The sequence below is a fragment of the Hymenobacter cellulosilyticus genome, assembly GCF_022919215.1.
Taxonomy (GTDB): Bacteria; Bacteroidota; Bacteroidia; order Cytophagales; family Hymenobacteraceae; genus Hymenobacter; species Hymenobacter cellulosilyticus.
In genome coordinates, this window is sequence record NZ_CP095047.1 from 56,237 (window position 1) to 113,907 (window position 57,671).

49 protein-coding genes and 4 pseudogenes (2 of these 53 running past the window's edge) are annotated in these 57,671 nt (G+C 54.7%); 29 read left to right on the forward strand and 24 right to left on the reverse strand.

Translation table 11 applies throughout. The features are described from left to right. The 9 genes from MUN79_RS28805 to MUN79_RS28845 form a co-directional block, all read left to right on the forward strand. Positions 1-2,620 carry the 3' portion of an RHS repeat domain-containing protein gene (locus tag MUN79_RS28805; protein ID WP_244678525.1) on the forward strand. It extends 386 nt beyond the left edge of the window, so only the last 2,620 of its 3,006 coding nucleotides appear in the window; its start codon lies beyond the left edge, outside the window; its stop codon occupies positions 2,618-2,620. Then, positions 2,617-3,225, forward strand: coding sequence for a hypothetical protein (locus tag MUN79_RS28810; protein WP_244678526.1), 609 nt, complete (start codon positions 2,617-2,619; stop codon positions 3,223-3,225). The genes MUN79_RS28805 and MUN79_RS28810 overlap by 4 nt, the downstream gene beginning before the upstream one ends. Positions 3,226-3,275: 50 nt before the next feature. Next, positions 3,276-4,061 (forward strand): RHS repeat domain-containing protein, encoded by a 786-nt coding sequence (locus MUN79_RS28815; RefSeq protein WP_244678527.1) that lies wholly within the window; start codon positions 3,276-3,278, stop codon positions 4,059-4,061. A 147-nt stretch (positions 4,062-4,208) separates the two neighbouring features. Continuing rightward, positions 4,209-4,685, forward strand: coding sequence for an SMI1/KNR4 family protein (locus MUN79_RS28820; RefSeq protein ID WP_244678528.1), 477 nt, complete (start codon positions 4,209-4,211; stop codon positions 4,683-4,685). A 2-nt stretch (positions 4,686-4,687) separates the two neighbouring features. Further along, a complete protein-coding gene (locus MUN79_RS28825; protein WP_244678529.1) occupies positions 4,688-5,155 on the forward strand; it encodes an OmpH/Skp family outer membrane protein in 468 nt (155 codons plus the stop codon). Further along, positions 5,152-5,649, forward strand: a complete 498-nt coding sequence (locus MUN79_RS28830) for a hypothetical protein (protein WP_244678530.1) — start codon at positions 5,152-5,154, stop codon at positions 5,647-5,649. Before MUN79_RS28825 ends, MUN79_RS28830 begins: the two co-directional genes overlap by 4 nt. Before the next feature lie 143 nt (positions 5,650-5,792). After that, a complete protein-coding gene (locus MUN79_RS28835; RefSeq protein WP_244678531.1) occupies positions 5,793-7,472 on the forward strand; it encodes a hypothetical protein in 1,680 nt (559 codons plus the stop codon). Then, complete coding sequence (locus MUN79_RS28840) at positions 7,460-8,107, forward strand: hypothetical protein (protein ID WP_244678532.1); 648 nt, start codon at positions 7,460-7,462, stop codon at positions 8,105-8,107. Before MUN79_RS28835 ends, MUN79_RS28840 begins: the two co-directional genes overlap by 13 nt. Before the next feature lie 305 nt (positions 8,108-8,412). Next, complete coding sequence (locus MUN79_RS28845; RefSeq protein ID WP_244678533.1) at positions 8,413-11,583, forward strand: hypothetical protein; 3,171 nt, start codon at positions 8,413-8,415, stop codon at positions 11,581-11,583. Positions 11,584-11,730: 147 nt separating this feature from the next. On the opposite strand, the gene MUN79_RS28850 is transcribed toward MUN79_RS28845, so the two are convergent. From MUN79_RS28850 to MUN79_RS28865, 4 genes and pseudogenes are all read right to left on the reverse strand, one after another. Further along, positions 11,731-12,417 carry an SDR family NAD(P)-dependent oxidoreductase gene (locus MUN79_RS28850; RefSeq protein ID WP_244678534.1) on the reverse strand — a complete coding sequence of 229 codons (687 nt, stop codon included), beginning with the start codon at positions 12,415-12,417 and terminating at the stop codon, positions 11,731-11,733. A 332-nt stretch (positions 12,418-12,749) separates the two neighbouring features. Continuing rightward, on the reverse strand, positions 12,750-13,295 hold the full coding sequence (locus MUN79_RS28855) for a Crp/Fnr family transcriptional regulator (RefSeq protein ID WP_244678421.1): 546 nt from the start codon (positions 13,293-13,295) through the stop codon (positions 12,750-12,752). A 361-nt stretch (positions 13,296-13,656) separates the two neighbouring features. After that, a complete protein-coding gene (locus MUN79_RS28860) occupies positions 13,657-14,169 on the reverse strand; it encodes a DUF4304 domain-containing protein (protein ID WP_244678422.1) in 513 nt (170 codons plus the stop codon). A gap of 250 nt (positions 14,170-14,419) precedes the next feature. Then, positions 14,420-17,346 (reverse strand): annotated as a pseudogene (locus MUN79_RS28865) (DUF6493 family protein). A 1,477-nt stretch (positions 17,347-18,823) separates the two neighbouring features. Between MUN79_RS28865 and MUN79_RS28870 the strand changes: the two are divergent. From MUN79_RS28870 to MUN79_RS28880, 3 genes are read left to right on the forward strand one after another with little or no spacing between them, the layout of a single operon-like run. Further along, entirely contained in the window at positions 18,824-19,765 is a 942-nt protein-coding gene (locus MUN79_RS28870) for a hypothetical protein (protein WP_244678424.1), read from the forward strand. Between the two features lie 14 nt (positions 19,766-19,779). Next, positions 19,780-20,379 (forward strand): recombinase family protein, encoded by a 600-nt coding sequence (locus MUN79_RS28875; protein WP_244678425.1) that lies wholly within the window; start codon positions 19,780-19,782, stop codon positions 20,377-20,379. Positions 20,380-20,415: 36 nt separating this feature from the next. Continuing rightward, complete coding sequence (locus tag MUN79_RS28880; protein ID WP_244678426.1) at positions 20,416-23,325, forward strand: HD domain-containing protein; 2,910 nt, start codon at positions 20,416-20,418, stop codon at positions 23,323-23,325. A gap of 130 nt (positions 23,326-23,455) precedes the next feature. Here MUN79_RS28880 and MUN79_RS28885 read toward each other — a convergent pair whose 3' ends face one another. The 6 genes from MUN79_RS28885 to MUN79_RS28910 form a co-directional block, all read right to left on the reverse strand. Then, a complete protein-coding gene (locus MUN79_RS28885) occupies positions 23,456-24,121 on the reverse strand; it encodes a tyrosine-type recombinase/integrase (protein WP_244678427.1) in 666 nt (221 codons plus the stop codon). Further along, positions 24,118-24,672: a phage integrase SAM-like domain-containing protein gene (locus MUN79_RS28890; protein WP_244678428.1), complete on the reverse strand. Its 555-nt coding sequence runs from the start codon at positions 24,670-24,672 to the stop codon at positions 24,118-24,120. The genes MUN79_RS28885 and MUN79_RS28890 overlap by 4 nt, the downstream gene beginning before the upstream one ends. Before the next feature lie 488 nt (positions 24,673-25,160). Beyond that, positions 25,161-25,373, reverse strand: a complete 213-nt coding sequence (locus MUN79_RS28895) for a hypothetical protein (RefSeq protein WP_244678429.1) — start codon at positions 25,371-25,373, stop codon at positions 25,161-25,163. A 341-nt stretch (positions 25,374-25,714) separates the two neighbouring features. After that, positions 25,715-27,271 (reverse strand): nucleotidyl transferase AbiEii/AbiGii toxin family protein, encoded by a 1,557-nt coding sequence (locus tag MUN79_RS28900; protein ID WP_244678430.1) that lies wholly within the window; start codon positions 27,269-27,271, stop codon positions 25,715-25,717. Continuing rightward, positions 27,268-28,056, reverse strand: coding sequence for a DUF6577 family protein (locus MUN79_RS28905; RefSeq protein WP_244678431.1), 789 nt, complete (start codon positions 28,054-28,056; stop codon positions 27,268-27,270). The genes MUN79_RS28900 and MUN79_RS28905 overlap by 4 nt, the downstream gene beginning before the upstream one ends. A 257-nt stretch (positions 28,057-28,313) precedes the next feature. Continuing rightward, positions 28,314-28,991, reverse strand: a complete 678-nt coding sequence (locus MUN79_RS28910) for a recombinase family protein (protein ID WP_244678432.1) — start codon at positions 28,989-28,991, stop codon at positions 28,314-28,316. A gap of 142 nt (positions 28,992-29,133) precedes the next feature. On the opposite strand from MUN79_RS28910, the pseudogene MUN79_RS32170 reads away from it, so the two are divergent. Then, positions 29,134-29,498 (forward strand): annotated as a pseudogene (locus MUN79_RS32170) (recombinase family protein); the annotation flags it as partial. Between the two features lie 117 nt (positions 29,499-29,615). Further along, entirely contained in the window at positions 29,616-29,852 is a 237-nt protein-coding gene (locus tag MUN79_RS32175; RefSeq protein ID WP_375378284.1) for a recombinase family protein, read from the forward strand. Positions 29,853-30,160: 308 nt separating this feature from the next. Here the strand turns inward: MUN79_RS32175 and MUN79_RS28920 are convergent, their stop codons facing one another. The 6 genes from MUN79_RS28920 to MUN79_RS28945 all read right to left on the reverse strand — a co-directional run bounded on the left by MUN79_RS28920 (position 30,161) and on the right by MUN79_RS28945 (position 34,076). After that, entirely contained in the window at positions 30,161-30,979 is an 819-nt protein-coding gene (locus MUN79_RS28920) for an SDR family oxidoreductase (RefSeq protein ID WP_244678433.1), read from the reverse strand. Between the two features lie 110 nt (positions 30,980-31,089). Further along, positions 31,090-31,596, reverse strand: coding sequence for a cupin domain-containing protein (locus MUN79_RS28925; RefSeq protein WP_244678434.1), 507 nt, complete (start codon positions 31,594-31,596; stop codon positions 31,090-31,092). A 171-nt stretch (positions 31,597-31,767) separates the two neighbouring features. Next, positions 31,768-32,247 (reverse strand): DUF1772 domain-containing protein, encoded by a 480-nt coding sequence (locus MUN79_RS28930; protein ID WP_244678435.1) that lies wholly within the window; start codon positions 32,245-32,247, stop codon positions 31,768-31,770. Further along, positions 32,244-32,738, reverse strand: a complete 495-nt coding sequence (locus MUN79_RS28935) for a DUF4267 domain-containing protein (protein WP_244678436.1) — start codon at positions 32,736-32,738, stop codon at positions 32,244-32,246. Before MUN79_RS28935 ends, MUN79_RS28930 begins: the two co-directional genes overlap by 4 nt. A 24-nt stretch (positions 32,739-32,762) precedes the next feature. Then, a complete protein-coding gene (locus MUN79_RS28940) occupies positions 32,763-33,335 on the reverse strand; it encodes a Crp/Fnr family transcriptional regulator (protein ID WP_244678535.1) in 573 nt (190 codons plus the stop codon). A 189-nt stretch (positions 33,336-33,524) separates the two neighbouring features. Next, positions 33,525-34,076: a hypothetical protein gene (locus MUN79_RS28945; RefSeq protein ID WP_244678437.1), complete on the reverse strand. Its 552-nt coding sequence runs from the start codon at positions 34,074-34,076 to the stop codon at positions 33,525-33,527. A gap of 968 nt (positions 34,077-35,044) precedes the next feature. Here MUN79_RS28945 and MUN79_RS28950 point away from each other — a divergent pair. Together MUN79_RS28950 and MUN79_RS28955 are read left to right on the forward strand one after the other, a co-directional pair. Then, positions 35,045-37,573 carry an FG-GAP-like repeat-containing protein gene (locus tag MUN79_RS28950; protein ID WP_244678438.1) on the forward strand — a complete coding sequence of 843 codons (2,529 nt, stop codon included), beginning with the start codon at positions 35,045-35,047 and terminating at the stop codon, positions 37,571-37,573. After that, complete coding sequence (locus tag MUN79_RS28955) at positions 37,555-38,346, forward strand: T9SS type A sorting domain-containing protein (RefSeq protein ID WP_244678439.1); 792 nt, start codon at positions 37,555-37,557, stop codon at positions 38,344-38,346. Before MUN79_RS28950 ends, MUN79_RS28955 begins: the two co-directional genes overlap by 19 nt. A 278-nt stretch (positions 38,347-38,624) precedes the next feature. Here MUN79_RS28955 and MUN79_RS28960 read toward each other — a convergent pair. Beyond that, a pseudogene (locus tag MUN79_RS28960) lies at positions 38,625-39,221 on the reverse strand (recombinase family protein); the annotation flags it as partial. 339 nt (positions 39,222-39,560) lie between these two features. Between MUN79_RS28960 and MUN79_RS28965 the strand changes: the two are divergent. From MUN79_RS28965 to MUN79_RS32180, 4 genes are all read left to right on the forward strand, one after another. Beyond that, positions 39,561-40,652 (forward strand): ferritin-like domain-containing protein, encoded by a 1,092-nt coding sequence (locus tag MUN79_RS28965; protein ID WP_244678441.1) that lies wholly within the window; start codon positions 39,561-39,563, stop codon positions 40,650-40,652. A gap of 86 nt (positions 40,653-40,738) precedes the next feature. Further along, positions 40,739-41,044 carry a hypothetical protein gene (locus MUN79_RS28970; protein ID WP_244678442.1) on the forward strand — a complete coding sequence of 102 codons (306 nt, stop codon included), beginning with the start codon at positions 40,739-40,741 and terminating at the stop codon, positions 41,042-41,044. Between the two features lie 22 nt (positions 41,045-41,066). Continuing rightward, positions 41,067-42,551: a LodA/GoxA family CTQ-dependent oxidase gene (locus MUN79_RS28975; RefSeq protein WP_244678443.1), complete on the forward strand. Its 1,485-nt coding sequence runs from the start codon at positions 41,067-41,069 to the stop codon at positions 42,549-42,551. Positions 42,552-42,569: 18 nt separating this feature from the next. Next, positions 42,570-43,211, forward strand: a complete 642-nt coding sequence (locus MUN79_RS32180; RefSeq protein WP_375378280.1) for an NAD(P)/FAD-dependent oxidoreductase — start codon at positions 42,570-42,572, stop codon at positions 43,209-43,211. Between the two features lie 906 nt (positions 43,212-44,117). On the opposite strand, the gene MUN79_RS28980 is transcribed toward MUN79_RS32180, so the two are convergent. After that, positions 44,118-44,618: a T9SS type A sorting domain-containing protein gene (locus MUN79_RS28980; protein ID WP_244678444.1), complete on the reverse strand. Its 501-nt coding sequence runs from the start codon at positions 44,616-44,618 to the stop codon at positions 44,118-44,120. Further along, complete coding sequence (locus MUN79_RS28985) at positions 44,615-45,892, reverse strand: hypothetical protein (RefSeq protein WP_244678445.1); 1,278 nt, start codon at positions 45,890-45,892, stop codon at positions 44,615-44,617. The genes MUN79_RS28980 and MUN79_RS28985 overlap by 4 nt, the downstream gene beginning before the upstream one ends. A 243-nt stretch (positions 45,893-46,135) precedes the next feature. Between MUN79_RS28985 and MUN79_RS28990 the strand changes: the two genes are divergently transcribed. Continuing rightward, entirely contained in the window at positions 46,136-46,282 is a 147-nt protein-coding gene (locus tag MUN79_RS28990) for a hypothetical protein (protein WP_244678446.1), read from the forward strand. A 190-nt stretch (positions 46,283-46,472) separates the two neighbouring features. Here MUN79_RS28990 and MUN79_RS28995 read toward each other — a convergent pair whose 3' ends face one another. Further along, positions 46,473-46,823 (reverse strand): hypothetical protein, encoded by a 351-nt coding sequence (locus tag MUN79_RS28995; protein ID WP_244678447.1) that lies wholly within the window; start codon positions 46,821-46,823, stop codon positions 46,473-46,475. 229 nt (positions 46,824-47,052) lie between these two features. Between MUN79_RS28995 and MUN79_RS29000 the strand changes: the two genes are divergently transcribed. Next, positions 47,053-47,313 carry an AbrB/MazE/SpoVT family DNA-binding domain-containing protein gene (locus MUN79_RS29000; protein ID WP_244678448.1) on the forward strand — a complete coding sequence of 87 codons (261 nt, stop codon included), beginning with the start codon at positions 47,053-47,055 and terminating at the stop codon, positions 47,311-47,313. After that, positions 47,301-47,633: a type II toxin-antitoxin system PemK/MazF family toxin gene (locus tag MUN79_RS29005; protein WP_244678449.1), complete on the forward strand. Its 333-nt coding sequence runs from the start codon at positions 47,301-47,303 to the stop codon at positions 47,631-47,633. The genes MUN79_RS29000 and MUN79_RS29005 overlap by 13 nt, the downstream gene beginning before the upstream one ends. Positions 47,634-47,702: 69 nt before the next feature. Here the strand turns inward: MUN79_RS29005 and MUN79_RS29010 are convergent, their stop codons facing one another. The 4 genes and pseudogenes from MUN79_RS29010 to MUN79_RS32185 all read right to left on the reverse strand — a co-directional run bounded on the left by MUN79_RS29010 (position 47,703) and on the right by MUN79_RS32185 (position 53,417). After that, on the reverse strand, positions 47,703-48,179 hold the full coding sequence (locus MUN79_RS29010) for a hypothetical protein (RefSeq protein WP_244678450.1): 477 nt from the start codon (positions 48,177-48,179) through the stop codon (positions 47,703-47,705). 278 nt (positions 48,180-48,457) lie between these two features. After that, on the reverse strand, positions 48,458-50,431 hold the full coding sequence (locus tag MUN79_RS29015) for a T9SS type A sorting domain-containing protein (protein WP_244678451.1): 1,974 nt from the start codon (positions 50,429-50,431) through the stop codon (positions 48,458-48,460). Positions 50,432-50,469: 38 nt separating this feature from the next. Beyond that, entirely contained in the window at positions 50,470-52,008 is a 1,539-nt protein-coding gene (locus MUN79_RS29020; protein ID WP_244678452.1) for a hypothetical protein, read from the reverse strand. A 46-nt stretch (positions 52,009-52,054) separates the two neighbouring features. Then, positions 52,055-53,417, reverse strand: a pseudogene (locus tag MUN79_RS32185) (DNA/RNA non-specific endonuclease). Between the two features lie 361 nt (positions 53,418-53,778). Here MUN79_RS32185 and MUN79_RS32190 point away from each other — a divergent pair. The 6 genes from MUN79_RS32190 to MUN79_RS29050 form a co-directional block, all read left to right on the forward strand. Next, complete coding sequence (locus tag MUN79_RS32190) at positions 53,779-54,378, forward strand: HNH endonuclease (RefSeq protein ID WP_375378285.1); 600 nt, start codon at positions 53,779-53,781, stop codon at positions 54,376-54,378. Positions 54,379-55,028: 650 nt separating this feature from the next. After that, the gene (locus MUN79_RS29030) at positions 55,029-55,301 is read left to right on the forward strand and encodes a hypothetical protein (RefSeq protein ID WP_244678453.1); all 273 of its coding nucleotides are present in this window, start codon (positions 55,029-55,031) and stop codon (positions 55,299-55,301) included. Positions 55,302-55,345: 44 nt separating this feature from the next. Continuing rightward, entirely contained in the window at positions 55,346-56,518 is a 1,173-nt protein-coding gene (locus tag MUN79_RS29035) for a hypothetical protein (RefSeq protein WP_244678454.1), read from the forward strand. After that, positions 56,515-56,787: a hypothetical protein gene (locus MUN79_RS29040; RefSeq protein WP_244678455.1), complete on the forward strand. Its 273-nt coding sequence runs from the start codon at positions 56,515-56,517 to the stop codon at positions 56,785-56,787. Before MUN79_RS29035 ends, MUN79_RS29040 begins: the two co-directional genes overlap by 4 nt. 238 nt (positions 56,788-57,025) lie before the next feature. Then, positions 57,026-57,475, forward strand: coding sequence for a T9SS type A sorting domain-containing protein (locus tag MUN79_RS30510; protein WP_262923096.1), 450 nt, complete (start codon positions 57,026-57,028; stop codon positions 57,473-57,475). A 7-nt stretch (positions 57,476-57,482) separates the two neighbouring features. Beyond that, positions 57,483-57,671 carry the 5' portion of a hypothetical protein gene (locus MUN79_RS29050; protein ID WP_244678457.1) on the forward strand. The gene runs 21 nt beyond the window's last position, so only the first 189 of its 210 coding nucleotides appear in the window; its start codon is at positions 57,483-57,485; its stop codon lies off the right edge, out of view.

Sequence of the window (57,671 nt, forward strand, 5' to 3'; positions counted from 1 at the left end):
AGGGGAGTCCAAACAATTTGTGGATGCCCTAGGGCGAGGTACGCAGGCCCAGGTGAAAAGCCTAAGCCAAGAACATGTGCTCGCTACCCAGACGGTGTATAGCTCCGGTGGCAAGCCCTTGCTCAGCACCTTAGCGGCTCCGACCATCAATAAGGAGTTCAAGTATAAGTCCGGGTTCTTACAGCCGACTGGCTCAACGGACGACTACCGCGCAATTGACTTCGAAACGGATCCGTTGGGACCCAAAGCAGCCAATGCCTCTACGCCGGGCACCGTCGGCTATTATTACAGCACGGCCAATACCCTGGAGCCGCAAACGGCTACCACGGCGTACCCGTTTAGCCAGCAGGAAGAATACGGAGGTCCACTAGGAGGCACTAAGCGCAGTGCGGGTCCGGGCAATAGCTTCCGCATGGGAGCCGGACACGAACTCCGCAGCCGGGAGTTTCCCCTGCTGGATGAGCTGGCCCATTACCTGCGCTTGCGGCCTCACTTCGTGGAGGGTACCCCCGCGTCGGCCTCCTTGCGCAACCGCGGCGAAAAGCAGGTGAGCACCAACGCGGATGGCGTCGAAAGTATTGGGTTTACGGACCAGGATGGGAAAACCCTGGCCACCTGCTTAAGCGGGAAACAGTACCCCGGCCTGACACTCAATTTCGCGGTGAATGCGGTGGAGAGTAATGCGCAGGGAGAACCGGTGTACCAGGATATTCACATTCCCAATGCCGGCGATGCCGTTCTGACCATTAGCGGTACGGGGAGCTTCCGCCTTATTGACCTGGTAGCTGAAACCGTTACAAGCTATCCGACGACGGGCACACAACTGCCGGCTACGCTTAGCCTAGCACCAGGCTTTTACCGGGTTCTCGCAACCGGTGGCAGCCAGCGGATGCAGTACGTGGCCCACTATGGCGACTTTAGCTACTCGTACTATGACGATGCGGGACGCGTCGTCGCGACGGTCGCGCCCCGTGGCGTAGACCTGACCCAGACCACCTATCCGGCCTTTGTCACGCGCAACACCTACAGTGGGGCGGGTACTCTGCTCAGTACGGAAAGCACGGATGAGGGGCGTACCGAGTATGTCTATGCCCGCGACGGCCGTATCCGCTTTTCCCAAAGCGCGAAACAGAAGTACGATAAGCGTTTTTCCTACTCGAACTACGACGAAGTAGGCCGCGTGGTAGAATCCGGCGAGTACACCATGGATACAAACCCCGCATTGGGCATACTCTTCGAGAGCCAACTCACCGAGCAGCCCGCGGCCAACAGTATTCTGGCGCTGCTGGAAGATCGTACGCGTAGCGGCGGGTTGGATGTAGCCCGCTGCCACCAGCGTAATCAGGTGTGGTATGATCTGGCGGATGAAACGTTGGTCGGCCGTACTCAGGAGTTTGTATTGGGATCCGTCGCCAAAACGCAGAACGAGCACACCACCAGCTGGTACAGCTACGATGAGCTGGGCCGGGTTACGTGGCTGGTGCAGCAAACCCAGGCACTGGGCTTGAAGACGGTGGAGTATACCTACAATCTCCAGGGTAATGTATTGGAAGTGGCCTACCAAAAGGGACAGCCCGATGCCTTTTACCACCACTACGAATACGACAAGGACCAGCGCCTGAACCGGGTATATACCAGCACGAATGGGCTCACCCGTTCGCTGCAGGCCCAGTACTATTACTACCTCCACGGACCCTTGAAGCGCGTGGAGCTGGCAGGCCGCCTGCAGGGCATTGACTATGCCTACACGGTACAGGGGTGGCTCAAGAGCATCAACAACGTGGAGAAACGCTTGGATGCCGGACAGGATACGCCCACAGGCAATGGCATCCTGAAAGACCTGTTTGGGATGCGCTTGGATTACTTTGACGAGGACTACACCAGCCATCAGCTCACGGCGCCTAATCTAACGAGTCCTGCCAACCAGGACCAGAAACGTTACGACGGTACAGTGCGGGCCAGCACCTGGCAGACGGCAGCGGCTCCGACCATTCACGGCTACGCGTACCGCTACGATGCCAAAGGCCAACTGCTGCAATCAACGTATGGACAGCTGGCGGCAAACACCCTGAGTCAGCTTCCGCAGTTTGCGGAGGGCGACCTGAGCTATGATGCCCACGGCAACATTGAACACCTGGTCCGCACCAACGATAAAGGCACCATCAGTGACAACTTCAAGTATCAGTACCTGCCTGAGACGAACAAGCTGCAGGCTGTCAATACGCCGGAAGGAGGAAAGCTGCTCAGCTATGAGTACGACCTCAACGGGCAGATGACGCGGGAAGCCGAAGAAGGCAAGAGCACGAAATACCTGACCTACGATGTAACAGGCAAAGTGAGCGGTGTGTACCGCAATACGGACCATACCCTGCCCCTGGCGACGTACACCTATGATGATCGGGGCTTTCGCAATAGCAAGGTCGTCTACAACGAAGTGGGTAGTGCGCAGAAGACGACCTACTACGTTACCGACGCGCAGGGCAACGTGCTTAGCACGTACGAGCAGGAACCAGGGCAGGCCGTAGTGCTCTCCGAAGTTCCCTTGTACGGTTCGGGTCGTATTGGGACCATTACCCGCCTCGACGAGGGGGAAGCACCCTCGAGCCGCGCTATGAATTGAATGATCAGCTGGGCAATGCGCGTGTCATCTTCCGCAAGCCCACCACCAAAACGTACCGGGCAACGGCAGAAGTGGCGTTGGCTGAGCAGGAAGAGAAAGAATTTACCAATCTTGCCGCGACCCGTAGGGAAGATGTGGCCCGGGCATTCGAGGGCTCTTATGTGGCAGCTCTGGTTACGCCCGGGGAAGGTCCCAGAAAGAGCGTATCCGTGGAAAAAGGCGATACCATCACCTTTTCCGCCCAGGTTCGCTACTTTTCTTCATCTACGGGCCGACCGGCTTCCCGGCTACAGGTCATTCCCTTGATAAATCCGGCAGCCAGCCTGCTTACTTCGGGCAGAACATCCTCGACCGAAAACGCGCAACCCAAGCCGACCTTGTTCAGTCGCCTTTCCCTGGGCGTAGCCATTACTGGATTTGGTGGGGGAAGACAGCAGCGTACCAGTGCCGCTGCCTCTTTCCCGGATATCTTGATTCGGTATCGCTATTACGATAGCAACAACGAGCTGAAAGCGGAAGAGGTCCAAAAGGTAAACACCGGTCCGGAAGACTGGCAAAAGCTACAGCTGCGCTTTCGGGCACCGGGTTCGGGCGGATCGAGCTGACGACGGAGAGTGCCGCTACGGGCTATGTCGGCTATTTCGATAAGATCGAAGTGGAGCATACCAACAGCACCATTGTGCAGGAGCAGCACCAGTATGCGTTCGGCTCACCACTAACGGGCCTTAATTACAGCATTGGCGACAAGCGCTACCGGCACGGCTATCAGGGGCAGTATGCTGAGAAAGATGAGGAAACAGGTTATGACAGCTTCGAGTTGCGGCTGTATAATAGTCGTATTGGGCGCTGGATGGCTCCAGATCCAGAGGGGCAATTTTATTCTCCTTATGTTGGCATGGGTAACAATCCCGTCTCAGGCATTGATCCTGATGGAGGCTGGTCTGGCCCCCGTCCACATGTTGGAGGAGCTGCCGGAAAGTTTAGAGCACTGAGTCAAAAGGCTTTCACTAGGGGTGCAACTAGCACTAGAGCTTTAGGAGTTGCTGCTCAAGGAGCAAGAAGTGCAGCAAGAGCGCAAGGAGCAGGCGCTGCTACTAATAAGCAGAACTCTCCTCCCAAAAGAAATGAGCCATCAATTGCTGATAACCTAAAGCGTACTGCTTTAGTACTCATAATCAATCAGGTATCTCAACTAGATATTTTACAAAATGCAGCAGAATACGTATTTGATGACTTTACTGAAGGAGTATCCGAACTTTTAGATTGTGGCTGTCCTGATGTAACTCCCAACCCAGGAGTTAACCCCTCTAATAAGCCAATTTTGCAAATGTCAGGCGCTGCCCGCAATGCAGCTGAAGGTAGATCATTTGCAGACCTACAGAAGTTTGCGAGAGATCATGCAGATGACATGAATGCTTTTTTTAAATCAGGGGAAAAGTAACCCCGAGTAAAGCAATCCTTGAGAATTACAGAGAACTTGCCAAAAGGATTCTGAATGGAGCAGGAAAAAAATTAAATGAAACCGCAATAGAAGTACAAACACAACGCATCAAGATGATTGATGAGGTCCTTAGTAAAACGAAATAAAATGAGTCAATTATTAAGTTTTCAGAAATCTCTTTGGAAAGAAGAGGGTATCATAAACTCAGAAAAAGCTTCTGAGGATGATATCAGTATTTTTAATAATAACAATGATGTTCTTATGCCATATGAGTTGAGTTCGTATTTCAAAGAAATAAATGGAACAAGTGGTGATTATGATAATAAATTCTTTTGCTTTTATTCTATTAATAATTTCAAAAACATTGAAGACAAGTTTAAAGAATGGGATGATGAAACGTCATTTAAAAAACTAAGCCTTTATATGGCAAATTCAAAAAAATATTACGTATTCGCAGATTATCAATGCCATCTTATTGCATATGCAGTACTAATTGACAAAAACCAACCAGATAAAAATCCTGTAATAGCCATATGCGGAGATACTTATAAAGAAATATCACCAACATTTATGGAATTTTTAAAAATGTATATTAATGACGATGAAAAAATTTATTTGAACTAAAAATGAGAAGAATATTATTTTGCCTCTTCGTTTTTTTAAGCACTGCTTGTAAAAGCGGTACGGTATACATAAACTCTAATAAGATAATAGAACAATACCACGGTGCCACTGGTAAAAAGCAAGCTTTCCTGAACCAAGCCAAAATTTGGCAGGCTAATCTGGATTCACTCACGGCGGAAATGCAGGCCGTGAAAGGCGCCCAAGCCGCTGCCAAGGAGCAGCAATTGCTGCAATACCGCGAGGCTATTCAGCAAAAGGCGCAGGCAGAAGAAGCACGGGTTAGTCAGGAAATTCTGACAGAAATCAATGCCTACATCAAGCAGTATGGCAAGGAGAAAGGCTATGACTTCATTCTCGGCGCTACCGATAACGGCAACATTGTGTATGCGGCCGAGGGCAAAGACATTACGGAAGAAGTGCTAGCGGGCCTGAACAAGCAATACGATCAGCAACACACTGCCGGGAAATGAGCCGATCGTACTATATCGGGCTGTTCATCCTGGGTGCCCTCACGCTAGGAAGCTGCCGCAAGCAACTCGAAGAAGCCGAGTACCGCGCTTACCTGCAGGATGCCGATCATGGCTTAACCCAGACCCGGGCAGTAGGCTCGGCTACCGTGACATGTTCCTATCGCCCTGCGGATTTGCTGGTGGCCCAGGAACTGGCCGGGGCACCACCGGCATCGCCTGCCGCGCTGGATTCGCTCCGGCGCACCTTCGCGGGCAGAGCTCACTTCTCCCTGTCGCTGGCGCAGAACGGAACCGAAATTGAAAACCGGTACATCCGCGACGCCACGGCGTTCACGCAGGCCATCGTCTATCTCGGGTCGGGCATTGCCCAGGACGTGCACCTGGTTGCAGGCACCGACTCCGTCGCAGCCTTAACGGCTCTCTACCCCGACAATATGGCGCCACGGGCCGCTCCACCGTGCTGCTGCTCTTCGATACCCGCCGTCTCGACTTGAGCCGGGGCTTTATTCTCAGCTACCGCGACACCCGGTTTGAACTGGGGACGGTACGCTTTGCTTTCGCTGGCGCAGACATTGACCGATTACCGACTCTGAAATTTTAGTCTTTCCCGACTTGTTCCTTTTTTACGCGTACTCCCATGTTGTTTCGTAATCGCCGACTGGTGCGGGCCGTTTCCTGCCTGCTGCTGCTGGAAATGGTCGGCAGCCTTGTTACCCCGGCTATCAGCTGGGCCGCCATGGGCCCCGGCCAGCCCGAGTTTACCAGCTACGAGTCGCCCGGCTCCACCGACATGGTCAACCTGACCACCGGCGACATGACCTACAACATTCCCGTCCTGGATGTACCTGGGCCTGAGCGCAGCTTCTCGCTGCCGCTGACCTACCGGGCGGGCATCCGCCTGGAGCAGGAAGCTTCCTGGGTCGGGCTGGGGTGGTCGTTGAATGCGGGCGCCATTGCCCGTAGCCTCAATAACTATCCCGACGATATCTCGGAGGAAACCTATACCTCCTACTATAAAAAGGAGGTCGGCAAAAGTTGGACGGGTGGCATACCCGGCTTATTGGACCTGGCTTGGGACTCGGAAACGGGCCATAGCGGCACCGCCGATTTAATCGGGCTGGCCAGCCTGGGCTGGGAGAATGGGAAAGTCAATTCCGGCGACCTGGTCGGCGTGAAATACACCAAAGGACAAGGGGTAAGTGTGGACCCCGTCCGGATGGCGTTTGCCGCAGTCTCCATTGCTTCCATTGGTTCTAGCTCCGCTGTTTCAGGCGCAACCAATGCTGCCTCGAAGGCCATGGCCATTGGCGGCGAGGTCGGCCTGCAGGTAGGCACCTCGGCTGCTATCGGTACTGCACTGAGCACACTTGGTCGTTCCGGGGGCTCAGGAGGCGGCAGTAACCAGGCCATTGTCCGCGCGAAAAAGAAATTCTTGCATACTAACTACTGGATTTTCTTTGATGACAATAAGCAGGAGACCATGTATGGCTCGCTGTATTTTCATGAGATGAGCAAAAATGCCTCCCCAGCTTGGAAGAATGCTCCCGGATACCATCGAGGCCCCATTATATATGACGGCGAAGTAACCAATCCGTATGCCTCTCCTGCAACGTTCAAGCAAGCGCTGGTTTATAATTACTTCCGGGACTATGGCGTCGACCAGCACCTCGAGCGCGAAGTAGGAGCCGATTTGCACCAGCATGCTGAAGCTGTAGAGCCAGATTACCGCGTGGTCAGTTTGCGCCCCCTGAGTATCGCTCATGACGACTTCTCCGTCATGGGAAATGGGGTATCCGGCAGCATTCGACCCCAGTTGCTGGAAGTAGGTAGTGTCGCCTTTCCCAAAAAGATATCCCAGGAACATGATAAGTATAATGTTGTCCCTTTCCTGGATGACTATAAGATAAGTTTTCGGTTTGAAAATAGTGCTTCTAATGGCTACGACTATCATAAGTATGCAGCTCCCACGGGGGAAAACCAAACGGGAATCGAAAGTAGCCTTAACACGTATTCGGAAAACCCGCAGTATGAGGTTCCCAGTTTGGTGTTGCGCGACACCCGTCTGAAGTCCTTATTTACTGCCAAGCCTGGCTCGGGGAAGCCCTTACGGCTTCTACCTCGACTGCGCCAGCACGCAAGGGAATCATCAATCGCTATAACTCGACGACTGGAGTTCGGGAACGCGGGCTGGTACAAGGCAAACACGTGGAGTGGTATTCCAATCAAGACATCAAGGATATGTATACCACTCCGGATGGCAACGGGGAAAAATTCCTGGAATTCTACAAGCCGCGGGCGCGAACGATGCGCAAACTAGGAATTGTCGGCTACTCGGAGCCCGATGAGCGCGGCTTTCAATACCCCCTCTATGATAGTATAGACGATGGTATTTCCAACGATGCCTTCCGCGTTACGTTACCTGGCAAAGGAATTGGTGCATTCCGCGTGACGGCAGAAGACGGAACGACCTATCACTATTCTCTACCCGTGTACCATTACTCGACGTACAGCGAATCAAGAGAAAAAACGCAGGATAAACCGGGCTTCTCTTCTTCCAGAATGGGAGATAACGGCAAGTTTATCTATGCCACCACTTGGTTGCTGACGGCCATTACCTCCTCGGACTATGTGGATCGGAATCAACTCGGGGTGGTTGATGACCAGGACTGGGGCGGCTGGGTTAAATTCGAGTATGGACGCTTTTCCACTGCCTATAAGTGGCGGCAGCCCTATGTGGGCGATTCCGAGCTGGAACAGGACATAAATAGCGTCAACAGTACCGGCAGCTTTTCCGAAGGCACGAAGCAAACCTATTACCTCAATTCCATTCGGACCCGCTCCCACACGGCGTTGTTTGTGAAGAGCGTCCGGCAAGATGGCCGGGGCACTTTCAAGCAAATGCCTCCAATCTGGGCTTTGACCAGCGCAATCCCTCTTCCTCGCTGCGGTTAAACGAAATTATCCTCTTAACCAACGAGGATGCCGATAAGCTCAGCACCCCGAATGGCATTAACCCAGAGATGGGGTCCTCCGCCTTAACGACCAATACGGCAGACAACGCTTTGATTCATGACGAGGAATCACTGCGCAATGGGGATACGTACCGAAATGTCCTGGACACCTACGACGTAGATGCAGCTCCCGGTATCCGGGCTTTTATCAATCAGCGGGCCTTGAAGCGGGTCGTCTTTAACTATAGTTACCGTTTGTGTCAGGGTACACCCAATTCCTTTCCTAACATTGCGGCCCTACCGCCCATGGAGATCGCCTCTGCCAGTGTAGGGCGAAGTGGCAAGCTCACGTTGGAAAGCCTTTCGACCTTTGGCCCGCTGAACACGAAGCTTATTCCTGACTTTAAGTTTAGCTACGCTAATAATCCGAGTTATAGCCGGGAGAAATGGGACGGCTTCGGCATGTACAACAGTGCCGCTACTGATGTAAACACGGGACATGCTATTACAGCAGATCATCCAACGGCTTCCAGCGATGGCGCCGCCTGGTCCTTAACAGAGATTCTCAATCCACTCGGTGGCCGAACGCAGATCAGCTACGAGCGGGACCAATACAGTACGGTGTCGGAACACGGGGCAAAAAACGTGTACTTCGAGAACACGACCAGTTCTAGTACCCTCGCGGTAAAAAACTTCTCCGGAAACCTAGCCGACTACATTCGAAGTGGTGATACCATTACGGTCAACGGATCCGCTAATTATGTGAGAGAGTGTAGGATAATTGGGGGAGAGAACCCCAAATACTCCTACAGGGCCTGTGATGTAGTCTTTCGGTACAAGCGGGTTGTGCTCTCGAACGTGACGGCTACATCTATCACAATCAGACCTGTTGATTGGCCTAATCCACAATGCGCAAATGACACGGACGAGACGTGCGGTGCTCCTTATGCAACCGGTGCACGTCTACAAGTGCTGCTACCCGAAACGAGGGAAGGAGGTGACATCAGAGTCGCGGCCGTGACGACCCGTGATGAGAATGGCACGGCGTATCAGGTTCGCTACCGGTATCATCAGCCTTCGCGCCCTACCAAAGCGACTTCTACCGGGGTTATCTCGAAGCTTCCCGAATACGTTGATCGGGTAAAAGGACTGCCCTTGTACGCGTGGTACGACTATCCGGCTACGTCTGTCATGTATAGTACTGTTACGGTGTTGCGGGGGCAGTTTCGTAACAACAATGACGCTGACCATGACCAGCGGGAAGAGTATTCCTTCTACACGCCGGTATCGCGGATGGTGCACGTTGAACAGGTGCAGAATGGAACCGATGGGCAGTATTTTGGGCGGCGTCTGACTACTACTCCTGGTCCCGTACTTAAAGTGGCCACCATCAAGCACCGCAGCAACAACATAACGGTTGACATGGGTAAGCTAGGACAGCCTAGAGCCATTCGCAAGTATAACCGGCGGGGCGAGCTGGAAATGACCTCCTCCTTCGGGTATGCTCATACCTTACCAAACGCCGAAGGCGTTTCAGGCCAGGGACGCTTCACGGAAGGAATAATGACCAATGAGATGTTGGATGAAGTGGACTACCGGGTGAATCGAACGACGAAAGAATACATTCCTACTACGGTCGCATCTACAACGACCGTCGCTAACGGAATGCAGGTTACCAGCTATAGCACCCTGTATGATTTTCTAACCGGTCAGGTGCTGGAAACGACAGCTCAAAACTCCTTAGGCGACACCTATGTAACCAAGACCGTACCCGCCTACACGCAACCCGGGTATGCCACGATGGGCCCCAAAGGGGAAAATCCCGCCAATCGAAACATGCTGAGTCAAGTAGCGGGCAGATACGTCTATAAGCAGAGTTCTCCGACGGAGCGGCGCTTGTTGGCAGCCAGTGTGCAGACCTGGAATGCCAACTGGACGACGTACCGCGGCTATCAGAATGGAGAGTATGTCGACGAAGCAGCCGCCAAACCGGTGTGGCGCCAACAGGATAGCTATGTCTGGAATGGCGCACGCCTGAACGGGGATGGCACCTACGCTGGCTTCACAGATTTTAATTGGAATCAGCCGACCCCAAGCGGGCAGGCCAATGGCTGGCTTAAGGTCGGCGAAGTCCTACGCTATGACCACTACTCCAAGCCCTTGGAAGTAATGGACTTGAACAGCCAGTATGCCGCGGCCAAGACCAGTTCACGCACCGCGCGGAAACTTGCTTCCGCAGCTAATGCCCGGTATGTAGAAATGGCTTACTCCGGCGCGGAAGATGAAGAATATCTCTACCCCAATGGAAGTTCGACTGCTACCGTTCATTTTAGTGGGGAGGTGCGCAAAGGCGGACAGCGGGATACCGTTCACCATACGGGCCAGTACTCCAGTAAAGTCCAAGCCGGGGAAAAAACGTTTACCTACCAAGCTCCCGTAAGCAGTTCGGCCGGCATCCGACCCGGTCGGCAGTACCGCTTAAGCGCTTGGGTACACCGCAGTGATGAGACAGCGAATGGGGGACGGCTGTACGCGACGCTCAACGGGAACCTCCTGGGCGAAGCGTCCATCCAGTCGCCTACGACCAAAAAAGCGGGTAACTGGTACGTACTCAATCTTTACGTTACCGTGCCAGCGGGCGCTTCGGGTCAACTCGTGGCTGGATGCCGCAACGCTGGAACGACTCCTGTTCTGTTTGATGACTTCCGTTTCCACCCCCTGCAAGGTCCGCTGACGGCGTACAGCTATGATCCACATACCGGAGCAGTAACCTACGTGTTGGATAATGAGAACCTCTACACTCGGTATTTCTATGATGCAGCGGGTAAGGTCACCCACATCTACAAAGAGACCCTGGATCGACCCAACGACGGCTCCGCTCCGGCAAAGCTGGTACGTATCTCCACCTACAACTATGCTCGCAATGCGAAATACCCCATCAGTGTAAAGTTTGGTTCAGTTCCCGCCGGTGGCTCTGTTTCCCCTGCTAGTACAACCCAGGTAGCGACGGATGAGGAGACAACGTTCACGTTCTCCCCTACGAATTGTTCATTTAAACTTGTTCCCTCATTTATTGTCGATAGTGACGGCATCGTCCGGAGCGGCTCTTTTACCCTGGCGGACGGCACTCAGGTTACTATGACAGGTGCTCGGTTAACTGTCACCAATGTGCAAGGTGCTCATACGGTTACAGTCTCGTATGCATATGAGAACCATCCTGCTGCCAACACCCAAGTCTATGATTGTCTGCTGGACGAAGCAGGCTGCCCGAATGGAATGGTAGAAGAGTACACAGCCGATGGATGTGGTGGTAAATTAAACATTCTTAAGCCTTACAGGAATGAAACAATATGCCCACCTAAGTATGGTTGTTTGCCTAATCGACAACTTCCTAAAAGCTCAAACAAAAGAGCGGTTTCACGAGAAAAAGTACAATCTTCGATACTTCCCGCACGAGCCGTAAAGCCCGTTAAATAGAAACAAACTTACATATGGAGGAGTTACAGGAGGCCCCTCAGTGAGGGGTCTCCTGTGTACCGATGTTAGGATAGCTAAATCGCTGATTAAGCTGAACGATATATTCAGCTTAATCAGGGTACCTTATCCTTGTAGAGGCGCGCACTGCTAGATGTTGGCGACCATGCGGCCCGTCGCCCGTGGGGCAATCCGCAGCAGCGTGGGCAACAGCTTCATGGGTCCCGGCAACGCCATCGGTTGCCGCCGGGCCAGGGCCTTGAGCGTAACCGCCGCTACCTCCTCCGTCGTCATTTTCTTCCGCGTTTCGTGGGCGGTGCCGGGGGTGTCCGTGGTGGTCGGCAGCAACTCGAGCACATGCGTGCCCTTGGGCGCCAGCTGCCGGCGCAACCCCTCGGCAAAGCCATGCAGCCCTGCCTTTACCGCCCCATAAGTCGGCGCACGCGTGGGCGACACCAGGGCAAAGCCGGAGGTGACAAACACAAGGGCCGTCAGGGCGGGCCAGCGCACGAGGACTTCGCTGGTTAATTGAATAGGGGCCGTCAGGTTCAGCGCCACCTCCTGCTCCAGGTCGGCGACCGGGTCCGTCCCGGTCGTGAAATCCCGTTCGATGAAGCGTCCCGCATTGTTGACCAGCACATCGAGCCGCCCAAACCGCTCCGCGACTCGGTCGAGCAGGCGGGTGCGGTCCGCCGCCTGGGTCACATCAGCCTGGATGGCCAGTGCCGCCGGGTAGGTGCGTGAAAAGTGGTCGAGGGCTTCGCGGGACCGGCCACAGACGGCGACAGCCGCTCCCTGCGCCAGAAAGGCTTTCGCCAGGCCCAGCCCAATCCCCATTGTGCCCCCGTAATTAAAACTACCTGTGTCATGGTGTAGGTGGAATGTAGAAGTTGAAAAACTTGTGTAAAGCGACCGGTGGCAGGGGGCGAACGAAGCGCTTGCGTAGAGGAAGGAGGTAGTGCGCCCCTTGGCCTTGCCAGCGGCGCGGGCGCTGAGCAATTCCTGGTCTGTGCCGTTGGCGATGACCTCCAGAGGCTGGTGCGGGGAGCTATCGGCACCCGCGACCGTACGCACCAGCGGCTATAACCGGCGGGTCGTCCAGGGCCATTTTGCCCGCCCGCACCGCGGCCATCCGGGCCGTCAGCGACCGGTACCTTTGCGGAGGCGACTTAGCGACTGGGGGTAATGCCTAAATACGAGGCGATGTAGTGTTGCGGCACGCACAAGGCGAGGTCGGGGTAGCGCTTGACGAACTCCTCGTATTTTTGCCTGGCCGTTCCAAATAGCAGAAAGTCGCTGTCTTTTAGGTTGTTGAGCAGCGCTACCTCCGTCAGCAGCTTGCTCAGAATGAAGAGTTTGGGAACTTCTACTAGGAGTTGCTGCCAAGTGCGCTTGTCCAGCACCAGCAGCTCGCATGCCGTCAGGGCCTGAATACCTACCTGGCTGGGCCGGTTGCTATGAAAGCTTTCTAAATCCAAGATGAACTGGTGGGGCCGAATGAAGCACCGGGTCGCCTCTTGCTCAGGCTCTCGGCCCACGAGGTAAAGCCGACACACCCCGGCGCTGACAAAGCCCAACTGGTTGGGGGAGTCGCCGGGGGCAAAGAAATGCTCGCCTGCCCGTAGCGACTGCGCCCTAAACGGGTCGGTTACCTGGGTAATTTCATCAGCGTGCAACACGCCGCCGAACCCGAAGGCCTTGCGTAGATTTTCCATGAGCTTACGTACGCGGCTGCATCGCCAATTTCTTCACGAGGTGGATGGCGCACCGTGCACCCAAGAAACGGCCGCTGCCAATTTGGAATACCTTGCCTTTCATCATAGTAGAAGTACGCTGCAAAGGTCGAAGCGCGTCCGTGGAATCCGCGTTACCAATTGGTAAGAAATACCACGACTACCTAAAAAGCCCCTGGCGCTTGGCTGCAACATCCGGGGCTATGCCAGACCGCTGGGTGACTTATTTACGAAAGACGACCATGACGCGCGCCTTTTTGACCAGCGCTAAAGGCCAACGACGTAGTGCGTATTGGCAAAGGCGACGTTTAAACCACCGTATTTCTGAACTAGGATTTGGCGGCTATAAGTCCAACTTTAGGTCCTCCCGAGTGAGGTACCCGCCACGCTCTAGAGCCAGTTTTAGTGACAGCTCGCAGTAAGGCTCAAAATCCTCGTTGGTTGCGATTTGCTGTGCGATGCCCCGTTCGGAATTGAATTGCAAAATCGTGGGCACAGCAACTTCAGTAACGGCCTGAGTAATGAGTTGGATGCGCTGGATACTTCCCATTGGGCTCTCCAAATCCAACGCGACTTTTAACTCCTGCGGATTTGGAACCACAAATTGCAACGCCTTCCGAAAATGACACAGATGGAAGGCCGGGAAGGGCAGCAGACCAGGCTCTACATCTTTGAGAAGGAAGGCGAGGGAAATCGAAAATTGACCACCATACAAGGATTTTGCAAGGCCGATGACGGACACACAAGCGCCGTTATCGCGATACCAATCATCTTTTCTGCGTTCAAAGCCGTGAGGGGCTAAGAGAGAGTCAAGCAGTTTGACCAAGTCGCGTTTGGTGTTCAAACTATTGTCCATACGAGGGGCTCTTTGCTATGCACTTGAGGGGTTAGGTACAAAGATTGGCTCGTTTTAATGTACAAGTCAACTAGGAAGTTGTGGTACCAGAAAAGCTGGGTAAAACGATCCGATTCGGTTCAAAAAACTTGTTCAGCAATCAAAGTACAGGGCAGACTACCTTCGTAATGAGAAACCTGTACTTACACCATACATATCGGCTACGCCCGCATTTCCACCCGCGACCAGAATATGGAACTACAACTGGATGCTACACTAACTCTCCCACGACCTTTTTGAGCGCGGCGGTGCTTTTCCAGTAGAGTAGGTTCGTTGTCGCCGTTTCTGCCGGCCGCCGGCTGCTACGACTAGCTAGGTCGGCGTACAATTCCACCAGCTTCTTCGTGTTGCGCAGGGGGTAGCAGGCAATTTGGCAAGCAGGGCGTCCAGGACCTGCTGCAACGCATCATCGGTGGTGGCCTCAATGGCGCGGGCTTGTTGCAGAGTGTCGGCCAGGCGCTGCACGGGGACGAATTCGGCGGCCAGAAAGCGGCCGAGTATGGCACCTAAGGTAGTCGGAACCAGCCTGCCCGTGTCGCAAGCCCGCAGGAATACTTCTATAGCCAGGGCCCGGCAAGCCGGCACGTGGTGCAGCAAACCAATGGCCAGCACCACGGTAGTAGGTTCGGTGAACACGGGGCCGGGTCCGAGCAGCTCACGCAAGGCGGCCTGCACAACATCCCGCTCGATGGCTTCCAAGCCGTCAGCCCAGGCAGCGGTGCGCAACACATGCCACTGCAACGGTGCCGGATTGTGGGGTATCAGGCTTGCCACGAAGCGGTAGTCGTGGGGCAGTAGCCACCCGGCCTGCCCCATGGCGCGAAAGCGGGCGTGCTGGGAGTAGAGCAATAGCGGCGAGGGCGGCGTCTGGCTGGTGTATTTACTTGGAAACTGCAGGACAGAGTACCGGTGCGTAACCGTGGGCGTGCCTGGTTTCCTTTGCTCCACCCACGTATTGGTTTTGCCCTCAAAGTGCCACTCGGGTATCCAGGGGCGTACCACGCCGGTGTAATCCGTCGCACTCACGGCAGCGAGTTCCTCGAATACGCCCTCCGGATGACGGGTGCGTGCCGTCACCGCCCACACCCAGGGCCAAGCATCAGCCAGGGCGGTAGAGCCGGCAGGGTGGCCTGGCCGCAGCGTCGGTAAGCGGTGCTGGTCAGGTGTCAATAGCCACTGGAGGAGTTCGCGCAGCTCCGGCCGCTGCAGTTGGGGGAGTTGGGCCAGGGCTGTGCGGGCATCTGCTGCGTGCGCGTAGGCCGTGCGGGCCAGCGCCACAATCAGGTCGGCCGGATCCGGATCCGTCTGGGCCGCCTCATAGGCCAACAGCCGTTCGATCAGCACCGATGGGGCCACCCAATGGGGCGCGTGCGAGGGAGTACTCAGCAAGGGCAGGCCGGAACGGCTGCGCAAGTGGTGTTCGGCTGTCACGAAGCGGCCTTGCTGCACGAGTACAAGCGGGTCTGAGGTATCCTGATCGTCGCGCACGTTCACCTTGCTTACACGCTCCGTGGTAAAGCCCTGCGCCCAGCTGAGCACCAGCGCCTCTACCAACCCGCGGTGCCCTGCTAGTCCATTCTCGGCAATGAGGGCCGTGGCCGGCTCACCGGTTTTGCCCTTCAGCAGCGGGCGCAGCTGCACCAGATAGGGCCGCAGCTGCTGGGCATAGTCTGTTGGCCAATACGGCTGCAATCGCCGCAGGCCGTCGACCCAGCGTTCCAGGTCCAGTACATGCTCATCGCGTAGGACTTGGCCTGTGAGAAACAGTAGCTCGTGCCAGTCGGCGACGGGTGGCAGCGCGTTGGCAACCGATAAATCGGGTACGAACCCAGCGTGCGGAACATAGGGGGCGGTTACAGTCGGCAAGGGCTCGGTAGCAGGAACCAGCCAGGGTACCAGGAGTTGACGGGCACCCGCCGACAGCAGCTCGGTGTACTCGGCCAGGGAGCGGGTCAGGGAGGTGGTTATATCAACTGATAACGGCGGCTGTTGGGCCCGCAGCACCGAAACCAACAGCTTGGCAGCCTTTGTCTGTACGGCGGCATCGGCGCTGGCCATGGCGGCGACAGCCAGGCGGCCTATCTCTGGTGCTACGGTAGGGTCGCGCGTGAGCAGTTTGTCGAAGCCACTGAGCAAGGTGCGTTGCACGGTTTTGAGGTTCTGGCGCATCACCAGGCCTTCCGCGTACAGCAACAGGGGGGCAGGCTTGAACTCGGGCCGGTCCCAGAGAGCCTTCAGGTGGTCCAGAGCGAAGGTAAGGACCTGCGGTTGGGTGTGGGCCAGCAGGTCGACAAATTCCTGCTGCCGTTCCAGGCACTCTTCGGGCGTCGGCTGCAGGGCAAGAAACAGGTTCTTGAACCACGTCAGCAATGGCCGGCGGAAGTCGCGCCGCAGGGCCACGAGGCAGTGGCTAAGTAAGCTGGCACGGGAAAGCCGTTGTGCCGTGGTCAGGTGCAGCAGCACGTCGAGCCAGGTGACCTGCTGCTGCGCTATCCCCGTGTACACGATGGACGAGTCCACCGTGGTATCGTACGCAAAGAAGGCCAGCACATCCCGCCCCAGGATATCGGCTGCCTGCTCGAACTGGGTCAGCAGCTGTGTACGGGAGGGCGGCTCCTGCTGGGTTCCGAACCGGGTGTAGTGGTGCTGTGTCAGGGAGTGGGCTAATGTCCGAGCAAACAGGGCCGGCTCGTAGTCAATGAGCTGCCGGGCTTCCATTTCCCGCAGCAGGGCATAATCGGGCAGGCCCCACTGCCCGCCGCGGGCTTGACGCTCCAGCCACTCGGCAAACCAGATTGGGCGGGCATGCGCTACTACAGCCAGGAACTGCTCCTGGTTGGCGGCCCGTTCGCTGCCATGTCCCCAATACCTGCCCACGGTGTGATTCAGTCTTAGCGCTTCCTTGCGGGTATACGTGGCCACTGCCGTCAGAAACAGCATCTCCAACTGGGCTTCCGTTCCCGTCCGCCCCCAGGTGACGACTCCAAGTTGACGTACCGCCGTGAGCTCGTTGCGTAGGGTCTTGGCTTTGGAGCGAAGAGCGACAATATCTTTTTTATCTAGGGCTAGCAGAAACGGGACCAAGTGGGAAACACTCAGGTGCCGGATGATATGGTCGAAAGTGTCAATGGGGGACATATAGGACAAAGAAAGGGCAAATAGAGTGGAGGCAGATAAAGTGCATGCTGTGAAGAGGATACATAGCTCTCTCTTGCATAGGGGGCTATATCGCTCCAAGACGGCCGTAGGCTCATGGCTGTGAACTGGGCGCAATTTGTGTGAATGCCCTCTCCCGAAGAAAGGCGCACAGCAGTCAGGAACAGGACTGGTAAACCTAATAGCTGGCAAATTAGACCATACACACTAGCTTGACATCCGCTTTACTTATGGGATTACTTACTTTTCCAGATATGTTACTGAAAGAGTATGCTTGCTAGGCACCAATTCCAGCGAAGAGCAACTAAAGAAAGCAGATAGAAAGTAGAAGATGACACTTAACACGATAGCGCCTTCCATGAAAGTTCTGTTCGTAGCGCTCCTTTGTAGCCTCAGCCTTTCCTCACTTCGTTGTGAGCAATCTGTTTCAAGACCACCACTTCGGGACCCAACATGGATAAAGATTCCCTTGCGTAGTGGCTGGACATGCGCTGTACCGCAAGGCTTTACAAATACACCTACTCGGGGAGTTGATTCAGCCCCTGGCATTCTTCAATCAAAACAGCATAAGATTCATCTTGATTATGATAGTGGGGGTGATTCGGGACTGCAAGACTCCGCTCTCTGCACGCTTACGCATAGAACAGAACGAGCAAAGAAGGATATTCAATCCGATTTCTACACGACGTATTACAAAGTGTCTTCAACCCATACCGCGCAGGTAGACACGATAAACAATGAGATTGCCATACTTGTAAAACCACTACAGAGTGGAACAGGTACTGTGAATCTTAGTATTTCATCTTGCACTACAGGCAGGTGGCTAAGTATCACAGGGGAGCAGTTAACTCCCACACAAGAAAAATTGGTTTTAGAGATATTCCAGACCATGAAACTTGACCAGTAGTCAGGCTTCACCTAGCGTGCTATCGTTTTCGTGATAAAGTATCGCAAGGGGTTGAGTTCCCCGCCGGCCCATAGAAGTACTTGCTCTCCTGATGGTTGGCTTTGCCCCTTTTATCCCGTCCTCTGTTGGGTTGACAAGGCTTGATAAGCCGGAGCTTATTAGTGCCAAAGAGGCGTCTCCGTGTCCAAGAACCGGATGGTTTCTGGACACTCTCGCCACCCGCCCCAGCGGCCCCGAAAACGCGGTTTTTCGGGGCCGTTTTTTCTGCCACTTTTTGGACACCTGAACGGAGAGTATAAGAATAGCCCGTGGGGGCAGCCAATAGAAAGGATTTCCAGCTCTCTTATGAGTAAAAGACTAATTTTACTCAACTAACTCTCATCATTAGACTTAATAAAGGAGATGGGATGTGTCTGAATACGGCCTCCTCCTACTTTATAGTGTTGTACTGGACATTACTTAAAGGCCTTACAGCACCACTCTGGATACCACTATTTAGCCATTTAAACAAAGATGGCTTAACAAGTGGATACGAAGTAAACCACAGCATATATGCGTCTTACTCCAAAACAGCGGGCATCTGTACTGAATAACGTCAAGGCGATAGACCAAGCTTGCTTCGATGAAAAGCATATCAAGGACTTGCTTATTGATTTGAGGGAGTTTGTTGGACCAAAATCTATTATTAGAGAGCTAGGTCACTTTATTGCGCACTATCAACGTGATTCTGGTAAGTATCATGCTGAGCTAAGTCTGCGTGTGGCAAGTAAGAAATTTCTCTCTCCAAAAGGGCAGAAGCGGGTTATTGATTATGACATTGATTTCACAACCCTGCCAAAAGATTTATATGATATAATATTTAATCATGGTTTAAACCAAGTTAATAAACTAGCTCCTCATATACTCCAGCCTTTCAATAAAAAGATAATTAACACCATGCTCATTGATAAATATACTAAAAACAAAGATTATTATGTGATAAATGATGTTAGATATGTAACTGCTTTTAGGGAAATTGCAAAAAAGTGCCTCTCCTTATTTGTGAATAAACCTGTTTTTTCTTACAAGCAAATGATTCATAGTATGGATAATGAAATTAAGCAGTTTTACAGTGAGTATATGGCCGGTGTTAAATATTCTAGTTCAATAAAGAAAAATGCTAATGATGTTTTGTTGTGTATTATGAGCTTGCTGCAGGATGCGCACTTTAATTTGTTTGACGGTTCTACAGCAAAGTTTCAACTAATTGCTGTTGGTACTATAGTAAAGGTCTTAGCAGAGAATGTTTTGATAAAAGACCCTACGATGGCTATTTCTGGAGCTGTTCAAATTGGTGATAGTGAGTTTGAGAATATGTCAATCTTTATAGATTCTGACATAAATCCAGCAAAAATTCATCCTGATAATTACAAACAACTTGATTATTCAATGCCTTTTAGGGCTGTTTATACTAAACGTGATGACAACGGTTCGTTAAGGCTATTTCCTTATTAATTCATTTATAGTCTATGAAAGCAGCCATCTACGCCCGCGTGAGTACCCGCGACAAAGGCCAAGACAACGAAAACCAGCTACGTGAGCTGCGTGCCTTCGCGGATCGAAAGGGCTACTCGATATATAAGGAGTATACCGACCAGGAATCTGGCGGCAAAGCTGATCGACCCGAGTTCAAGCAGCTCTTCCTGGATGCTCACCAGCGCCGCTTCGACGTGGTTATCTTCTGGGCTCTGGACCGTTTCAGTCGAGAAGGAGTAGTGGAAACATTGAACCACCTGCAGAAGCTCTCGGCCGCTGGTGTTCAATTTCTATCTTTCACCGAGCAGTACTTGGACAGCACAGGCGTTTTCAAAGATGCCATCATCGGTATTCTTGCTACAGTGGCCAAGCAGGAGCGTGTACGGCAAGGGGAGCGAAGTAAAGCAGGTCAGCATCGAGCCCGTGAGAAAGGCAAGCTTATCGGACGTCCTACAGTAGATATTGAGAAGGTTGTGGACGTTAAGCGTTTGAAGGCAACCGGTATGTCAGATCGAGCCGTTAGTCGAGAGTTATGTTTGTCTCCTAGTACAGTAGCTAAATACCTTGCCTTGACTCCTTCAAGCAATCAATAGTAACGAACGTTTTCTTCCAAAATCACATCTGTAGACATGGTCAAGTACCTCGAAGAGCTTCTTCACGAAAAAACCAAGGATAGCCAAAGCTCAATACTTTTTGCCCAATGGAGCTACGATAAAAAAATCATTCCTACTGCTTTGCAAGCAGTGGCAAACCTGTTTCCACATTATAGTCTACATGATGAGTCGCATTCAGTAACTATTATCAACAATATAGTCCGAATACTAGGGAAAGAAAACTTAACGAAGCTTTCCTCCATCGATATATGGCTTATTTTAGAAGCAGCCTATTGGCATGATTTGGGGATGGTTGTCTCAGGTGAGAAACTAGTTGAAACTATGAGTTCTAAAGAATTTATTCAATTTATGACAGAATTGATAAATGATAAAAAGAATTCATTACATGATTTTGCTGTAAAGTTTGAAGTAGTGGATGGGAAAATCAAGGTTAAAAACACAGTGTATAATCTTGAGCTAAATGATAGTATTAAGTTTATTCTTGCAGAATTTTTTAGACGAAAGCATGCTGAAAGGTCCAGTGAGATAGTTTCAAATCCAATTGCTGAATTGCCAATTGTGTCTCCTAGAGGAGTGATTCCTGAACGAATAATTAGGATCTTGGGAGACATATGCTCAAGTCATACGAAAGATTTTAGTCAGGTAATGTCTTTGTCTTTCAATGAAGTTGGAATTGATATTGAAAATGCTCATCCTAGATTCGTGGCTTGTTTGCTAAGGATTGGTGATCTGCTAGATTTAGATAATAATAGATTTTCTGAAGTTATGCTACGGACTTTAACTAAAGTTCCGATTGATACTTTGAACCACAAGGCAAAACATCTTGCTATAACTTCATTTCGCGTTGATAGAGAAAAGATTGAAATAACTGCTAATTGCGAAGATTACGATATTGCCAATATAACTCAGCATTGGCTTAATTATCTTAATTCTGAAATCAGCTCTCAAATGATAAATTGGAACGATATTGTTCCAGATAAAAGTTTTGGATATTTGCCTACGATAGGGGCATTGAAAGTTAATCTTTTGAACTATGATTTAATAGATGGAAAAAACAAACCTAAATTTTCAGTTGATACTGACAAGGCATTAGATTTGCTTAGAGGTGCAGGAATTTATGACGGCGCTTATCAGTCTATTAGAGAAGTGCTTCAAAACTCCGTGGATTCCTCTTTAATAAGAGTGTGGCTAGAGCATAAAGGAAAAGCCGACTTTAGTTCTCCACTTAGTGCAAGCTTTAAGGCTATTGTTTTAAATTATCCTATAGTAGTAACTATTGAAAAGCTGGGTATTGAAAATGGATACACAAGTTGGAAGATTGATATTGAAGATAAGGGAATAGGTATATCGAAAAATGATTTGAAATTCCTGATGAATACGGGGAGTTCTTCTAAGAATTATGCAAAAATAAATATCGTGAATGAAATGCCTGTTTGGATGAAACCATCGGGGACATTTGGTATCGGTTTTCAAAGCATATTCATGATTACCGATCAAGTTGTTATTTCGACAAAAAGTTATTTTGATGAAAATCGACAGGTAATAGAGCTGAACAGCCCAAGCTCGAAGAAGGATGGTGATGTCCTTATTAAAAAGGAAAGCACTTCTCATTTTGACAAGCCAGGTGCAAAAATTTCCATCGTGCATAAGACGAAGGCAATACCAAGTAGATATAGTGTAAAGTTTGATCATCGTCATGCCAGTAGTATAGCTGAAAATTTCGATCCTTTCGTACATGAGTCACTAGATATTGAGATAGGGAAGATAATCGACGAGGTAATTTCGTTTTCTGATAAAGCTTATCTCCCAGTGCAATTAATTGTAGAAGGTGACCGGTTAGACGATATTAAGGAAGTTAATAGCTTTGAATTCTACGATAGTTCAACAAATACAGAGATTAGTGTTTTTAATAATAATGCACGCAGATACCACAGTTTGATTTCCTATTACAAGGGGCAAGTGTTTGAAAATGGTATTAATGATTTATTGTTCTTGAGGTTTGAGATAAACATCCATAAGGATAATGCATACGATGTTTTAACGCTTAATAGAAATAAAATTAAAGATGAATATTACCCAATTCTTAAAAAAGATCTTTTAAGTTCTTCGTTTAAACTTATTACTACAATCTATAATGACATTGAAGATAATAATAGTAAAATAGATGCGAGTATGTATTTGCATTTTTATGCAAATGACAAAATGAAGAAAAAGTACGACCTGTCAAAATATGATGATTGGAGGAATTATAAAGTTGAAGTTGATGGTGAAGTGATGTTGTATGGTGATTTATTTGATTCAATCAAGGTGTTAAAAATTGTTACAGGTATGAATAAGGATCCAGAAAAAGAGTTCTTTGCATTGTCCGATCACGAGTTGACAATACATATTGTTGGTGATTCATATGCGAATAGTTTATACACACATTTTTTTGTAAATCAGGTTTCAAAAGCATTTCAAGAAATAAATACTAGTATAACTGAGGATGGCAGGCGTATGCTGGTCTTATATCGAGATCACGCTAATAGAGAATTAATGAATCTGGATGGTGTTAAGAGAGTAATTCGTAGACGAGAGATCTATGGTTCACGAACAACTGTTCCTTGTCCTAGCGATTTTTTTGAACTCCGTTTAAAGGAAAAATCTCATATTCCTTATTTGGGGCACTATAGAATTGATCATAATGCTCTGCAACTCGCAACTTACCCTGAAATGGTTTTTCCATATGTGCTTGAAAGAAAGGGGAAGTATAAGTACCAGTATGTTAAATCTATTAATGAGAAGCTGTATAATTGGATTTATGAAAACAGGTTTGATAAAAGCACTTCCAAAGAACAAATAATTAATGCATATGATAGATTTTGTAGTCAAATAGATATTGATGAAATCAATCGTCAAATAAGGAAGACTGATGGTGAAGAATAAAATGTTAATAAACCATTTTCGTCACGCCTTTATTAAAGAATAGATTTTGTGTCAAAACTTCATAAAGAAGGCCCGCTACCAATCGTAGCGGGCCTTCTTTATGAGAAATGGGGAAACGAGGAAAGTGGAATCAGGCCACTACGGCCATCGGCGCTTCGTTCTGCTCATCCAGCATCCGGATGGCGTCGCGCTTCATGTCGTTGTCCACGTGCACGTATTTCATGGTGGTTTCAATCTTCTCGTGGTCCATCAGCTTTTGGAGCACTTCGACTTTGCCCTTGCGTCGGATGAACTCGGTAGCGAAGGTTTCCCGCCCGATGTGGTGGTGCAGGTCTGTTTCGATATCGAGTTGGCGGGCAATAGCCTTAAGAGCGCGGTTTGAGTATTGGTTTGAGTATTGGTCCGAGTAATTGTAAAAGCCCTGCTGGCCTTCCTCGCGCTGGGCATCTTCCAGGTAGCTAATAGCCTCCTTAGTGAGCGGCAGCATCATATCCTGCAGCTTCTTGTCGTAGGTCTTCTGAATCTGGAAGGTGAGCTCGTGGCCTTCGAGCTTGGCGGCGCCCAGGTTCTTCAGGTCGCCCAATCGTAAGGAGCTACAGCAGCTAAAGAGGAACCGCTGTAGCACACGCCGGTGCACGCTACCGACCGGCAATTGGGTATAGTAGACCTTCAGCTTCATTAGCTCACCAGGCTTTAGGGGCTTCCAGGTGCCAGCCTCCGTCTTGTTGTCGAAGTCATCGTAGGCGGGCTCGAAGCGCATCCCGTCCTTTTTGGCCAGCGCTAGGTAGGCTTTCACATCTTTATGCCGCCCCAGCGGGTATTGACCGCCTTCACGGTCTTGAGCAGGTAGCCGTGGAAATCATCCACGAACTTGGCGTCAATGGTGTCGAAGGGGATGGCACTACGGAATGCCTTCAGGCAATTGAGCGTGCTAGTGTGATTTTTCTTCGTGGTGGGGCCGATGTGGAGCCGGTGGCCCTTGCCCTTGCGGCTCCGCTCGTGAATCTTAGCTTCCATCCAGGTGATAAAATCGTTGCGGCTGCTATCGGTATCATAGCTGTAGTTGAACCGCTCGATGGTCAGGGCCTTCTTCGTCTGACCCGTCAGCAGCCGGTGCTCCACGAAAATATCGTTGGCCTTCGCCCGGGCCTGGCCGATGATCAGGTTGTAGTCGTCGGCCAACTTATCGAGCAGCTGCTGGGTGCCGCCAGCGGCGGCGTGGGCCCGCTGCAGCACCTCCTTATAGTTGGAAGGCTGCTTGCCCTTCGGCAGGCTGCTCAGGCACACGCCTAGCACCTCATCAAATAATTCCGGATACCAGGCAATGCCCAGGCCTTTGGCGATCATAGCCCGCCGAATAACGACTTGGAGACGCAACTGGCAGGTACCGTCTTTTCGGGCCGGCTGCCGCAACACAACTTTCGCTGAAAAATTCATGGTATGCATTTGGTATGCGCGTAAATGCAAAAAGCCTGAAAACGGACCCCTCTAGCTTGCTAGAGGGGTCCGTTTTCAGGCTAATAGGCAGGGTTGCTACCTACAAAGTACCCGGAGCCGGGGTCGAACCCCGACGAAGATATATTGCCAAACTAAAATCTAAGATAATCACCTCACAGCAGAATAGAGTTTATACTGATCTGGTAGTCTCTTCCAAGACAGGACCCACGTGAGTTCCCTGATGGAAGAGACTGGGTTCAACAGCAACTGTAGCTCGCTTGAGAATAATTCTGTCCTGTATCATTACATAAACGCACCTTTATGTAACTGTCGAGTAAACGTAAAAAAAGCCCTTACGCTACGTAGGGCTTTTAGAAGTACAAGAAGACAGCAGTGGGTTATCGAACAAAGAAGCCTTTGGCCTGCCAGGTTGCGACATTCTGGGTTCTCACGAAGCGGGTCTCAACATGGCCCCAGGCATCAATTTGATACATCACCGTCTTGCCGGCTTCGCGAGCCTGCAGGGCTTCTCGTTGTTCGACAGAGGATAACGGCTGGGTAAGCGGTTCAGCGGGTTTACGCACCCGGGGGCGTTTGGCAGAATCAGACATGCCAGGACAACAGGACGTGCTGGGAAAGGTTCTGGCGCCGTCGGTGTAGGCATACTACCCCTTGCGTTACCGCCGACCAAAAATAGAGCGCTCTCTACCCGGGAGACGATGCCACCAATGATTCTCCATTCAAGGTCTGACTACTTCCACCAGCCAATGCTCCCCGACTAGCAGAAGGGTTACTTATATCAGCACTCCTTATTATATAGAGTGCACGGACTGAAGTTGCCGCAAAACGGCTGATATAACATTTAACAAATGCTCCTTCGTAGAATGCGAACAGGTTCGCGTTATGCCTATGAGTCGGGGGCGAAGCTGCGACTAACATTGCGCACAGCTATTTACTCAGCAATCAACCACTGCATCGCCTCGCCCTCATCTGTGAAGGTTTTGGCTGTGTAGCCCCGGCGCTTCTGAAAGTCGGCATCTGGAACCCCGGCGGAAAGGACGACGAAGTCGGGACGTATGAGCACGGCTACCCGGAGGATTATGCCGGTGGCAAACCGTTCAGCAGCCTTGGCGTCAGGCAATACCGTTCTGAAAAAATCATTAGCGTTGTATGCCGTTGTATCGCCGTGGACGCGGAAGTCTGCTAACCAGCGCCAGCAGTTGGTTTTTTGCGCTGTGCTCAGCATAGCACGGTCGTCATGGGTAAAGTCCTCTTCGATTCCTGGACCACTCCAACGAGCAATAAGTAAGTGTTGGTCGGGCTGCGTGACGATGTTGATGGTGGTGCTCATTTCGGTGGACGTTTTTGAAGTTTCAACTGATTTGCTAGCGCCTGTGGATGGAGTCAGGACTGCCAGTTGCTTGTGTTCGGTCAGTAGCTGCACGGTTTGCTGCCAGAAAAACATGGCTTCGGGCATACTGCGCAGCTTATTTAGAAAGTTGAATTGCGGGTCGGTAATGCGCAGGTCAGCAACAGCTTGGTCCTTGTAGATAGGCAATGCAGCGTAATCCTCTACTACTAAGCGCGCCGCCAAGTAAGCGGTTTTTGCCGCCGCGACGACTGCAATATCAATGTTGAAGCGAGTACCAATTAAGAAATTGGCAAACCGGACAATACCTGTTGCCAACTCCTTGGCGCCATCAGGGTCAGGCGTTTTAGCTGAATTGATTTTGTGCTGAGATAGCAGCAGAGCTGCTTGAATGGTATCCTGCAGGACTTCAGCAGGGGAATGCGGTAGCTGACGGTAAGCTAACTCTTTGGCAACAGTAGCCGCAAAGGACTTGGCAGCAGCTTCGACATTCTGCACTTCATCAAATAGTACGCCTACGTCAAACAGCTGCTTGATAATCTCTTGCTCCTTGCGCTTGCCATATAAAATACCGGTGGTTCGAGGAGCAAAGGCCGTGAGCTTGTCACCGGTGATGGACTCGACACTGGGCACTTTCACCATTTGAGGTGGGCCGTCGGATAGTAAAAACTCCGAGGTGACCGGTACGTCGCGTAACTCTGGGTACCCATGAACCTCGTATAGTACATCAAGGGCTACTCTCGGTTCTGAGTAGCCGGCTGAGCGTTTTTGGTTCAGGATGGGGGTGAAGTATAAATAATAATGGCCGCGAGGTACGCCGTCTTTTTTTGTGCTCCGCTTTTCATCGTACTCGACGCGCAAAAACGGGGGATGTTCCGCAATACGATTTAGCACCGCTTCTAATTCCTCGGGCGACATTTCGGTCACGATGTCTACATCGACGGAGAAGCGGCGGGCCTTTTTGAGTAACAGAACCAAGCAGGTACCTCCTTTGAAGACAAAGGGAATGGGCTCCTGAGCCAAGCGTTCAACCAGTGTTAACGCCAGTATCATTTTCTCGGCAATGCTTGGGTCGATATTCTTGTGGCGTTTGCCTAGATGTTCTATCCATTCGGGTTGGAAGGTCTCGGGCGTAATCATTGCAAATTGATTGAGTGAGGCCAGTCGGGTAACTGGCGGAGAAAGCGGCGCAACTCGGGGGCCTTGTGGCGGCGTTGCGCGTAGCTTAGAAGGGTGCGCTCGTCAAGGGCGTAGGAGCGGTGGGCGTTGCTGAAAATGATTTCCAGCTCGCGGCCCTGGTAGGCAGCGAATAAATTGGGGCTGCTGAAGAGGTCGACCAGCATCTTTTCCAGGCGGGGTACTGGCACCCGCTTGACCTGCTGCACCGGAGCGCGTCTAACGAAGGCCGTGACAATTATTGGCTTGTCGGTTTCGGCCACGTAGTAAGAAAGTATTTCGGGGTCGGGACGCAGAAATACGCGGTGAGAGTGCCGGTCTTTGAGGGCGAAGAAAACAGCCTGTACGTAGTCGCGGGGAACTTCTACAATCAGGAAGTTGCGGGCGGCCTGGTGCAGACTGAATTCATTGGCCCAAGCGGTGGACCAGAGGCAACCTTCGGGCATTTGCAGCTCTTTAACGAGGGCACGCCATATGTTCCGCTCAGTGCTGGCCAACTCAGGCAGGTAGCTGGAGTACTTCTGCGCGGTGCTGGCCAACGTGTAGCGCCCCCGCCCTAGCGATACGAGCAAGCCGCGGCTCACCAGCTCATATATGCGCCAATCAAGAGTAGTCTGCTTGGCTTCAGGCTCGCGGCGCCGATAGAAATCAAAAACCTGGGCGCGAGTCAGCTCTGGATGTTGCGCAAAAATGTTGCGCAACTCCAGCCAATTCAGCGTTTTGGGGACACTTTCTTCTTGTTCTTCCATTGAGCAAAGATGTGCCACTATTTTGAATTAGTGGCATATCATAGGTCGTAGTACGGAAGAGTTAACGCGTAGTTGCTGCAAAAGAAAAAAGGACCTATGATGTGCCACTAATTTGTAGTAGTGGCACATCATAGGTCCTTTTTAATTTAAGAACAATGTGTGGGGCTCAGAAAGAATTTACTGTTAAAAGTCAGGCTACCTATACTGGAAGCTATTATTCACTTTGGCATAACTGATCTGTGGATGCCACAGCCTACTCAGTCATTGACGGCAGAAGGGGCTACACTTGGTAACAACCTCCTAACCCCCATAGGGTGAAAGGCCTTCCCCCGCCGAGTCCGGTACCCGGATTCATTCAGGCGAGCGGCAATCTCCCGCAGCGTCACCCCGGTGGCCCGCAATAACACCGCCAGTTGCGCCGCCTGTCGGTTGTTCAAATTCGTCTGCGCATTGAGTTGCAGCGAGGTTAACGCCTTCTCCCGCGCATCAGCCGTTAGGTTCGCCGGCGTGCCGAGTTGAAAACCTCGTGCCTTCTTGGCCGCCAGCGCATCGCGTGTTCGTGTTGAGATGGCCGTGGCCTCTTTCTGAGCTACCGCGGCCAGGATGTGTAGGGTAAACTCATCGGCCGCCGGCAGGTCGACGGCTTTGAAGCGCACATGACTTTCCATGAGCGTCGCCAGGAAAGCTACGTTGCGCGCCAGGCGGTCGAGCTTGGCCACGAGCAGCACCGCGTTCTCCTGTTTGGCCTGGGTGATGGCCGCCTGCAGTTGGGGCCGGGCGTTCTTACGGCCACTCTCGATTTCGACATACTCGGCCACGATGCTCGCCTCGGTGTCGACGAAGTTGCGCACGGCGGCTTGCTGGGCTTCGAGTCCTAAGCCTGACTGCCCCTGCCGGGCGGTGCTCACGCGGAAGTACGCCACGTATCGAATCATGGTAGCTTATATATAAAGGAGTGGAAAAAGCGCAAGATAGGGGTTTGTCACGTTTCTTAAACGACCGTTGCTAAGATGTAAAATATCGTACTTTGCACCTAACTCTTACTCAAAGCTCAGTTTTGTACTCTCTTTTTATACTATGACCTCCCTTCGGCGCTATACCCCTTACTATCGTGTCTCCACTCAGAAGCAAGGTGTCTCCGGCTTAGGGCTCGAAGCCCAGCAGGCCGCCGTACGAAGTTTCGTGGCGGACCCCAGCCAACTGCTGACCGAGTTCATTGAGGTGGAAAGTGGAAAGAAGAATCAGCGGCCCCAACTGCAGTCGGCCATCGCGGCGGCGCGGAGGGGGGTAGTACGCTGCTCATTGCGAAGCTCGACCGGCTCTCCAGGAATGCGGGATTCATCTTCACCTTGCGGGATTCGGGAGTAGACTTCGTCTGCTGCGACATGCCGGATGCGAATACCCTTACGGTAGGCTTGTTTGCTGTACTAGCTCAACACGAGCGGGAGACCATTTCGAAGCGGACCAAGGATGCACTCGCCGCCAAGAAAGCCCGAGGAGCCCAGCTGGGCAATCCTCAGAACATGACCCCGGCCATTACCCGGCAAGGGCAGGCGGCCATGCAGCGTAATGCGCGTGAGCACCCGGCCAACCGGCAGGCAGCCCAGCTGGCTACCCTGCTGCGCGAGAAAGGACAGACCTTGGAGGAGATCGCTGTCACGCTTAACCGCACGGGCTATCGAACCCGGCGAGGCAAAGACTTTCATGCGACCTCCGTATGGCGTCTACTAAATGGTGAGCCATTGGCTAGGACAGCTTGGTTCGCCGATGCGGATAGCAGCGCAGCCAACAGATAAGGGGTTTCTCTAGAGTAGGAACTGAAAAACCTGCGAAGGAATCTCGGTCTGGCATTTCCTAGGTAGTTGGGGGGCGCAGCAGGTTCTTTAATAGGCTACAGTCGTGGAAGGACAGGCACGGCGCTACCACGTCGGCTTTCGCTGTGGTTAAAAGGTTGGTCCACCTAATAGCTGGACATCCCGCCGAATTGTCTGGGGGAATAAACAAACGAATAGGAATAATGAACCACTCTTTTCCCTAAAGCCACATTCTGGCCCAACTGTGCCTGCAGAAGAGGTAAGCGCTAGGAAGGTGCTTCTGCCCCGTGCTACTTGCCGCCGTTGGTGCGGTTGAGGAGGCCCGCGAAGACCCGGTGGGGTAGCAGCCAGCGCAGCAAGTACACCAGTTTGGGCTGTGAGCCGGCCAACACGCGGGCCGACGTGCCACCTCGGGTGGCCGCTGCGAACACGACGCGGGCCACCGACTCCGGCGTGGCCGCGTGGGCGTAGCTGGCCAGCGTTTGCTCGTGCACCCGCTGAGCATAGGGGTCGTAGGCCGGGGCAGGGACGTACTGGATGGCGACTGTAAAATCGGTGCGCACCGTGCCCGGCACGATGGTGCGCACCTGGATGTTGAACTGCTTTACTTCGTACTGCAATCCCTCCATGAAGCCCTCCAGGGCAAATTTGGTGGCGTTGTAGACACTGTAGAGCGGGAAGGCAATGTGCCCGCCCACGGATGTAGTGGTCAGAATGAGCCCCTGCTTGCGTTCGCGGAAATGGGGCAGCACCGCCCGCGTCACGTTCATCACCCCGTACACATTCGTGTTAAACTGCTGCTGCACCTGCACGGGGCTAAGGGCCTCAAAGGCGCCGGCCAGGGCATAGCCGGCATTGTTAAAGAGCACATCCAGGCGGCCGAAGGCGTGCAGCGCCGCCGCTACGGCGGCCGCAATGCTGGCCACGTCCAGCACGTCGAGCGGCAGCACCAGCACATTGGCCAGCGTATGCAAGTCAGCGGGTGCCTTGTTCGGGGTGCGCATGGTGGCCACGACCTGCCAGCCGCGTTGGGCAAAGTAGCGGGCGGTAGCCAGACCAATGCCGGTGGAAGCGCCGGTAATGAGAATCGTTTGGTTTGAAGTAGCCATGGCTTTGAAAGTCATGAAGTAAACAAAGAGCGTCACCCTGTTGTAAAAGGTGCAGCAGCCCGTGAGCTTAAGCCCGCTGGCTGCTGCACCTAACGCGATACAAGAGCAGCTTACGGCTCCGTTTTGGTGAGATAGTCCGGCGGAAATACTTCCTGGCCGCGTCGGGCGGCAATGGCCTGGAGTTTTTTCAGGTCCTCCGGGCTTAGGTCGGGCGTGGGCAAAAACTGGCCGGCCGCTACGGGCTGGCCGATTTCGGCAAAGAAATCATCTAACCCCGCTGGTACGACCACGCACAGCAGATGCGCCAGCGAGTCTGATACGTTACGGAAGCTATGGATGGCACCACCCTTGGGAATCTCGACCACGGCCCCTTGACGAGCGGTGTAGGTCTGCGTTTCTGACCGGACTACGACTTCGCCCGCTATTACATAGAAGGTTTCCTGAATGAGCGCATGAGCGTGGGGACCCGGTCCGCCACCGGGCGGCACCAACATGTCGATAATCGCGTACGCGCCATCGGTCTGGGCCCCGCTGGCCACGGTGCGGTAGGTGTCGCCCATCACCGATAGTGCGGGGCCAGCCTGCGGGTCAAGGGTTCTAACGGAAATAGGACGCATAAACAGAGAAAAGTGAAGAAAAAGTGGGTAGGGGGCGTGCACTGGGAAATACCGTGGCAACTACCTCGGCAGCGGCTAGGCGTACAGAAGATTGTCTTCGTTGCAGCCAACTGGTTAAGTGGGCATGCGGAGTGGTTTTGATCGGGGGCTGGGTAGACTGAGACGACGAGTTTACTGGGGCAAGTGCAAGGCAACCCCGATTAATGCCGCTAGGGCGAGGGTAAGCGCCCCGGCCCGCAGACCGATAACGCTGTCCCAGCGGTCTTGCAACGCGCGGGCATCCGGTGGGGTGTGGCGGTAGGTTGCCGCGGCAGTTTGGCGCTTGTTGACGGGCTGAGCGACCAGCACGTACGCGGCCAGTTGCGTCAGCAATCCAGCCAAGGCCAACAAGGCGAGGCGGCCGGGCAGCGTCGGCCAACCGCCCACTGTAAAAAAGAGCCCGCCGGTCGTGAGCAAAGCCGTGGCGCCGAAAAGAGGCATGCGGGCATCCGCCACGGCGTGCAGGTGACCCAGCACCTGCGTGAGACTGGTCTCGTCGACCCGCCGCAGGGCCGGGCGAGCGACGAGGGCAAAGAAGACGTCGACGCCGTACACGACGCCGCTGCTGAGTAAGGCCACGGCCACCAGCCAGGAAGACCAAGACGGGCTCATGACGCGTGCCGGGTAAGCGGCTCCGGGAGCTGAGCCCCCGCCGGGCTGGCCGGGCGGGGCATGGTGAAGAGGGAGGCCGCCAGACCCAGCAGCAGGACAATCGCTAGCAAATGGGGCATTTGCAGGGCGAGCGAGTCAGTGGGCTGGGCCCGCACGACGGTTAGGTCCACGCAGGGAATTAAGGTGCCGAGTAGCAGCACCCAGGCCAGGGGACGGTCGTAGCCCAGGCCAGCGAACAGGGCCAGCAGCAGGCCCGAGAAGACGTCGCGAATGCCTTTGGCGTAGTGGAAGGCGTAGTGCGTGTCGGTCGGGGCAGGAGCACGCCAAAGCCTTCGGCTCCCGCGCGCGGGGCCAGTAAAAAGCGCAGGCCAATGAATACCATGCCCAGGCCAAGGAGCAGACTTAGGCTGCGGGAGAGGGTGCGACGCATCGGGGAAGAAGAGGTTGGTACGGCACAAAGCTACGGCCACCCTCACCTCCAACTCATTCACCCAGGTGCATAAACGCTGCGCCGACTACCACGCCGCGCGGCTACGAATCCGGCTCAGTGACTGCGGCTGGACCCCGACGTAAGAGGCAATGTAGTACTGCGGAATGCGCTGTAGCAGGTCGGGGTAAGTGCGCACGAAGCGGGCATAGCGTTGCGCAGGTGGGTCTGTATAAAACGAGGTGAGCTGGCGCAACATATCCACGAACAGAGTCTCCGCGACGAGGCGTCCCAGCCGCTCGCCTTCCCGCACCTCGCGATAAAGCCGTTGCAGGTTGTCGGCGGAGATGGTCAGTAGGTGGGCCTCCTCCAGGGCCTGGATGCCGTGGGCGGCCGGCTGGGCCGACAGGAAGCTCTCGTAGTCACCGATAAATTCCTGCTCGCGGCCGAAGTAATATGTCAGCCGCTGGTCGTCGCCGCTTTGAAAGTAGTGAAACACACCTTGCAGCACGAAACCCACTTTGAGATTCACCTCCCCCGGCTGTAGGAAAAAGCCGCCCTTGGGCACGACTTCGGGCACGAACCACTGCCGAAGCAGGGCTTCCTCAGCGGGGGCTAAGGTAATGAAGCGGCGGATGGTGACGAGCAGCAGGTCGTGCATGAGCAAAAGAGATGGCCCCTGCCTGGCAGCTACTACCAAGCAGGGTGCGAGCGGCGCAGAAGTAGCAAAAGGAGCACGTCAAAAGTAGTAAATGGCTCCCGCACCTGCCAAGATGCCTACAAGGTAGTGCGGGCTACTGGCACGTTTGCCGAGCACCGTTCAAGAAATGTGACAAGCTCGGTTACAGGTTCATCTCCTATTCCCGCAGTCGAATACGATCAACCAAAAAGTAGTCATACAAAACGGCATCGGTGGCGTACGCCCCTGCTCATTGGCGAAGACGCAGAAATCGTGGTCTTTAAAGAAGGCTCCTCCGATAAAGGGATGTAGGTTCATCCCATACAGGTAAACGTGCCCATAGGCAACCCCACAGGTAGCCTGCTGGTTTCGTTGCTTGGCTACTTGATTGTAAGTGGCCGCGACCACGTAGGAATACATTTTACAGTGCGCTTGCTGGCCATCTAGAATTTTATTGGGGTCCGACAACGCCTTAGACTTGATGGCAAAAGTCAATCTTCTAGCGGTCTCTGCTACGGCGAACTGACGTAGAGTCACAGGAGTCGCCGCCTGCTCACCAGTTGCTTGAAGCCGGGTCTGGACTGTCGCTAGGTGCTGATGGTCCAAAGTCTGCTGGTACGGACGATAGCTAAAAATCCGATACGACAGCCGGTGCACGACAACTACATACCCGGCGATGACAACTAAGAATAACACGAGGGCGCTGATAAATACTCGTTTCATAGTAGTTTTTATGCGGCGCTGTGAAAAAGGCGCTCGGAGATAGCGGAATCTATCCCCCGTAGCAATTTTTATTTCTTCCGCATCTTTGTCAACGTAGCGATTTACCGTCTGATCGCTGGTGATCCAATGAGTTAGTCTTCCGGATCTTGACCTTGTGCAGCGTCGATACGCGGACATAAAGGACTACTCGCACACTTCTACTATCTGAGAGTTGACAGGAAAGTATTGGCGCGTGAGCCGTACAAATAGGTAGACTGTCAAACCATTCACGAGCACCGGAAATACATTGCCAGAGACTTGCCAATGCCTATACTCGGAAGTGCTCAGGCCATAGAGTGGCGTGAGGCTATACATACCATGACTAATACCGATTAATACCAGAAATACTTCCACCACAGTACTTATTGCACGCTCTGTGGAACTGATGAGAAACTGCGGTCGAGAGAGAATAACCATCTGAGCATGGTTGTCATCAACCGGAGGAAGTATAGTCCTAAAACCAAGAACACAGCAGCGGCGGCGCTCAGATACAAATAGTTATTGAGAAGAACCTCCAGGTCCGGTCCACTGTGTTGGCCACGGTAGCCGTGCGGCAAGTAGCTATCCTGAATGTTCCACCCAATCGATAGTGTGAACAGGAACAACATCAGCAAAAAAGGTTGGACAAGTAGGGAACGCATCAACTTTTCGACAAGGGAGCATTGACGTAAATGAATAGACAGCACTAAGAGGTGTTCGAACTACTTATCCAAACTATACTTTGCTAGAGCCAGTAGGTACTTAACTAACCAGCAGGAGCTTGAATAAAAAGCACCAACCAGTTGTGCAGGCTACACTCCCAGAGACAAGGATGGCTGGATAAGATGTAAATCAACGAACTTTGACGAATCTTTGCATTTTATAAAGGTCCCATTTTGACTAAACTATATACTCTTCCCCAGGGCATGTTGAGCCGGATAAGCTGTCAAATGCTGTGGCTGCTGGTCTTGGTGCCTGCGTTGGCCCATGCTAAGGTGCCAGCGTGGCCCATTGCCGAATCCGGTCGTACGGAGAAGACGAGTGGCATCAACTCCTTGGGTATCGTCCCGGCCAATGGGCTGGGGGCCAGCGACCTGGATGTCGAATCTTCCAACTGGACAGCAGGTCTTAACCCGGCCAGTGGCTTACTCCCTAATGGTAACGGGACGTTCCCCAGCGCTGACAACCGTTTTGGTGGCGTTGCCTTGGGCAAAGTAGAGGGTGAGCAGAACTATTCCGTTAACGCTGCGGCCATGCGCCTGCACTTGGCCGCAGCGCCAGTAGTGAGCGGCTTCAGCCCTAGTAGTGCCGCAGCCGGCACAACGGTGGCCGTAGTCGGCACAGGCCTGGCAGACCTCACTGCATTCACTGTCAATGGCGTATCGGTGCCCATGGCGGCCATCAGCAACAACACTGCGACCGGCTTCTCTTTCGTTGTGCCGGCCGGGGCTACAGCTACTGGTACCAGCAGGGCCACCACGGCCAACGGCAGCGGTAGCAGCACGGGCTTTACGGTGCTGCTGCGCGTCGTGAGCACCAGCCCGGCCGCCAATGCCCGCACGGCCCCACTGACTAATTCGGCCGTGGGGCTGACCTTTACCGAGCCGGTTACCGCTGCTTCGGCAGCAGGCATCCGCGTGTTCTCCGCCCAGGCCGGGGGCCGGAAGGCTGGTACCGTAAGCCTGAGCGGCAGCACGGTAAGCTTTCGAGCTACGGTGGGTACTCCACGCACGAATTTCAAGCCCGGCGAAATAGTCCGTGTGACACAGCCCGCGACTGTGAGAAGCATATCCGGGCTTCTGGCTCCCAGGCGGGTGTACCAGTTTACGACGGCAGTAGGTGGTACCGGCACCGGCAACTTTACGGCCCCGGCCATCAATCCAAGCATAGCTGTGGATACCAGCCCGAACACTGTGGTCCTTGGCGATGTGGACGGGGACGGGGACCTGGACCTGCTCACCTCGAACGTCAATGCCAGTACGGTCAGCATCCGGCTCAACAATGGCTCTGGCAGCTTCACGGCTCCGGCCACCAACCCAAACCCGGCCGTGGGGGCCAACCCTTTCGGCCTGGCTCTTGGCGACGTGGATGGCGATGGGGACCTAGACCTGCTTACGGCCAATAACACGGGCAACACGGTCAGCGTCCGGCTCAACAATGGCTCTGGCAGCTTCACGGCTCCAGCCACGAATCCGAACCCGGCCGTCGGGGATGGCCCCAACAGCCTGGCTCTTGGCGATGTGGATGGGGACGGGGACCTGGACCTGCTCACGTCCAATTACCTCAGCAGTACGGTCAGCATCCGGCTCAACAATGGCTCTGGCAGCTTCACGGCTCCGGCCACCAACCCAAACCCGGCCGTGGGAAGCAGGCCGTACAGCGTCGTTGTCGGGGATGTGGATGGGGACGGGGACCTAGACCTGCTCACGGCGAACTATGATGAGAACACGGTGAGCGTTCGCCTCAACAATGGCTCTGGCAGCTTCACCGCCCCGGCTAGTAACCCGACCCTAGCGGTGGGGGCCAACCCTATTAGCGTAACCATGGGCGATGTGGACGGGGACCTGGACCTGGACCTGCTCGTCGGGTATTACAGCAATGCCAGCACGGTAAGCGTCCGACTTAACGATGGCTCTGGCAACTTCACAGCCCCGGCCATGAATCCGAACCCGGCCGTGGGGAGTTACCCGCAAAGCGTAGCCGTCGGTGACGTAGACGGCGATGGGGATTTAGACCTGTTCACCGCAAACAATGGCAGCAACTCGGCCAGCGTGCGCCTTAACGATGGCAGTGGCAACTTCACGGCCCCGACCACCAATCCAAACCCGGCACTTGGAACCCGGCCTTCCCACGTGGCGGTGGGCGATGTAGACGGGGATGGGGATTTAGATTTGCTCACCGCTAACTTTGGAGCCAATTCGGTGACTGTGCGCCTAAATCAGCCGTTCCCCCTTTCCCTGACCAGCATTCTGCCCGCGGCCGAGCTACCGGGGATGCCCGTCACCCTCACGGGCAACGGTTTCGAGCCCGGCAGCAGCGTGAGCTTCGGCGGGGTGGCCGCCAGCGTCACCTATATCTCCAGTACTTCCCTGACGGCCATCGTACCGACGGGAGCTTTGGCCGGCAACAGCACCGTAGTAGTCACGGCCAGTGGGGTTACTACGGCAACCGCCCCGGCCTTTACGGTGCTGGCCGTGCACGAGGCCGCCACCACTAGTTGCCCTACGACGGTTCCTTATACAGCCATCGGGGACGGAAAGTGGCACTACCTGCTAACGCCCAGCGGTCAGGTGGTAGCAGCTTTGCAGGACACGCGCGCCGCCCTGGGGAGCGTCAGCCTGAATTACCAAGTAAACAGTTCGACCACCCCCGTGCGCCAGGACGGGGCTGGACACTATTACCTGGACCGCAACTTTCAGCTCACAGCCAGCGGGGGACGTTCCCCGGGGCCAGCGTTACGGTGCGCTTTTACGGCCTGACCACCGAACTGGACCGCCTACACTCGGCCGACGCGACAGTCAGCGCTACAACCCTTAAGGCCACGCAGTACAGCGGGGCCAACGAGGACTGCGTCTTAAGCAACAACGACTTCGGCACCGGCGAATGGCGCCTCCTGAACACGGCCGTCAATGCGCCCGGGGCCGGGGTACCCTGGTTTGTAGCCGAGGTAGCGGTGACGGACCACTTCTCAGAGTTTTACCTGCAGGGGGGCAACGGCCCGTTGCCGGTCGAGCTGGTGTCATTCAGGGCTGAGCGCCGGGGTAGTGCAGCGCTGCTACGGTGGTCAACAGCCCAGGAGCTCAACAATGAACGCTTTGAGGTTCAGGTATCGGAGGACGGTCGTATCTTCCAAACAATTGGCCAGGTTGCCGGTATGGGCACCTCGTCCAGGTCACATGCTTACCAGTGGAGCGACCCGTATCTGCAGCAGTACGGCTCAGCCCTAGTTTACTACCGCCTGCGGCAAGTAGATACTGACGGCACGGCCGATCTGAGCCCGGTGCGTAGTGTCCAGGTGCCGGACAAAGCTCCACAGCTTACTGTATGGCCAAATCCCCTGCGAGAAAAGCTACAGGTGACGGGCCTTGCGCCGGGCCAGAGAGTGGAAATACTGGATGCATTAGGCCGTGTCATGGCTGGCGGTATCATGCCGCTTGCAGGGCCCCTTTCTCTGCCCTTACCTGTACCTCTTCCCGCCGGTGTGTATATAGTGCGTGGACAAGGCAAGACGTGCAAAGTGGTGGTGCAATAGGAGCGCTAACAACATATGCAGGGACAAGGATAAACAGACGCTCTTGGAAAGCATCTGTTTGGGAAATTGCCTTATAGCAGTCAATCAGCACAGAAAATTTCAGCACCAAGCCCTCGGCTCCTCCTGTCCACGAAACTATGGTCCAGCGTTGTTCCTAGCCAAGTAGCATGCCGGTAGCGGGTTGTGAAGCAGGGCAAAAACTGCTCTCATTCCCAGACGGTGTATAGCAAGCCAATTTATGGTAAGTGGCTATCGCAATGCAATGAGCTGCGTTAAGCGCTTTCCGCTCCTTTGCGATGACTCTGTATGACTACGCCTCGGTGGCGCAGATACTTGTACAGGGTGACTTTGGAGATATGCAGGCGCTGGGCAATTTCATTGACGCCCAGCTGCTGCTCCTTGTAGAGGGCTTCGGCCACGATGGCCGTGCGCTCCGCTTCGTCGGACAACCCACGCCGTCGGCCCCCAACCCGACCTCGCGCCCGGGCAGCGGCCAGGCCGGCGGTGGTCCGTTCCCGAATCAATTCGCGCTCGAATTCAGCCAGGGAGGCAAATAGGTTGAACACGAGCCGACCCTGTGCCGAGGTCGTATTGATGGCATCGGTGAGCGAGACTAGGCCAACCCCTTTGAACTCCAACTCAGCCACCATGTCCAGCAGGTGTTTGAGCGAGCGGCCTAAGCGGTCCAGCTTGTAGATAGTGACCGTGTCTCCTGTGCGTAGGCTGGCTAGCAGCTTGTCCAATTCCGGGCGAGCTTTGCTGACCCCAGAGACTTTCTCTTGGAAGATGATGTCGCACCCGGCCTTCTGCAGGGCGTCGAGTTGCAGCTCTAAGTTCTGGTCGCGGGTCGAGACGCGGGCGTAGCCAATGTTCATGCGGCCAAGTTCAGCTTTCTCGTTCAGACAACCATCGTTACTGAACTTTGCTAACTGAACAAGTTTTCTGAACTGTTTCCAGCCGTTTCGCGAGCTATTTCCTTCCCTACTGCCCAGTATCTGAGTTGTACAGTTAAAGGAGGGCAAATGGCTAAGGACAAGATATTGTAGCTCTAAAACACCTCGTCATAAATGTGATCCTGGAAAATGATCAAGAAAACGGCCGTTTTGCTTTCCGGACAAGAAATCCGATAAGAATCAGTGCTAGTACTGATTCGTTTAACGGCTGTATCGCCATTATTTGTCATTCCTGATCCTGCGGTACCTGTCTGACACAGCTTGACGCAATATTATCTGCTGGCAAAAGACGGTATACCTAATTTTTCGCAAGAATCGACATCCGACTGGTTTATGTTGTCCTACACTCCCAAAGTCAACTGGGACTTGCCTGTCCCTCCGGCAGAACTTGCTCGGAAATTTTATTTTGTCGATCACCAAACAGTACTTCGAACGGAACTGCAGGTTGTTCTGGCAAACGTAGGCGTGCCTTCTGTAGAAGGAGCCGAAAATGCCGTGGAATTTGCCATAGGCCTGCTTCGATTAGCTGCCGAGGTCGAGCATGCACTGATGGTGCAATACCTGTATGCGGCATTTTCTGTTGCCAATGGCCCTGCGGTCGACGGCATCAATTACCGCGAGAAAATACTGGACGTAGCCATCCAAGAAATGGGGCACTTAGCCACTGTTCAAAATATTCTTATTCTACTTGGCGGTCCGGAGGCAGTGTACATGCAACGCGACGTGATGCGTCAAGCAAGTGCTAAGAATCCCATTCCATTCGTACTAGAACCTATTTCGCTGGCGGCATTAGCTAAATACGTGGCCGCTGAAAAACCAGCTGTGGTGCCGGCCGATGTTGCTGAGAAGGTGGATCGACTGGTAAAGCTAGCCGCTGAATCGGTTGGGGGGGATACGCACCGTGTAGGAGCCATATACGGTGTTTTGCAATCATTATTCGACACAGGTGAAAGAATTCTGCCGGAGCTAGCTCATTTACCCTTCAACCCTCGCTTGAATGATGCGGACCTTCGGCCCAAGCAAGAAGTGAGCGCTTATCAAGCAACGCGCGAAGAGTGGGAGGCTGATGAAAATTCCTTCTTGTTAATTGAAGCCTTCGACTGTGCCAGTGCCCAAGCAGCCATCAGCCAAATTGCTGAGCAGGGCGAGGGATTATCGGACCGCAGCGATTCTCATTTCTCCGAATTTCTGGAAATGGCTGAGGCTTACGAGCAAGGGCCACTACGGGATATGGTAACCGACTTGCCTATCTCTCCAACTTTGGGTGCGCATGGCGGCGAGGGGGAACACTTATTACGCATACTTACACCGCGCTTTGGGGCCGGGTATTTAGCTTGCAATACAGCTCGCTAATGTTAACTCTTCACCATTCTTTCGTCATCTCGCGTGTAACGCAGGCTGAACTACGGGATACGCTGATCAAATTCGCGCGACGCTCTATGCGTCAGATCATCGGGAGGTTGACGGAAGTATTGGCAAGGCTGCCTTTGACTGATGCGGGCCATGCCCCGACGGCCGGGCCCCCTTACGATCTTGATCCAGAAATACTACAAGAAGGCATTCCAACGTCACTGGTCGCACAGCATTTGCGCATTTTGGACGAGTTGGCTACCACATACACATTGATTAGAGCCTCCGATGAGTTTCAGACGGGAACCGATCAACCTAGTTACGAGGCAACGCTGCGGAACCTACTAACCGCCGATGATCGTCTGCGTCAATTGTTTGCAACTGAGAACATGTGATTTCTACTCTCATTTCCTGCCTATGAAATCGTACCGCATTTTTCCCTCAATCGGCCTAGCCCGTTTGGGCGAGGCTCCTAATTTTTTTCTAGGACCTGAAGTGCCAGGCGCGGGCGTTGCCGAATTGTTGCCTGATGGCGGGCGCGGTCCGTTAACTCATCACAAGGATGCTAGCCTCACCAAGATCCGCAAGCAAGGTGCCCGGTTCCATTTATTTGAATCAACGGACGGGGTCACATGGCAACCGGCTGTGCTGCCCGATACAGCGCAGGTTACTTGGTCGGTTTCCTTAGTCAACAAGAAGGCAGCGGTAGAACGCCCTGAAGACCCGCCAACGGCTCCGATGCACCCCCAAGTGCCGGCCGGTAATGCTTCCATGGTCATTGACGGAGGTAGGCGAACAATTTCTGGACTGAACCAGAAAAGCGCACCTTTTGCGGGAAAATTCGCTACCACCGACGCTAACGGTCAATTGTACCAAGTTGATGTGGAGCTAGGACAATTGTTCACCGATGCTCAGGGCCGGCTTATCGTCGTGGGTGGGCGGGGCTTCTCCAGTGCACCCGAGGGTACTCCCCTCGGAAGGTCTTATTACCACAATCCTAAATGGCACGACGATGTGGCCGACGGACCGGTGCGCGCCGAAATCAGACTTGCGCCCGGCGAGGCTCCCATCGAGGCCGACGGCGGCGCTTGGGTTGTGGTTGGCCCGCCTGACTATGCGCCTGGAATCGACTGCGTGGTGACCTTATTCGATGTACTACACCAACTAGGTATCTCCTTTTTCAGGTTGCCCGCCGATCAGGTTCCTTCTTACGATCGTGATATTGCTCCGTTGGTGGCTCGGGTCCGCCGATTGCAGTGGGTGCATGATGATGCTCAATGGACAGACCCTCGATTAAGCGACCCTCGATTGCGGAGCCGTGCCTCAACGGATCAACCCCTGCGAGAAGCTGTCAAAGAGTTAATTCTGGCAACCGAAGATGTGTTCGAAGGCCATACTCTTCCTACAGGGCCACCATTTGAGCTCCGCAGCTTTCAAAAAACAATGCTAAGCAAGTGGGTTGAGGGTGACTTTGATGACACACCCGTAGCTCAGGAGGCAACGTTGACTGCGGCGGGGCTTACTCGGGCCGCCTTGGAAGGGGCCGCTGGGCAAGGATTATGCCCCGGAATCGAGGCTGGTATATTGATGCTCGATCCTAACATTTACTTTCAGCCCTTTGACTACCGAATTGATCACGCGACAGTAAAACCTGGTGACTTAACAGCGTTGATGGCACAGCCTTGGCAAGCTGATTTCGTTAAATGTAACACTGAATGGTGGCCAACTCAACGCCCTGATTTCGCCCCACAGGCCGATGGGGGCAAGGAAGAGTGGATGCGAGGAATACAAGGACCGAAGCGCCATACCTTGTTGGTGCAGAAATCGGGGCAATTAGGTTTGGTAGTGCGCCAGGGCCCGGATGAGGTTTTTGTTGAGGTAGAGCGCGCGGCAAATCTCTGATCCAAATACGGAAACACTATGGCAGCACTACCAATTGCGGTACTGGGTAGCGGGCCTGCAGGTAGTGCCTGCGCCATAGAACTGCTAAGATTAGGGCATGCCGTGGTGTTGATCGACAGGGGTGCTGAGGGTAAGGAGCGCCGCGGCGAAACATGCGGTCCACGGGTTGAACAAATGCTTCTTGGGCAAGGCACTGCATTCACTGCTACATGTCATCACTCTTTTGATTTGTATTCTTCTGCGTGGGGAACCAGTGTTATGGAAGGGCGCCAAATAGCTTTCTGGCAGGCAGGAGTGGGTAGTGTACTTGACCGCAGTACCCTCCATAACGACTTAGTAGCTAGTGCCTGTGCCGCTGGGGCCGTTGTGCTGTCCGATTGTCACGTGCAGGTCGCCCAATGGACCGGGCGGCAATGGGTATTACAAGGCATGCAAGGCGGTAAAACGTGGAAACTAGCTGCGCGCTTTGTAGTCGAAGCAACCGGACGCCAATCTAGCTCTGTTTGTCAACCCGACGCCAAACGGGTCTTCCTAGACAAGTTGCAATGTTTGGTTACGGAATTTGCTGCCGTGGAAGATGGTCCCTCGGGGTGGTTATCGAATCAGCCGAGGTTGGGTGGTGGTATACAGTTAGGCTGCCTGCAGGTCGCCGGGTACTAGCATTCTTCACCGATGCTGATTTGGTAGCACCCCAGTCGGCACGAATACCCTGGTTCATCACCCTCCTCTGCCAAACCAAATACATGCACCAGTACGCAACCGCATACTCACCGGCAATCCCCATTGGTATCCGTGATGCACGCACTTCTGTGCGCACTGTTTTGTGGCGAGGTTCCTGGATAACAGTAGGAGATGCAGCTTGGTCGATGGACCCTATTTCGGGCAATGGCATTGATCGCGCGCTGGCTCAAGGGGTGGTTACCGCACAGGCTATATCTGCTGCACTTGAAACAAACCAGATCTCCTTGCTTAAGGACCAAGCACTATCCCAAGTTCAGGCATTCAAGCAGGCCTTGGGTACTCAGCGTGGGTATTACCATGCTGAAAAGCGCTGGCCCACCAGTGCCTTTTGGCAGCGCCGAGCCTAGGGATCACCAGAAACATATTGATCATTTACCCTCAAACTGGTTTAGGAGATTACAGTATGTAAATGAAAAAATAGTCGCGTAGATTCACCCATACGCGTCTGGTATGCCACTGCTTGTTTGTAGTTCAAAAAAGTGGTAATGCTTGTTTGTGAAGGCCTAACGATACCAGTATTGTAGGAGCCGAATGCCCCGGCCAGGAGTGGTCGGGGCATTACTGTTTCTATCATCATATGGCCCGGCCTGCTTGACCGTCCTGCTGGCTGGTGCCAGCGAGGCGGCACTGTAGCAGGAAAGCTGCGTGCAGGAGGTAGCACAAAGCACGTGTCCAGCAGTGGGCCGCACCAAGAAGAATAGCCCCGTTTTTTGACAGGTCACTGACAGTTGCGCTGAGCGACGGCAGCGCAGGGGTGTTCAGAAAAACGAGGGTTTCTTTGGAGCTTATTAACCATCAGGCCCGACAATTTTATAGGAGCGCTTCCTACTCTACCGCAAGGATTTGGGTAGCCTGCTGGGTACCAGCCTGCACTCGTAGGGTGTATAGGCCGGAGGTGAGGCTAAGCAAGGGCAACTCATGGCGCAGGCCCGTAGCTGGTAGGGGCAGAGTGGTGGTCCGTACTACGCGGCCCACTGCATCGGTGAGGATGAGAGTAGCAGTTGGGGCACCTGGCACTGCTGGCAGGCGAATGACTACATGGTTAGAAGCTGGATTAGGGTACATGACCAGACCGGGCAATACGCCTCGGGCCTTCGCTACTAGAGTAATGGGCTCGGCCAGAGTGGCAAAAAAACCAGTAGAAACAGTGGAAGCACTGCTGATAGCTAAAGGTCCAAAGTTGACGTTGGGAGGCTGCACCATGCCCACGACCTGAATACCAGCGCTAGTCAGGGTAATAGTGGATAAAGCATCCGTCTGAGGGCCTCCGGCTTGTTGCACCCAGGCCAACCGGCTGGTGACGCCAGCATCCACGAGTTTGGTCACAAACATATCGGAGCCCCAGCCCCCATGAGCGTATAAGGGCCAAAGGCGGCCGTGGGTGCGGCGGTAGTGGTCGTGAAGTTGCCGGCAGCGTAGACATCTGAACCATTTACCTTCAGTGCCCAAACGGCATCAGTGGCTTGCCCGCCCAGCGCCTGGGCCCAGCCCACAATGGGCCCGGAGCCAGTGTCGGTGAGTTTGGTAATAAATCCGTCCTGTGAAGTTCCAGAAGTGTTGGCATTGGTCAATACGGTATTGCCTATGCTGATCGTAGGGCCAGCAAAAGCACCACCCACATACAGATCGGAGCCGTTCAGAGCCGCGGTATAAATACCATCCCCTTCACCTCCCCCAATTTTCAGGGCCCAAACAAAGCTTGCTGTAGAACCCGCGTCGGTGAGTTTGGCTACAAAGCCATCCGAAACTGGCGTGGGGCCCTGGGTAGAATTGAGTAGAGTGGTTGAGCCAAACTGCACTGCTTGGCTTAAGAAGATTCCACTGATAAACACACTGCTACCCTGCACAACCACGCTATAGGCCGCCTCGCTCTCATTGCTACCTATCCGCTGGGCCCACACAAAGTTGCCATTGCTGCCCGTGTCCGTAAGCTTGGTTACAAAGGCGTCGAAACGTCCTGCGGAGGATAATGACGTGCTACCATACATTCCCGACTGGCCCAGAAAGGCGCCGGTAACATATATGTTGAATCCTTGCACGGCTATGCCCAAAGGAAGCTCACTATCGGGGCCACCCGCCCGTTGAGCCCACACAATACTGCTGGAAGAGCCGGCATCTGTAATCTTAGCGAAGAACAGATCAGCATACTCGCCTCGGGCATTCGTTAAAGTAGTGGTGCCTACTTGCAACGTCATAGACTCAAACTGCCCCACTATATACACCCTGTCTTCATTTACGGCTATCGTAGTGACCTTCGCACCTTCCCCACTTTTCCCCACCTGTTGCACCCAAAGGAAACTCTGAGTAACCGGGCTCCATTTAGCCACAAAGCCATTCTGACCATAACTACTGCCGGTAGTCAAGACGAAACTTCCGATAGTCACGGTACCAGAAAAGCCACCGACGACAAACACGTTGCCGCTAGCATCCACCGCTGAGCTTTCAACGCGCACGTTGCCGTTGCTAGCCTGATTGGGGTCTAAGGCAAATGCCCTTTGCCAAGCGGGCGCCTGCGCCTGCGCTACCGGCGCGCTAAGACTGAAGACCACAAAAAGAAAAACTCCCCAAACTAGGGGAGCAACGTGAGTAGAGAGACGCATAAGCACAATGAAGTGTGAGTGTATTGACCCTGAGTGGGAGTTGGAGCAACTGCATTAGGGTGAAAGGTATGGAAAAGCACTAACTCAACTGTTGTGTTAATGGCATCACTACTTAATTAGTCGTAGCATAGAAGCTCTACTTCCCCAGCTGTGTTAGCACATTCTAGTAGGTTTGAGCACACTACCACTGGCGCCTTCGTATCAAGTTGCAGTTCAGCGAAACGGTGGTTTACCTTGCACAATATGATGCTGTACACTGGAGACTGGGTTGAGGATGCCCTGATGCTGATTTTTTTATTGGCCTTGTTCGTACCCTCGGTCTACTTCGTGTGGTACGTCTTTACCATGATCCGCCATTACTGGCGTTACCGTCGCAACCGCCAGCGCTGACGGAGCCGAACCGCCGTTCAAGAAAACGGTACTTTGGGAAGCACTTGCGACGTATCAATCTGCACTCTGCCCTCCCTTTCCGTAATACGCCATTGCAAAGGTTCATAGATAAAATCCGTACGCGTCTCTAGTTTCACCTGGTCTTGCTGCAGGACTCGGTCAATCTCCTGTTGCAACGCCTGCGGGTGGACTAACTGATCAGGATACTTTGAGTCATAGACAAAGACAAGGTAGCCCCGGTGGCGCGCCCAAAACTGGGGTAGTGCTGTTGCGTTTTGGGATGGACGCCCGACTGGCCGATGAAGACGCATTGCCCACCGAAGATGCCCATCCAAGTTACCGCGACCACCGCTTCCTTTGCCTCTACTTCTGCATGCGCTACTTTCGTGATATACTGCTCAATGTAAGTATGAATCGTTGAGTCGAGTTCTATTTCGTACAACCTACTAGATGGAGGCGCGACGGAAGTCTGCTTAGCCTGATCCGTGCAGGAACAAAGAATCACGAACAGCCAGGAGAGCAGGACGGTAGAAAGGCGCATAGAAGACGTCAATAAGGTAGGCTTCGCCAAGTAAGCAGCCAAGGTAACAGCATGCATCTACCTGTTCCTGTCCGTCTGCTTATGTTCAGTGAAAGGGTGATTTAAACACCCACTGGCTTTGAGCTAGGAGCCGAGAATAACCTGCTATCGGTTCTAAAGCGCTACTTTCTAACAAATGAAACCAAAGGTGCCCAGCAAATGTACATACATTGTACGTACATTTGCTTCTATGAACACGCGCCTGATTCGAGTCGGCAATTCCCAGGGAATTGTGCTACCCAAGAAATTACTGCTGCAGTATCACCTCAGCGGTGAGGTAGATCTGCAGCCCACGCCCGAGGGGTTGCTCATCACGCCGGTTCGCAAACCCCGCCGCCAAGGCTGGGACGAGCAGTTTCAGCGCGCCCTTGCCCAGGGTCAGGCGCCGGAGGGTGAGTTGCTGGAGGGATTCTCGGATGAAGCCTTTGAGGAGACGGAATGGCAGTGGTAGCCGTGCACCGCTTCGAGGTGTGGCTTGTTAACCTCGACCCGACCCAGGGCAGCGAAATCAACAAGACCCGGCCCTGCGTGGTGCTCTCCCCCGACGAGATGAACCGCTACCTGCGTACGGTGACCATCGCCGCGTTAACCAGCACCCAGCGCGAGTACCCTTCCCGGGTGGACTGCACCTTTCAGGGCAAACAGGGGCAAGTGGCACTCGATCACATTCGCTCTGTGGATAAAACCCGCTTGGTGCGCCGCTTAGGGGTATTGCCCCAAGCCACTGCTGAGCAGGTATGCGACCGGTTGCTGGAGATTTTCCAGTACTGATGGGACAACCTACGCCAGGCCTATGGCCACATAGTTCAGGAAAACGAGGGTACTCTTTGAGATGATGAACTAGCAGTAATCCTCGCGAGAGTCCTGCCACATCAACACATCGGCATCAAACTCTTCTTCATCACAGGCTGGCGGATATTCTACCGCGATATAGCTTTTGTACGCTTGGGTTACGTGCTTGATTTCCGCCTCTATGGCAAGGACTTGATAGGCATCCGAAATGGAAATACCGAATACGACTTTCCCGTCGTAGGTAAATTTCACAATGGCTGATTTCACGTTTGTTCGCAACGCGAATTGGTTGTAAAAAACGAAGCCATGGTTCGGGTGCCGCACCGCGTAGGCAATCATGTCGGCAATGGATGTCATCGGCAACTCGATCAGTTCTGGGATGTGATACTTTTCACTGGGCCATACTTGCACCCATTGGTCTTGCAGCGGCTCTGCTATAGGGTCACGATAACAGAAGTGGCGTAGAAACCTCTCGACGGTGGACTGGTCGCGACCCATCGATAGGCCGTAGATGTCGTAGAACATGGGGAAATATAAGACCAACACACCCTAAGTACAGCTCCCTGTTAAATGGTGTGCTATGCATTCCTCGAATTGACGCCGGCCCTAGACTCTGTTCACCTAAACGGTCCGAATAGCGAAAGGAGCCAGGTATGACCCTCAGCATGCGTTAGGTTCTCTTTCTGAACATCCGCCGACAATACGAAACAAAAGCGTTCCAGCTATAAGCCGGAACGCTTTCGAAACGGTGGAAAAGAACACGCCTGCCTAGGTCCCAGCTTTTGCAGCCTATACCACCGGCGTTACTCGACCTGCAGGCGAGTGGTGCCAGTCCCGCAGCGGATAATATAGATGCCTGGGGTAAGGCCCTGGAGCGAGATGGACTCTGCGGCGTTGACCGTGCGCAACAGGCGGCCGGTCAGATCCAGCAACTGGGCCACATCGGCCGTCGCGCCTTCCAGGCGTACCTGGTCCCGGGCCGGATTGGGCAGGGCCCGCAAAGCCTGGCCCTGGCCGGCAGCCGGTGCCGAGAGCACGACAACCGGCGAGTAGGTGGCCTTTCCATCGTGGTCTACCTGGCGCAGGCGGTAGCGGAGCTGTTGCCCAGGCCGCACGACGTCTGCATCCGTGTAGGCGTAGGTGCTGGCGGCCGTCGTGGTGCCCCGGCCGGCTACCGTCGCTATGCGGGTGAAGATCTGCCCGTCTCCCTGGGCCCGCTCGACTTCAAAGCGGTCGTTCTGCAGTTCCTGGGCCGTGGCCCAGCGCAGCACCACCGAGCGCTGCTGCACCTGGCCGGTGAAGGCAACCAGTTGCACGGGCAAGGGAGCCGGCACCTGCTGGCGCACCACGGCAAAGGTGGTGCCCACGCGCAGTCCATCCAGCAGCAGCGGCGAGGTCGAGCTACCCTGGCGCAGGGCCACTGAGCCGATGTTGGCCGGGGACGAGGAGGCCGCTTCCGCGCTGGTCGCATTGCTGCCGGCGGGCTCCGAAACGCCCGGATTCACGTACAGGCGCGTTTCCGTGCCCGTGCTGCCGAAGTTGTAGCGCACGACCAGCAGGTAGGAGGTGCCCAGCTCGTACTCGGTCGGATCATACACGGCCGTGGTCCCGCTGCCGCTGACACCAAACTGGATCTTGCCCGTCGTGGCCGCCGGCTTGACCAGCACCCGGGCCCGGAAGGTCGTGCTGATCGGATCCGGCCCCAAATGGAAGAAGTAGTCGGTCCCGGGCGCGCTGTTAACCTGCACCAGGAAGGAAGCATAGACCGGCGTGCCGGCCGCCACGGGGGCAAACGTGCGGTGCACGTCCTCACCCGTGCCAGTCAGGGCCGCCGCGTTGCCGCCTGTGGCGTTGTAGTCCGAACGGCTCAGGCCAGCCGAACTCACCAGCACGGGGTTTGTGCCGGCGGCGCTGTGGGCGTTCCAGCCGTGGTCTGTCAATCGCTCCGCGGCCGCGTAGAGGAAGTTTTCCTCCAACAGCAGCTGAGCCGGCTGCTCGGGTGTGGTCAGCGTACGCTTGCCCGGGTCCTGGGTGCGGTAGTTTTCAGCCCCCGTCGTGTTGTCGTCATTGTAGTCGAAGACGGCAAAGGTATACTCTGTGTTGGGCTGCAGGCCCGTAATCGTCACGCTGGTGGCCGGGCCAGCCGCTACGACATAGATGCCCGGGGCCGGCTGGTCGCCCTGGCCCACGGTAGAGTTGCCCGCGTAGGTCGTCCCATCAGTGGGCACGCTCAGCAGGTCAGCCGACTGGGTGGCCAGAAACAGGCGCTTGCTGCCTGTGCCGCCGCTGGCCGTGAGCAGCACGGAGGTAGGGGTCAGCTCGCTGGCCGTGAGCGTCGAGGATTGGGTGGGCTCCGCAGCCAGGGCTACGGGGGCCGTGGTAAAGGAAATCTCCTGGCCGTAGCTGGTTCCGACCTCGTTAGTGGCGTAGGCCCGCACCACGTAGCGCGTGTTGGGCTTTAAGCCCATCAGTGTGCTAGTAAAGGAGCCGCTACCCGCCCCGTCCACGGTAGATTCGTCGCTGAGCGTCGGATTGGCCGATGTACTGTAGACCACGCCGCGCTCGGTGACTGTCGAATTACCCTCGTTGCTAATCGTGCCGCCGGCTGTGGCCTGGGTCGCTGTAATGGCTGTGACGGGGGCCGATTGCACGGTGGCCGGGTAGATGGGCGCCACGCCGGTACCCGATACGGTGATGGGCTCTTGCGTGGGAACGTCCGTAGATGCAACTGGCAGCGTGGCTGAATAGAGCTGAGCCAGCGCGGGTACGAAGCGCACGTCGATGGTAGTGCCCGGGAGCGTGCCGCCCTGCGGGGTCAGGGTAATGGCGCAGCAGGCGAAGGGGCCGTACCCATGCGAATCTCAAAGCCGGGTGCTGGCGTGATGGTCACCGGGGCACTCAGGTTCGAGCCGCTGACCACGACTGGCTGGCTGGTGGAAGCCGAGCCGACGTACACGCTGCCAAAGTCCGGCACGGTTAGGGGCGTAATCGTGAGTACTGCCGAGGGGGCCGTCACGGTCACCGTGACCGGGGCGCTGGTGCCGGCCACGCCACCGCAGGAGCTGGTCGCCCGGGCGACCAGGTAGTACGTGCCGGCGCTGCCAAAGTCGGCGCCCCGTACCTGGTAGGAAGCCGCGGTGGCCCCACTGATGGGCGTCGTGAAGGGTCCGCTGGCCGAGGTACTGTAGGCCCAGGCAAAGGAGGCTGGCGCGCTGGCCGTGGCCGTGAGCGTAGCACCCGTGCCGGTCGTGGTCACTGACTGGGCACTGGCCGGCGCAACCGTTACGGTCACGCTAGCCGGGGCAGCCGTTACGGTCAGGTCGCTGCCGTTGTCGCTGCCCGCCGTGCCGCTGGCCGCGTGCACAACCCGGACCCGGTAGCCGGTGCCGGCACCGGTACCGGCCGGCAGGGTAGCGGTCAGGGGCGAGGTTGTGCCCTGCCCGATCAGGTTCGTGGTCAGGTCTGCGGCAAAGCTGCCGGTGGCCGAGGAGAGCTGCACGGCAAACGAGCCGCTGAGCGTACCACTCACCGTAAAGGGAACGGACAGGCTGCTGCCCGTCGTGGCCGTCACGCAGAACGGGCTGCCGTTGACTGCGCCCGTGGTAAGGGTTGGCGTGCCGCCGCCGCCCGAAAGCGTGGGCGTGAGCACCAGGTTGTCCAGACCCAGGGCCTGTCCGTTGGTACTGCCGCCGTTGCCCACGTAGGCCCAGCGCAGGTAGATCGTGGCCCCATCGGCCAGGCTTAGGCCCGTGAGCGTGGTGGATTTGTTCGTGCTGGTCGGGGGATTGACAGGCGCGCCCGTGGTGGCATCGGCCGGGTAGCTCTGCGTCAGAGTCGTCAGCTGGGTCCAGGTGGTGCCGTTGGCACTGGTGAAGAACTGCCACTCAAAGGCCCGGGAGCCCAAGCGGTACTTTTCCACGTCGTAGGCGACGGCCAACTCGGTCACGGTCGAGCCGGTCGTGTTCTGCACGGCCAGCAGCAGGTTGCGCGGGGAGGAGTAGCTGCCCGAGGAAAGAAAGCCAACCGCCCGGTCCGTCGAGCTGGCCGTGACCCCGTTGGCAAAGTTATAGGCTCCGCCCGAGGAAGTGCTGCTCAGCGCGCCCGTACCGGTGGTACCGGCTGCCTGGGTCGTGGCCGTTGTCCCGCCGCTATAGGTCGGATTCGCGCCCGCCGCGAGCACAAAGCCTGCAGGTAGGGAAGCCGTGGCGCTGCTGCCCAGGTTGTCAAAGGAGACCGTTACGGGGCTGCTGCTGGTCAGCGGCAGCTGGGCGCGGCTGGTAAGGGGCAGCCACAGGCTCAGCAACAGACTCAGCAGGGGCAGAAGGCGAACGGCTGCACGGGAAAAAGGACGCATAGCAACAGGAGCCAAAGAGGCTGAGAAGGAAAGGAAGGGGACTGGTTCATCGCGTCGGACCGTTATCAATGGTGGCTTCCACCAGGTCCTGCACGGCCGTTGGCAGCGAGGAGAGTAGATCCAAGCCGGTGTTGGCTTCAATGGCATCCACGGAGACACGGTACTGGCCCCAGTTGCTGGTCAGGCCCTGCTCGTTGGGCGTATCCACGGCGATGATGCGCGTGCCGCTGCCCACGCGGGAAACGTCGTTGTTGCCCGTTGGTAGCACCACGATGACTTTCCAGACCCGGGTGGGCACCTGCACGCGGCCGTTGTCGATGGTTTCCTTGTATCCGGCCGAGCCCGTGCCCCCCTTGCCGTAGCTGCCCATGATGATGTAGAGCTCATTGCCCTGCTCGACTAGGGTGCGGGCATAATTCTCCAGCGTGGCCCAGGTAATCTGGTTGTTGTTGGGGCCTGCGGAATCATGTTGGTCATCAGAAACGTGGCCGAGTTGTCGGCCACCGAGCTGGTGCGGTCCGCCGATGGGGTATTGTGGCCCGGTCAAAGCCCGAGCCCGAGTAGCTGCCGCTGCCGACCTGGTACCAGCCAGCGGGCAGGTCGGGGTCGGCTCGGAAGTTGTCCTGCCGGGGCGTCGAGCCCAGCCAGACGGGAGCCAGGTACCAGCTCACCCAGGTGGGCTTGCCCTGGTCGCGGTGATAGGAGAGGGCAAACTGACGCTTGCGCAGCAAGTAGTTGGTGGGCATGTTCACGTCCGTGGCCGCGCCGCTGGGGTTGCCCATGGTCAGGTGGTCGTTGTCGCCCACGGTGGGCGGCAGCGTCACGGCATACGGAGTGACGACGAAGTCGTCCAGGTTCAGCTGCGCGGCCCCGCCGGAGACTTTGCGCAGCTCGAAGCGCAGGGGGCCGGAAACGTTGACCGGGAAGGACGCGGTCTGCAGCGTGGTCGCGCTGGCAATGATGGTGGAGCCGACTTTTACCCACGTGTTGCAGCTGCAGCTTTGGCTCTGGTAGTAGAGCTCAAAACCCGAGCTGGCTTCGCTGTCGTAGAGCGCGTGCTGCACCGTCACGGTAGAGGCCCCATCCGGCAGGAAGAAGTCCATGGTGGCCTTGCCCGTCTGCGTCAGGCGCAGGGCCTGGGTGCCGTTCTTGCGGTCCAGGACCGAGGTGCCCAGCAGGGCGTTGTCCAGGGTCCAGGAGCCGGTGCTCAGCACGACGGCGCTGGATGGATACGTGGTCTTGCTGCCCGTCTCGAAGGACTCGCGCGTGGTGGTCTGCGCCACGCTCAGCAGCGGGCTGCCCCAAAGGGACGTGACCAGGGCGGCCAGCCAGAAGCCACGGGCACGCCGGTACAAGTGTTTCATGCAATAGGAAGTAGAAAGTAGCAGAGCAAACGCCCAAGGGCACATCTGCAAAATTAACGAGTAGATGTTACCCGAATATTACGCATTTAAGATCACATAGCACTTATTGATCCTAAGGAGCCGCGGCCTTCTTCTGGGACTTGCCCTACCTACCATAGATCAGTTGCCGTTATTCGGCCGGGATGGACCACCTGCCCTGGCTGCTAGTAGATAGGTCCGATTGGTGGAGGGTATAGAGGAAGCAGCCGCAGCAATGAGGGTTATGTAGCTAATCCGAACCAGCAGCTATCTTTCCGGATTGAATACCCCTGCTGTAGGTCGGTAAGAGCAACCTACAGTCTGCCTTCTCTGGCAGAAGTAGCTCTTCGTGGATACCGTTTATGCGTTCCCAGACGAGATTTTTCGCATGAGAGCTCCTTTGAAAATTGTATTACGCGCCCATTGTCCTCATGGGTATGTGTTTTTGCCCGATGACCCGTACTTGGTGAAGAGTTGGGCCGGCCACGTATGCCAAGTCTGCTCGACACCTTCTCCGAGCAGGCAGCGGACTCGCCGGAATGACGCGCGGCCACCCTTACCTGTTGAGCAACGGTTCTGGGCCAAAGTGGAGAAAACGGATTCCTGCTGGAACTGGACGGGTGCCTTGAATAAGGCCGGATATGGCGTGACTCGCGGCCAGGTCACCCCAGCGGCCCCCAAGGGCGCCGTGCGCAAGGCTCCCTGGATAAGCTACGAGTTGGTGCATGGTCCTGTACCCGACGGATTACCGCTGCTACACGCGTGCCAGAATCGCCGCTGCGTAAACCCCGCTCATTTAGTGCTTGGGATGCTGCAAGACCGCCCAGCCAAAGGGCGGCGTAAAGAAGCGAGAACCCATTGTCCGCAAGGGCACGAGTTCACCGCTGAGAATAGCTATTTCCAGCAGAAGAAGCGTTCGTGTCGCCACTGTACTAGTGAGCGTACTCGTGCGTTCCGTGCCCGCAAGAAAGCAGGGCAGTCGGGATAAAGACAGACATATTGTTGAATTCACTATGTACTTAGATGGGATAGCCCAACTCTGTCTACGACTCAAGTAAGCAGTCCCTGCTGGTCTTTCACAGCAGGGCGACGATGCTTACGGTAGGTGGTCAGGTAAAATAAGCTGCGGCAAATACAGGTCTAGGGCCATAGCTGCCGTAAAGGTTCGGAATTGGGGTGGCTTTACGCACTCCTGCTCCAACCAGATTTCGCAGTAGAAGGAACCCATCCAATAGAGGTCAATTACATAGTTTGCTTCCCAACGACAGGCTAGGTACGTGCCCTTGTCTAGCACATACCGCCCTTTGATGCTCCATGGTAACAAGTCAAACCGATAGTTCTGTAGCATAGAAGCGTTCAACTAGTCTAATTATGTCTTAAGCTAAAAGATACAGTTCAGATTAGCAATCTATTACGCATGCTAGTAGCTTCGGGACCTTACACTTCTTTCCCGGCCCTAAGTGCACCCTTATTCCATATGTTACCAGACCCCTTGGTCATTTATCCGCGCTCACCGGTGGTGAATATTCCTAGCATCCCACACAGCAGGAATTTATGTCTCGTAGTACTCCGGAAATGTTCTTCCTCCTTATGAATAGGTTAAGAAAAGGTAGCTTTGAATTCGTATGTATTTGCCTAATGGCCACTCCTGCTCTTCTTTCTCAGCTTCTTACCCTTGGCCAGGCACTGGAAGATACCCCGGCGCGAGGCGAAGACGGCAGCACGGGGCCGCTGGAGCAGGCACGGACCTTCGTACTTACCCACTTGCGCCAAGAGCCCCGCGTACCTTACCGGGCCGATGAGCTGCTGGAACTGCTTGCTCCCTCGCCCCATATTCACTGGAGCTGGGCCGAGGAAAGGGAACTGGTACTGGAGAGCCTGACAATGCTGCACCAGTTATGGAGACGCTAGGGTATTCCTCTATCGCGGAAAACAAGTACACCTGCTAGTCTCCCATGACCCCACGGCAGCTCTATCACCTGCAAGCCTCCAACTGCTACCTCGTAAGTGCGGGCTTGTTTGCAGCGCCGTGTGCCTACCTCATCCTCACGCGCTTGTCATGGGGCCTGTTCATCCCGCCAAGCTATACGGGCTACTGGGTGCTGGCCATCTGCCAAGTGGCCATATGGCTGCTGCTGGCCATTGGTCTGGGCTTGCGGGCCGGCCGCCGCGTGGCCATCGGGGCATTCGGGCTCTATGCCCTAGGCCTAGTGGTACTGCTTACCAAAGTAGTACTGCGCTTCCCTACCTATTCCCATGGGCCCCGCTGGTGGGCCGTCGTGGTGCTCTGGCTGCTACTGGTGCTGTTCCTGGCCGCCAAATGCACCCAGTGCCTGTTTCGGGCCCACCAGCGGCAGCAACGGCTGCGGCAGCTGGTGGGGCGTAGTCGTTGGTCGGGTTGCGGCCGTGTCGTACCTTTCCGGCCTCTTGCGTGCTTCTGCATCCTTTCCCTGCCCCATGGCTCCACTGCTACCCTCGCTCCTGCTGAGCACTACCCTACTGCTCACTACGGCCTTCGCCATGCCCGCCGCGGCCCAAGCCCCACCAAAGTGTGGGATAAAACGTTTGGCGGCACGGCCAGAGATGAGATTGTTGCCCTACGCGCTGCCCCCGGCGGGTATATCTTAGTAGGTAATACGGCCTCTGGGCTCGATGGCACCAAAACACAGGCGACACGGGGGATGCAAGATATGTGGGCTATCAAGCTCAATGCGGATGGCACCCAATTGTGGGACCGCTCCATTGGAGGAACTAGTCAGGATGGCGCGGCCGGATTTGCGCTCACCCCAGACGGAGGGATTCTACTGGGCGGCACTTCCCACTCGGACATCAGTGGTGATAAAACGCAAGCCCGCAAAGGCCTATACGATTTCTGGGTCGTCCAGCTGGATGCGGCCGGCACCAAGCTCTGGGACAAGAGCTATGGAGGAGATTTAGCAGACGATTTGCGCGCACTGCTCCCCACTGCGGATGGAGGCTATTTACTCGGGGAAGTTCTACCTCCAATATGTCGGGCGATAAAACACAAGCGAACAAAGGCCTGGATGATTTCTGGCTCGTTAAGATTGATGCAGCGGGCACCAAACTCTGGGACAAGAGCTATGGCGGCACTTCCTCCGAGTATATGAACTCCATCCTGCCCACCAGCGATGGGGGCTTTCTGCTCGTAGGAGTCTCCACCTCTGGTGCCACAGGTGACAAAACCCAGCCCGCCCGCGGCGGTCTCGACTATTGGGTGGTTAAAGTCGACGCCAATGGCACCAAGCTTTGGGACAAAACCTTTGGTGGGCCCCTTCCAGATGTTCTGCTCAACGCTGCGCCTACCCCGATGGCGGGTATCTACTCGCGGGCTATTCAGCATCCCCAGCTGGGGACGATAAAACCCAGGCGAGCTTAGTGGGCAATGACTATTGGGTTGTCAAAATCGATGCTGTTGGTAATAAGGTCTGGGACCACACTTACAACGCTTGGGGCAACGCTGACATTCTCGGCAGCATCCTCGCGACTCCGGATGGGGGTATCTCCTTACCGGTTCCTCCGATTCCTACGCTGGGAGAGACAAAACGCAAGCCAACCGCGGGGCTTCTGATTATTGGCTCGTCAAAATTGATGGAGCCGGTAGCAAGCTCTGGGACATGACCCTGGGCGGAAGTAGCAACGAGCGGGCGTATGCCACTGCGCTTACCCCAGATGGGGGCTATCTGGTTGGCGGGTTTTCAAACTCTGATATCGGGGACGAAAAAACGCAGCCTCGTTTTGACCCTGTTAGCGATGCGTGGATCATCAAGCTACAGGGCGGCCTCCCCACAGCTACAACGACTGCCACCGCCGCGACGGCCCTACACGTATCTCCCAATCCGGCACAGATGGGCCGCTTTACCCTGCATCTTGCCGATGCTGCTCCCCGCACAGGGCTGCGCCTCTCGCTGCTCGATGCCACGGGCCGTACCGTGTATGCTCAGGCACTGGCTCCCACCAGCACGCAGGTACCCGTAGTCGTGGGCCCACAGCCCGCCGGCTTGTACCTGTTACGACTGGAAGGCCCGAATGGCTTCTTGGCCACCCAGCGCCTAGTACTCCAGTAACGTAGGCATGTCCATCAACCATTACGCCTTCAGGGTCTTACCCTTCGAGCAGCGCCTGGCCGTCATCTGGGCCGAAGGCACCTTCCTGGCCACGCGCTGGGAAGAAGAGAATGCCGTGAACCTCTACCACCTGGGCACCTTCTTCGCCGAGGTGTACTATGACCCGACAGCAATGAGATGCTACGCACCGGTGCCT

What these genes read in the sequence shown, in the direction of transcription:
- MUN79_RS28820 (WP_244678528.1), top strand. Translation starts at nt 4,209, where the DNA reads ATGAGTCAATTATTAAGTTTTCAGAAATCTCTTTGGAAAGAAGAGGGT.
- MUN79_RS28825 (WP_244678529.1), top strand. Translation starts at nt 4,688, where the DNA reads ATGAGAAGAATATTATTTTGCCTCTTCGTTTTTTTAAGCACTGCTTGT.
- MUN79_RS28830 (WP_244678530.1), top strand. Translation starts at nt 5,152, where the DNA reads ATGAGCCGATCGTACTATATCGGGCTGTTCATCCTGGGTGCCCTCACG.
- MUN79_RS28835 (WP_244678531.1), top strand. Translation starts at nt 5,793, where the DNA reads ATGTTGTTTCGTAATCGCCGACTGGTGCGGGCCGTTTCCTGCCTGCTG.
- MUN79_RS28840 (WP_244678532.1), top strand. Translation starts at nt 7,460, where the DNA reads ATGCGCAAACTAGGAATTGTCGGCTACTCGGAGCCCGATGAGCGCGGC.
- MUN79_RS28845 (WP_244678533.1), top strand. Translation starts at nt 8,413, where the DNA reads ATGGAGATCGCCTCTGCCAGTGTAGGGCGAAGTGGCAAGCTCACGTTG.
- MUN79_RS28850 (WP_244678534.1), bottom strand. Translation starts at nt 12,417, where the DNA reads ATGGGGATTGGGCTGGGCCTGGCGAAAGCCTTTCTGGCGCAGGGAGCG.
- MUN79_RS28855 (WP_244678421.1), bottom strand. Translation starts at nt 13,295, where the DNA reads ATGGAAAATCTACGCAAGGCCTTCGGGTTCGGCGGCGTGTTGCACGCT.
- MUN79_RS28860 (WP_244678422.1), bottom strand. Translation starts at nt 14,169, where the DNA reads ATGGACAATAGTTTGAACACCAAACGCGACTTGGTCAAACTGCTTGAC.
- MUN79_RS28870 (WP_244678424.1), top strand. Translation starts at nt 18,824, where the DNA reads ATGCGTCTTACTCCAAAACAGCGGGCATCTGTACTGAATAACGTCAAG.
- MUN79_RS28875 (WP_244678425.1), top strand. Translation starts at nt 19,780, where the DNA reads ATGAAAGCAGCCATCTACGCCCGCGTGAGTACCCGCGACAAAGGCCAA.
- MUN79_RS28880 (WP_244678426.1), top strand. Translation starts at nt 20,416, where the DNA reads ATGGTCAAGTACCTCGAAGAGCTTCTTCACGAAAAAACCAAGGATAGC.
- MUN79_RS28890 (WP_244678428.1), bottom strand. Translation starts at nt 24,672, where the DNA reads ATGATCGCCAAAGGCCTGGGCATTGCCTGGTATCCGGAATTATTTGAT.
- MUN79_RS28895 (WP_244678429.1), bottom strand. Translation starts at nt 25,373, where the DNA reads ATGTCTGATTCTGCCAAACGCCCCCGGGTGCGTAAACCCGCTGAACCG.
- MUN79_RS28900 (WP_244678430.1), bottom strand. Translation starts at nt 27,271, where the DNA reads ATGATTACGCCCGAGACCTTCCAACCCGAATGGATAGAACATCTAGGC.
- MUN79_RS28905 (WP_244678431.1), bottom strand. Translation starts at nt 28,056, where the DNA reads ATGGAAGAACAAGAAGAAAGTGTCCCCAAAACGCTGAATTGGCTGGAG.
- MUN79_RS28910 (WP_244678432.1), bottom strand. Translation starts at nt 28,991, where the DNA reads ATGATTCGATACGTGGCGTACTTCCGCGTGAGCACCGCCCGGCAGGGG.
- MUN79_RS32175 (WP_375378284.1), top strand. Translation starts at nt 29,616, where the DNA reads ATGCAGCGTAATGCGCGTGAGCACCCGGCCAACCGGCAGGCAGCCCAG.
- MUN79_RS28920 (WP_244678433.1), bottom strand. Translation starts at nt 30,979, where the DNA reads ATGGCTACTTCAAACCAAACGATTCTCATTACCGGCGCTTCCACCGGC.
- MUN79_RS28925 (WP_244678434.1), bottom strand. Translation starts at nt 31,596, where the DNA reads ATGCGTCCTATTTCCGTTAGAACCCTTGACCCGCAGGCTGGCCCCGCA.
- MUN79_RS28930 (WP_244678435.1), bottom strand. Translation starts at nt 32,247, where the DNA reads ATGAGCCCGTCTTGGTCTTCCTGGCTGGTGGCCGTGGCCTTACTCAGC.
- MUN79_RS28940 (WP_244678535.1), bottom strand. Translation starts at nt 33,335, where the DNA reads ATGCACGACCTGCTGCTCGTCACCATCCGCCGCTTCATTACCTTAGCC.
- MUN79_RS28945 (WP_244678437.1), bottom strand. Translation starts at nt 34,076, where the DNA reads ATGAAACGAGTATTTATCAGCGCCCTCGTGTTATTCTTAGTTGTCATC.
- MUN79_RS28950 (WP_244678438.1), top strand. Translation starts at nt 35,045, where the DNA reads ATGCTGTGGCTGCTGGTCTTGGTGCCTGCGTTGGCCCATGCTAAGGTG.
- MUN79_RS28970 (WP_244678442.1), top strand. Translation starts at nt 40,739, where the DNA reads ATGCGTCAGATCATCGGGAGGTTGACGGAAGTATTGGCAAGGCTGCCT.
- MUN79_RS28975 (WP_244678443.1), top strand. Translation starts at nt 41,067, where the DNA reads ATGAAATCGTACCGCATTTTTCCCTCAATCGGCCTAGCCCGTTTGGGC.
- MUN79_RS32180 (WP_375378280.1), top strand. Translation starts at nt 42,570, where the DNA reads ATGGCAGCACTACCAATTGCGGTACTGGGTAGCGGGCCTGCAGGTAGT.
- MUN79_RS28985 (WP_244678445.1), bottom strand. Translation starts at nt 45,892, where the DNA reads ATGCGTCTCTCTACTCACGTTGCTCCCCTAGTTTGGGGAGTTTTTCTT.
- MUN79_RS28990 (WP_244678446.1), top strand. Translation starts at nt 46,136, where the DNA reads ATGATGCTGTACACTGGAGACTGGGTTGAGGATGCCCTGATGCTGATT.
- MUN79_RS28995 (WP_244678447.1), bottom strand. Translation starts at nt 46,823, where the DNA reads ATGCGCCTTTCTACCGTCCTGCTCTCCTGGCTGTTCGTGATTCTTTGT.
- MUN79_RS29000 (WP_244678448.1), top strand. Translation starts at nt 47,053, where the DNA reads ATGAACACGCGCCTGATTCGAGTCGGCAATTCCCAGGGAATTGTGCTA.
- MUN79_RS29005 (WP_244678449.1), top strand. Translation starts at nt 47,301, where the DNA reads ATGGCAGTGGTAGCCGTGCACCGCTTCGAGGTGTGGCTTGTTAACCTC.
- MUN79_RS29010 (WP_244678450.1), bottom strand. Translation starts at nt 48,179, where the DNA reads ATGTTCTACGACATCTACGGCCTATCGATGGGTCGCGACCAGTCCACC.
- MUN79_RS29020 (WP_244678452.1), bottom strand. Translation starts at nt 52,008, where the DNA reads ATGCGTCCTTTTTCCCGTGCAGCCGTTCGCCTTCTGCCCCTGCTGAGT.
- MUN79_RS32190 (WP_375378285.1), top strand. Translation starts at nt 53,779, where the DNA reads ATGAGAGCTCCTTTGAAAATTGTATTACGCGCCCATTGTCCTCATGGG.
- MUN79_RS29030 (WP_244678453.1), top strand. Translation starts at nt 55,029, where the DNA reads ATGGCCACTCCTGCTCTTCTTTCTCAGCTTCTTACCCTTGGCCAGGCA.
- MUN79_RS29035 (WP_244678454.1), top strand. Translation starts at nt 55,346, where the DNA reads ATGACCCCACGGCAGCTCTATCACCTGCAAGCCTCCAACTGCTACCTC.
- MUN79_RS29040 (WP_244678455.1), top strand. Translation starts at nt 56,515, where the DNA reads ATGAACTCCATCCTGCCCACCAGCGATGGGGGCTTTCTGCTCGTAGGA.
- MUN79_RS30510 (WP_262923096.1), top strand. Translation starts at nt 57,026, where the DNA reads ATGACCCTGGGCGGAAGTAGCAACGAGCGGGCGTATGCCACTGCGCTT.